The sequence below is a fragment of the Saccharothrix sp. NBAS 001 genome, assembly GCF_056640475.1.
The window spans coordinates 1,082,376-1,140,046 of the sequence record NZ_CM153251.1 but is presented as its reverse complement, the minus strand read 5'-3'; the positions used below and the strand labels follow the sequence as shown (position 1 = coordinate 1,140,046).

The following is a 57,671-nucleotide window of genomic DNA, read 5'->3' as shown; positions in this document are numbered from 1 at the left end:
CGCGGGCCACAGGCAGTGCTGGCCCTCGTCGTTCACCAGCACGAGAAACCGGCCGTCCTGATCGTCAAAGGGGTTCGTCACTTCGGTTCTCCGTACCCTCGCGGTGGGATGGGACCCCAGTCGGTCAATGCTTTCCGCGCGCGCTGACCGCGCGCTGACGGATCGGTGATGCTCACCGGGTCTCCGGTACCAGCTCGACCGGCAGACTGCTGTAGCCGTACACGAAGTTCGAGTACAGCCGGGTCCCCTCGCCCGGCACCCGGATCTCGGCGACCAGGTCGCGCAGGCCCTCCAGCACCGAGCCGACGTGGGCGCGGCCCAGGAACGCGCCCAGGCAGAAGTGCGGTCCGAAGCCGAACGCGATGTGCCGGTTCGGGGTGCGGGCCAGGTCGAACCGGGTCGGGTCCGGGAAGACCTCCTCGTCGAAGTTCGCCGAGCTGTTCCACATCGTGACGATGTCGCCGTCGCGGATGGTCCGACCGCCCAGCTCCACCTCCGCCACCGCGCGCCGGCCGAAGTGCATCGCGGGCGTGGTCCAGCGCAGCACCTCCTCGGTGGCCGCCTCCACGGTCACCTCGCCGGACTTGAGCTTGCGCCACTGCTCGGGGTTCTGGGCCAGGGCGAGGATCGCGCCGATGGACGACATCCGGCTGGACTCGTCCGCGCCGAGGATGAGGCTGTAGGAGTTGAACACCACCTCGTCCTCGGCCAGCGGCTCGCCGTCGATCAGGCCGTTGGCCAGGGCGGAGAGCACGTCGTCGCCGGGCTTGCGGCGGCGCTGGTCGGCCAGGTCGGTGAAGTAGAGCAGGATCTCGTTGCGCGCGAGCCACTCGTCCATCTCGGAGTCGGCCGAGCTGATCCGGCTGAGCGTGCGGTTGTTCCAGTCCACCAGGCGCGGCCGGTCGGCGGCGGGCACGTCCATCAGGTCGCCGATGGTGTTGATCGGGATGTGGTCGGCGACGTCGGTGGCGAAATCGCACTCGCCGCGCGCGATCACGTCCTCCAGCAGGCTGTACGTGCGCCGCCGGACCTGCTGCGCGACCGCCTCCAGCAGGCGGGGCGAGAACGACTTGAGCATCAGGTTGCGCACCGCGCGGTGCCGTGCGCCGTCGGTGACGGCCAGCATCTTGCCCGACGCGGAGTCGTTGCCCTGCAACAACGTGGTCAGCACGTTGCCGCGTTCGGAGGTGAGCCGCTTGTTGTCCTTGTAGGCGGCCACGCAGTCGGCGTAGCGCGACACCACCCAGAAGCCGGGCTGGTCGCCGCGCGGCTCGTTCCAGTGCACCGGGCTCTCCGCCCGCAGGCGCTGCCACAGCTCGGTCAGGTCGACGTCCAGGAACGTCTGCGGGTCGGCGAGGTCGACGGTTGCCAGGTCGGCGGTCATGGTCGGCGCGTCCTTCGGGGTCAGGCGTTGCGGTAGCGGCGGACGCTGAGGTAGGAGGTGATCAGGAACAGCACGCCCAGCGACACGATGATCACCAGGTAGTTGTTCCCGCCGGCCGGGCTGCCGGGACCGGAAGCCTGGTTTCCCCACAGCTCGCGGCACGCGGAGATGACCGAGCTGACCGGGTTCCACTGGGCGATCGGCTGGATCCAGCCGGGCAGCTTGTCCACCGAGAGGAAGCCGTTGGACAGGAACGAGAACACCACCGCGACCAGGCCGCCGACGGATTCGATGGTCTCCAGGTTGTCCGAGGCCATGCCGAGCAGCACGCCCACCCACAGCACGGTGAAGATGAACACCGCCACCAGGGCGAACCCGGCCAGCGTCGGCAGGATCCCGGTGTGCGAGCGCCAGCCGAACAGCACGCCGAACGCCACCACGATCGCCAGGCCGATCAGGCTGATCGCCAGGTCGGCGATGGTGTGCCCGATCAGCACCGCGGAACGCGAGATCGGCAGCGACCGGAACCGGTCCACCAGGCCGCCCTGCACGTCCAGCGCCACCGCGATCGCGGTCGGGCCGACGCTGGCCAGGCCGACCTGCATCACCACGCCCGCGAAGATGAACTCGATGTAGTTGTCGCTGCCCGGGATCTGGATGGCGTTGGAGAACAGGTACCCCAGCGCGATCATGGTGATCAGCGGGTTGAGCGTGATGCCGACCAGCCGGCCGGGGTTGCGGCGCAGCCGCCGCAACCTCCGGCCCGCGATGGCGAGCACCTCGGTGACCGGCGCGAACGGTGTCTGCGCGGTCGGGACGTCGAGCGTGGTCACGGTCGTGCCTCCCCGATGTGGTTGCCCTGCACCCGGCGGAGCTCTTCCGCGACCGCGGCACCGATCAGCGCCTGCGGCTCGGGGTGCATCATGTACTCGTGCCCGCACGGCACGCGGTGCGTGCGGACCTCGCCGGTGACGTGGGCGCTCCACGAGTCGGCCAGTTCGGCGGTCTCGGCTTCGGAGCGGTCCTCCACCGCGGCGAACAGCACCAGGTCGCCGTCGAACGCGCCGGGCGTGAACGTCTCCATGATCCGGCCGTGGTTGCGCACCACGGACAGCATGGCCAGCAGCCGCTGCTCGCCGAGTTCGGCCAGCGGGTGCCGGTCGCGGCGCAGCACCTCGACCACGTCGCCGGGCTTGAGGTCGCGGCCGGTGAACTCGGCGCGGTCGTGCCCGATGACCTCCATGACGCGCAGCAGCAACTCGTTGTCGCTGACGTCCTCGTCCTCGGTGCCGGGCTTGTGCGGGTAGCCGTCCAGGTTCGCGACCAGCGCCACGCGCTCGCCGTCGCGCTGGAGCCGCACGGCCAGTTCGTGCGCCAGCACGCCGCCGAACGACCAGCCCAGCAGGTGGTACGGCCCTTCGGGCTGGACCTGCCGCAGGTAGCCCAGGTACTCCTCGGCGACCGCCCCGATGCTCTCCGGGAGCGGGGCCAGGTGGCCGACGCTGGGCGACTGGATGCCGTAGATCGGCACGTCCGGGTCGATCGCGCGGGCCAGCCCCACGTAGGGCAGGCTCGACCCGAGGCCGCTGTGCAGCACGAACAGCGGCGGTCGCGCGCCGTCCGGCCGGATCGGCAGCACCACGGCGAACGGGTCCAGCGGGTCGTCGCCGCCGTCGAGCGCCCGCACCTCGTCGAACACCCGGGCCACCGCCGACGCGCCGGCCGCCGGCGCTTCCAGCACCTCGGCCACGCCCGCCAGCCCCTCGGCGGTCTTGTGCACGAAGACGTCCGCGATGGTGAACCGCAGCCCGGCCTTGCGGGCCCGGCTGACCACGCCCGTGGCGAGCAGCGAGTGCCCGCCCAGCTCGAAGAAGTCGTCGTCCACCCGCACCTCGGGCACGCCCAGCACGTCGGCGAACACGTCGCACAACAGCCGTTCGGCGGCGGTGCGCGGTTCCCGGGCCGGGGCCCGGTCGGCGAAGTCCGGCGCGGGCAGCGCGGCCCGGTCGACCTTCCCGTTGGTGTTCAGCGGGAAGGCGTCCAGCTCGACGAACGCCGACGGGACCATGTGGTCGGGCAGCGCGGCACCGAGCCGGCGGCGCACCGCCGCCGGTTCCGGCACGTCCGCGCCGACCAGGTAGCCGACCAGCCGTCCGGCGGAGGCCACCACGACCGCGTCGGCGATCCCCGGCACGGCCCGCAGCGCGGCCTCGACCTCGCCCAGCTCGATCCGGAACCCGCGCACCTTGACCTGGTGGTCGCGCCGGCCCAGGAACTCGATCTCGCCCTCGTCGTCCCAGCGCACCACGTCCCCGGTGCGGTACATCCGGTCCCCCGCCTCGCCGAACGGGTCGGCCAGGAACCGGTCGGCGGTCAGCGAGGTGCGCTTGAGGTAGCCCCGCGCCAGGCCGTCGCCGCCGATGTACAGCTCGCCCGGCACGCCCGGCGGCACCGGCCGCAGCGCGTGGTCGAGCACGTAGACCTTGGTGTTGCTGATGGGCTTGCCGATGGTCGGCCGACCATCGTCCACTTCGGACACCGTGGACCAGATCGTGGTCTCGGTGGGCCCGTACATGTTGCGCACGTCCGGGGTCAGTTCGTGCAGCGACTTGGCCAGCGATTCGCTGAGCGCCTCGCCGCCGGTCAGCACGACCCGCAGGCGGCGCAACGGGTCCGGGGCGTGGTCGACCATCGACTGCCACAGGCTCGGCGTGGCCTGCATGACGCTGGCCCGGCTGTCGAGCAGCTGGGCGCCCAGCGCCACCGGGTCGCGCACCACGTCCCGGTCGGCCACGATCAGCGTCGCCCCGGACACCAGCGGCACGAAGATCTCCAGGTTGGAGATGTCGAAGCCGAAGGTGGTGACCGCCAGCAGCCGGTCGTCCCGGCTCATCGCCAACCGCAGCCGCATGTCCGCGATCAGGTTGCGCAGCGCCCGGTGCGGGACCACCACGCCCTTGGGCCGACCGGTCGACCCCGACGTGTAGATCACGTAGGCCGGGTGCTCGGGCCGCAGCGGCGCGATCCGGTCCTTGTCGGTGATCTCCGCCGCGCCGCCCCTGCCGCGCAGGACCTTGGCCACCTCGGGCGAGTCGAGCAGCAGCAGTTCGCCATCCGGGAGCAGGCCGGCGGTGTCCGCCGTGGTGACGGTCAGCACCGGTTCCGCGTCGGCCAGCGTCAGCGCGATCCGGTCGGCCGGGTGCTCCGGGTCGACCGGCAGGAACGCCGCGCCGGACTTGAGCACCGCGAGGGCCGCCACCACCAGGTCCACCGACCGGGGCACGGCGATCGCCACGATCCGCTCGGGGCCCGCGCCGCGCCGGATCAGCTCCCGGGCCAGCCGGTTCGCCCGCGCGCCGAGCTGGCGGTAGGTGAACTGGCCGTCCGGCCCGACCAGCGCGGTCACGCCGGGGATCTGCCGGGTCCGGTTGGCGACCAGGTCGGGCACCAGCGCCCGGCCCAGTTCGCGCGCGGTGTCGTTCCACTCCACCAGGATCCGGTGCCGCTCCTGCTCGCCCAGCACGTCGATGTCGCTCAGCGGCGCGTCCGGGTCGGCGACCACGGCGGCCAGCACCCGCAACAGCCGTTGCGCCATGCTGTCCACAGTGGACTTGCGGTAGAGGTCGGTGCGGTAGGCCAGCACGCCGTCCATGCCGGCCGGCACGCCGTCGAGCTGCCGCTCCACCAGGTCGAAGGTCAGGTCGAACTTCGACCGGCTCGCCTTCATCGGCTCGATCGCGGCGTGCACGCCCGGCAGCGCCTCGGCCGACTCGTCGTCGTTCTGGAAGGCCAGCATGACCTGGAACAGCGGGTGCCGCGACAGCGACCGGCTCGGGTTGAGCGCCTCGACCAGGTACTCGAAGGGCAGGTCCTGGTGCGCGTAGGCGGCCAGGTCGGTCTCCCGCACCCGCCGGACGAGTTCCCGGAACGTCGGGTCGCCGCCGGTGTCGGTGCGCAGCACCAGGGTGTTGACGAAGAAGCCCACCATGTCGTGCAGCGCCTCGTCGGTGCGGCCCGCGATCGGGCTGCCCAGCGGGATGTCCGTGCCCGCGCCGAGCTTGGTCAGCAGGGTCGACACGGCCGCCTGCACGAGCATGAACACGCTCGCCCCGGTTTCCCGCGCCAGGCCGACGAGTCCGGCGTGCAGCTCCGGCGACACCGCGAACTGGTGCACGTCGCCGTCGTGGTCGCTGACCGCCGCCCGGGTGAAGTCGGTCGGCAGGTCGAGTTCCTCCGGCAGGTCCGCCAGCGCCCGGGTCCAGTAGTCGAGCTGGGCGGTGAGCACGCTGCCCGGGTCGGTCTCGCTGCCCAGCCACTCCCGCTGCCACACCGCGTAGTCCGCGTACTGCACGGGCAGCGGCTCCCAGCTCGGGGCCTTGCCGGTGCGGCGGGCGGCGTAGGCGGCGGCCAGGTCGCGGCCCAGCGGCGCGCTGGACCAGCCGTCGAACGCGATGTGGTGGAACACCAGCAGCAGCACGTGCTCCTGCTCGTCGAGCGGGTAGAGCCGGGCCCGCAGCGCGGGTTCCGCGCCCAGGTCGAAGCCCCGGTCGACCTCCTCGGCGAGCGTGCGCGCGATGTCGTCGGTGCGCTCGACCCGCAGCGCCGAGCCGTGCACCGGCAGCACCCGCTGGTACGGCACGCCGTCCACGTCGGGGAACACCGTGCGCAGGATCTCGTTGCGCGCCACCACGTCGTCCACGGCGGCGGTGAGCGCGGGCACGTCCAGCTCGCCCTTGAGCCGCACCGCCAGCGGGATGTTGTACGTGCCGGTCGAGCCTTCCTCCAGCTTGTTGAGGAACCACAGGCGGCGCTGGGCGAACGACAGCGGCAGACCTTCGTCCCCGGCGCGTTCGACCGGCCGCAGCGCGGGCCGGGCCGATGCCGCGCCCACGACGAGCTTGGCGAGGCCGGCGACCGTGCGGGCCTCGAACAGCGCCCGCACCGGCAGTTCCACGTCCAGCACCGTGCGCACCCGGCTGACCACGCGGGTGGCCAGCAGCGAGTGGCCGCCGAGGTCGAAGAAGTCGTCCTCGACGCCGATCTCCGCCGCGCCCAGCACCTCGCCGAACACCCCGCACAGGATTTCCTCGACCGGCGTGCGCGGGCCCCGGCTGCGGGTGGTGGACAGGTCGGGTTCCGGCAGCGCCTTGCGGTCGACCTTCCCGTTGGGGGTCAACGGGAGCGCGTCGAGCACGACCATCGCCGCGGGGACCATGTAGTCGGGCAGCGACTCGCCCAGCCGCTCCCGCACGGCCTGCGCGTCCAGCTCCGCACCCGGCGCGGCCACGACGTAGCCGATCAGGCGCTTGTGGCCGCCCTGGTCGCCGCCGACGGACACCGCCGCGTCGCCGACCTCGGGCACCGCCCGCAGCGCCGCCTCGACCTCGCCGAGTTCGATCCGGTGGCCCCGGATCTTCACCTGGTGGTCGCGGCGCTCCAGGAATTCGAGCTGCCCGTCCGGCCGCAGCACCACCCGGTCGCCGGTGCGGTACATCCGCGCGCCCGGCTCGCCGTACGGGTCGGCCATGAACGTCACCGACGTCTTCGCCCGGTCGTTGAGGTAGCCCCGACCGACGCCCGTGCCGCCGACGTACAGCTCACCGGGCACCCCGGCGGGCACCGGGCGCAGGTCGTCGCCCAGCACGTACAGGCGGGTGTTGCGCACCGGGCGGCCGATCGGGACGCGGGCGTCGCCCAACTCGTCGCCGAGCCGGATGATCGCGTGCGTCACGTCGTCCGAGCACTCCGTGGGCCCGTAGGCGTTGACCAGCGGGATGTCCGGGTAGCGCGCGAACCAGCGGTGGCACAGGTCCGGCGGCAGCGCCTCGCCGGTGACCACGAGCGAGCGCAGGCCGGGCAGGGCCGGGGTCTCCTCGGTGATGTCCCACGCGTCGAGCGCGGCGCGCAGCAACGACGGGACGACCTCCAGGATCGTCACGCCCTCGTCGGGGATCGTGGCGAACAGCGCGTTCGGGTCCACGGCGGTGTCCCGCCCGGTGACCCGGACCCGGCCGCCCGCCATCAGCGCGGTGAGCATCTGCCACACCGAGATGTCGAACGTGACCGGCGCGTTGTGCACGATGGTGTCCACTTCGGACACTTCGAGGTCGTCCACCTTGCACCACAGGTGGTTCACCATGCCCCGGCGGTGCACCATGGCGCCCTTGGGCTTGCCGGTCGAGCCGGAGGTGAAGATCACGTACGCCAGGTCGTCCGGCTCGCCGAGCGCGGGGGCCAGGTCGGTGTCGACGGCGTCGTCCAGCAGCACGACGTCGATCCCGTTGGCCACCTCGCGGGCCAGCTCCAGGTGTTCGGCGTCGACCGCGACCGCGCGGGCGCCGCTGTCGGCGAGCAGCGCGGCGATCCGCGCCACGGGCGCCTGCACGTCCAGCGGCACGTACCCGCCGCCCGCGCCCAGCACGCCCAGAACCGCGGTCACGAAACCGATCCCGGGCGCGGCCAGCACGGCGGTGAGCCCGTCGCCGGGCACCCGCCGGGAGAACGCGCCGGCCCGCCCGACGAGTTCGGCGTAGCCGACCGACGCGCGGTCGTCCACGACGGCGACGGCGTCCGGCCGCTCCAGCGCCAGCGCCCGGATGCGCTCCACGACGCCCTGGTACGCCTGCGGTTTCACCGGCCCGGTACCGATCCGCAGGACCGCGTCCCGCTCGTCGGCGTCCAGCACGTCCACCCGGCTCAGCCGGGCCGCCGGGTCGGACACCACGGTGCGCAGGAAGTCCACCAGCCGCCGGGACAGCCGCCGGGCGGACGCCTCGGTGAACAGCTCGGTGCTGTACTCCAGCACGCCGTGCATCCCGGCGGGCACGCCCTCGGCGTAGCGCTCCTCCAGCAGCACGGTGAAGTCGAACTTCGCGCGCTGCGACCGCACCGGCTCGACCCGCCCGGTCAGGCCGGGCAGCGTGAGCGGGATGTCGTCGCTGGTCTGGAGCGCCAGCATGACCTGGAACAGCGGCTGCTTGTTCAGCGACCGCTCCGGGTTGAGCTTGTCCACCAGGTGCTCGAACGGCACGTCCTGGTGCTGGTAGGCGGCCAGGTTGGTGTCGCGCACCCGGTGCAGCAGCTCCTGGAACGTCGGGTCGCCACCGGTGTCGGTGCGCAGCACCAGGGTGTTGACGAAGAACCCGATCAGGTCGGCCAGTTCGTCGTCGGTGCGGCCGGCGGTGGGCGTGCCGAGCGGGATGTCCGTGCCCGCGCCCAACTTCGTCAGCAACGCCGACAGCGCGGCCTGGAACACCATGAACACGCTCGCCCCGGAGTCGCGGGCCAGCGTCACCACACCCTGGTACAGCGCGGCGTCGATCTCGAACCGCAGCTCGTCGCCGGTGTACTCGGCGATCGCCGGACGGGCGAAGTCGGTCGGCAGGTCCAGTTCCTCCGGCACGCCCGCCAGCGCCTTGGTCCAGTACCCGAGCTGGCGGGACAGCAGGCTCTCCGGGTCGTGCTCGTCGCCGAGCAGTTCCCGCTGCCACAACGCGTAGTCCGCGTACTGCACCGCCAGCGGCGCCCACTCGGGCCGGCGGCCCGCGACCCGGGCCCGGTAGGCCGTGGCCAGGTCCTGCACCATCGGCGCGATGGACCAGCCGTCGAACGCGATGTGGTGGAACACCAGCAGCAGCACGTGTTCCGCGGGCGCGACGCCGTAGAGGTGGGCCCGCATCACGGGTTCCGCGGCGAGGTCGAAGCCCCGGTCCGCCTCGGCGGTCAGCACGGCCGGCAGGTCGGCCTCGGGCAGCCGGGTCAGCGGCAGCCGCGGGTAGTCCGCCGGCACCTCCACGACCCGCTGGTACGGCTCGCCCTCGACGTCGGGGAACACCGAGCGCAGGATCTCGTGGCGGCCCACCAGGTCCCGCAACGCGCCGCGCAGCGCGGCCACGTCGAGGTCGCCGTTGAGCCGCACGGCCATCGGCACGTTGTAGGTGCCGGTGACGCCGTCCTCGAACTTGTCCAGGAACCACAACCTGGTCTGGGCGAACGACAGCGGCACGCGCTCGCCGCGCGCGGCGGGCACCAGCGGCGGCCGGGCGTCGGACGCGCCGACCACCTGCTCCGCCACGCCGGCGACCGTGCGGGCCTCGAACAGCGCGCGGATCGGCAGCTCCACGCCCAGCGCGGCGCGCGCCCGGCTGATCACCTTGGTGGCCAGCAGGGAGTGCCCGCCGAGGGTGAAGAAGTCGTCGTCGATGCCGACCTGCGGCAGTTGCAGCACGTCGGCGAAGACCCCGCAGAGGATCTCCTCGACCGGGTTGCGCGGCCCCCGGCCCCGGGCCTGGCCCGCGTAGTCGGGTGCGGGCAGCGCCTTGCGGTCGAGCTTGCCCTGGGTGGTGAGCGGGAGTTCGTCCAGCACCACCAGCGCGGAGGGCACCATGTACTCGGGCAGCACCTCCACCAGCTTCTCCCGCAGGCCGGCCGGGACCGCCGTGCCGTCCTGGTCGGTGACCAGGTAGGCGACCAGCTTGCGGTCCTCGCCCTCGTCCTCGCGGACGATCGCCGCGGCCAGCACCACCTCGGGGTGCGACAGCAGCGCGGACTCGACCTCGCCGAGTTCGATCCGGAACCCGCGCAGCTGCACCTGGTCGTCGGCGCGGCCCAGGTAGTCGAGCTGGCCGCCGGGCAGCCAGCGGACCAGGTCGCCGGTGCGGTACATCCGGTCGCCGGGCGCGCCGAACGGGTCGGCCATGAACCGCTCGGCGGTCAGGCCCGGACGGTTGAGGTAGCCGCGCGCCAGGCCGCCGCTGACGTACAGCTCGCCGGTCACGCCTTCCGGAACGGGGTGCAGCAGCGAGTCCAGCACGTACACCCGGTGCGCGGCGGTCGGCACGCCGATCGGCGGCTTCGGGCCGGGCGCGAGCGGGCCGCCGACGGTCGAGGCCAGCACGGACTCGGTGGGCCCGTAGCCGTTGAACATCCGGTGGGTGGCCGACCAGCGGGCCACGATCTCCGGCGGGCACGCCTCGCCCGCCACCACCATGGTCAGGTCGTCGGGCAGCTTGGTGCCCTCGGGCATCCCGCCCGCCACGACCGGCGGCAGCGCGGCCAGGTTCACGCCGTTGTCGTTGATCAGGTCGATCAGCGCCTGGCCGGGGCCGCGCGCGTCCTCGCCCGCGACGACGACCGTGCCGCCGCCGCACAGCGCCAGCCCCATCTCCCACACCGTGGCGTCGAAGCTGTAGGAGGCGAACTGGAGGACCTTGGTGTCGGTGGTGACCTCGAACTTGTCGCTCAGGCTGAGCACCATCGCGACGAACCCGGCGTGGTCGACCACGACGCCCTTGGGCTTGCCGGTCGAGCCGGAGGTGTAGATCACGTACGACGGGTGGTGCGGGCGCAGCGGCGCGACCCGGTGGTCGTCGGTCAGGTTCCCGTCCGGGTAGCCGGAGAAGTCGACCGCGTCGATCGCCAGCACCTCGACGTCCACGTTCAGCGTCGCCGCGACGTCCACTGTGGACAGCAGCACGGCCGGGTCGGCGTCGGCCACCATGTAGTCCACCCGGTCGGCCGGGTACTTGGCGTCGATCGGCAGGTAGGACGCGCCGGCCTTGAGCACGCCGAGCACGGCGACCAGCATCTCCAGCGAGCGCGGCATCGCCAGCGCGACGATCGCCTCCGGCCCGATGCCCCGGGCGACCAGCAGCCGGGCCAGCCGGTTGGCGCGGGCGTTGAGTTCGCCGTAGGCCAGCGGCGTGCCCTGGAACACGGCCGCGATCGAGTCCGGCGCGTCGGCGGCGCGGGCCTCGAACAGGTCGGTGACCACGACGTCGGGGACCTCGGCGATCCGGCCGGCCCAGTCGTCCAGGATCCGGGTGCGCTCGTCCGGTGCCAGCAGGTCGATCTGGGCCACCCGGACGTCGGGCTGCTCGGTCACCGTGCGCAGCAGCCGGGTGAAGCGGTCCACCACGGACCGGATCTCGGGCTCGCCGAAGATGTCCGCCCGGTACTGGGCGAGCAGCCGGATCTCCTCGCCCGGGTAGACCGACAGCGCGAACGGGTACTCGGCGACCAGCCGACCCTCCGCGCCGACCAGCCGGACGCCGGGGATCAGCCCGGACAGGCCGTCGGTGTCCATCGGGTAGTTGTGGAAGCTGACCACGGTGTCGAACAGCTCGCCGACGCCCGCCACCTGCTGCACCTCGGCCAGGCCGAGGTGGTGGTGCGCGGCCAGGTCGAACTGCTCGTCCTGCACGCGGGCGAGCAGCCGGGCGACCGGCGCGGTCGGGTCGAGCTTCACCCGCACCGGCAGGGTGTTGAGGAACAGGCCGACCATCGACTCCATGCCGGGCAGGTCGACCGGGCGGCCGGAGTGCACCGCGCCGAACACGACGTCGTCGCGGCCGGTCAGCCTGCCCAGCAGGATCGCCCACGCGCCCTGCATCACGGTGTTGAGGGTGAGGCCGCGCGCCCGCGCCCAGCGGGACAGCTCCGCGGAGAACCCGGCGGGCAGGTCGACGGTGATCGACGCGGGCGAGTCGGTGACCCGGGGCCGTTCGGCCGGGCCGATCCGGCTGGGCTCGCCGAGCCCGGCCAGCGCGGTCCGCCACGCCTCGCGGGCCGCCTCGTCGTCCTGGCGCGCCAGCCACTCCAGGTAGCCGCGCGAGGGCGGCACCGGCGGCAGCGCGGAGACGTCCGCGCCGTTCGCGGTGAGCGTGAACAGCTCGCGCGCGACGATCGGCATGGACCAGCCGTCGACCAGGATGTGGTGCACCGCCCAGATGAGCCGAAACCGGTCGGTCCCGGTGCGCACGACGGTGAACCGGACCAGCGGCGGGTCGGCCATGTCGTAGCGGCGCACCCAGTCCTCGTCGGTGAGCCGGCGCAGCTCGTGCGCCAGGTCGTCCGGGTCCATGCCGGTGAGGTCGATCTCCTCCCACGGCAGGGCCGCACCGACCGGGATCACCTGCACGGCGTCGCCGGACGGCCGCGAGTGGAACGAGGCGCGCAGGTTCGGGTGCCTGCGCAGCAACGCCTCGGCGGCCGCCCGGAACGCGTCGACGTCGAGCGCGCCCTCGACGTCCACGACCACCTGGAGGGTGTAGACGTCCGCGCCGTCCCGGTCGAACTCGGCCTGGAACAGCAGACCCTTCTGCAACGGCGAGAGCGGCAGCACGTCCTGCACCGCGCCTGCCTCGCGCTCGATGGCCGCGATCTCGCCCTCGGTCAGCGCGACCAGGTCGAAGTCCGACGGGCTGTGCCCGCCCGCGCCGGGCAGCGCGGCGTGCTCGACGAACGCCTCCAGCGCCCGGAACCAGGTCCGCGCGATGTCCGCGACGTCGGCGTCGGAGAGCAGCCCGTCGGCCCACAGCCAGTCCGCGACCAGGTTCGGCCCGCCGGGGCCGTCCTCGGTGACCGGGGTGACCGCGAGGACGTGCCGCAGCGGCATGTCCGGGCTGACGCCGGTGCCGACCACGGAGGAGCCGGCGTCGAGCGTCCAGTCCCCCGCCGCCGCGCCGGCGGTGAACCGGCCGAGGTAGTTGAACCCGATCTGCGGGGTGCCGTACCGGGCGAGCGCGCCGACGGTCTGCGGGTTGAGGTAGCGCAGCAGGCCGAAGCCGATGCCGCGGTCGGGCAGCGCGCGCAACTGCTCCTTGATCCGCTTGATGGCGGTGCCGGCGCTGCCGCCGCCCGCCCACAGGTCGACGCGGTCCAGTTCGCCCGGGTCCAGCCGCAGCGGGAAGACGCTGGTGAACCAGCCGACCGTGCGGGACAGGTCGACGTCGTCCACGACCTGCTCGCGGCCGTGGCCCTCGACCTCGACCAGCACCGCCGAGTCGGCCACGCCGTGCTCGGTGCCCTTGGCGCGCTTGCGCCGCCAGTCGGCGACCGCGACCGCGAGGCCCGCCAGCAGCACGTCGTTGATCTCGGCGTGGAACGCGGCGGGCACGGTGGTGAGCAGCGCCGCGGTCTGCTCGGTCGGCAGCACCAGCCGCAGCGAGCGGGCGGTGCCGTAGGTGTCCCGGGCGGGGTCCAGCGGGCGGGTGCCCAGCGGCTGGTCGGGCCGCGCCTGCGCGGTCCACAGCGGGAGTTCGGTGACCCGCGCGGCGGACCGGGCGTGCTCGGCGAGCACCTTGGCCCAACGCCGGTAGGAGGTGCCCACCGGCTGCAGCGGGCGGCCCGCGACCGCGTCGGCGAGGTCGGGCACGATGATCCGCCACGACACGCCGTCCACCACGAGGTGGTGCGCGACCAGCACGAGGCGCGCGGTCGTGCCGGAGTCGATCAGCACGGCCTGGAGCACGCGGCCGTCCTCCGGCGCGAGCCCGGCGCGGGCCCGCGCGACCTCCTCCGCGACGACCTCGTCCACGTCGTCCACTTCGGACAGCGGCACGCGGCGGACCAGCTTGGTGGCGCGGATCTCGCCGACCGGCAGGGTTTCCATCGTCCACAGGCCGGGCAGCGGCACGGTCAGCCGGGTGCGCAGGGCGTCGTGGTGGTCCAGGACGTGCTGGAGCGCGCCCGCGAGCTTGATCAGGTCCAGCCCGGTCGGCACGTGCAGCACCACGTACTGGCTGTACTGCCGGGTGCGCGGCGCGAGGTCTTCGAGGTCCTCGCGCAGCTGGTGGGCGATCGGGGTCAGCTCGACCTCGCCCACGCCGTCGTCGGCGACCGCGACGGTGTCGTTGGCGTCCTTGGCGATCACCGCGATGGCGGCCGGCGTGCGGTGCTTCATCACCTCGCGCGAGGTGAACACGACACCGGCCCGGCGGGCGCGGCTGACCACCTGGATGGAGCTGATGCTGTCGCCGCCGAGGGTGAAGAAGTCGTCGTCCACGCCGACGTCGCGCAGGCCCAGCACCTCGCCCATGACCTCGCACAGCACGCGTTCGCGGGGCGAGCGCGGCGCGCGGGTCGGCGCGACCGCCGTCTCCGGCAGGGGCAGCGCCTTGCGGTCGACCTTGCCGTGCGGGGTCAGCGGCAGCGCGGTCAGCTCCACGAACGCCGAGGGCACCAGGTAGTCCGGCAGCAGCTCGCCGAGCCGGGCGCGCAGGTCCACGCGGCCGGTCAGCACGACGTACCCGACCAGGCGCTTGGCACCGCCGTCGCCGACGACCTGCACGGCCGCGTCGGTCACCTCGGGCAGGCCGCGCAGCGCGGCCTCGACCTCGCCGAGTTCGATCCGGTGGCCGCGCACCTTCACCTGGTGGTCGCGGCGCTCCAGGAACTCCAGCTGACCGTCCTCGCGGCGGACCACGCGGTCGCCGGTGCGGTACATCCGGCCGCCGTTGAACGGGTCGGCGACGAACGTGGCGGACGTGCGCTTCGGGTCGCCCAGGTAGCCCCGGCCGACGCCCGAGCCGCCCACGTACAGCTCGCCGGGCACGCCGGTCGGCACCGGGCCGAGGTCGTCGCCCAGCACGTACAGGTTGGTGTTGCGGATCGCGTGGCCGATCGGCACGCGCGGGCCGGTGGCGTCGTCGACCGTGACGAACGCGTGCGTCACGTCGTCCGAGCACTCGGTGGGCCCGTAGGCGTTGACCAGCGGCACGGTCGGGAAGCGCGCGAACCAGCGCAGGCACAGGTCCGGCGGCAGCGCCTCGCCGGTGACGACGAGTTCCCGCAACGACGGCAGCTTCGGCCGTGCGCCGACGATGTCCCACGTGTCCAGGGCGGCGCGCAGCAACGACGGCACGACCTCCAGCACGGTGATCCGCTCGTTGGCCACCAGGCCGAACAGCAGGTCCGGGTCGGCGGCGGTGTCGCGCCCGACCACCCGCACCCGGCCGCCCGCGACCAGCGGCGCGAGCATCTGCCACACCGAGATGTCGAAGGTCAGCGGCGCGTTCTGCACCACGCTGTCCGCGTCGGACAGGCCCAGGTCCTCGACCTTGGCCAGCAGGTGGTTCACCATGCCGGCGCGGTGCACCATGGCGCCCTTGGGCTTGCCGGTCGAGCCGGAGGTGAAGATCACGTACGCCAGGTCGTCCGGCTCGCCCCGCACGGGCGCGAGGTCGGTGTCCTCGGCGTCGTCCAGCACGACGTGCGCGATGCCGAGTTCCACGGCGAGCACGCGGTGCGCGGCGTCGACCACGATCAGCTCGATGTTGTTGTCCCGCACCAGTTCGGCGGTGCGGGCGAGCGGTGCGCGAACGTCGAGCGGCACGTACGCCCCGCCCGCGCCCAGCGCGCCCAGCACGGCGGTGACGAACCCCGCGCCCGGCGCGGCCAGCACGCCGACCAGCGCGTCGGGGAGCTTGCGGGACAACGCGCTCGCGCGGGCGACGAGGGCCGCGTAGGTGACGTCGAAGTCGTCCTCCACCACCGCGATGGCGTCGGGGCGTTCGGTGGCGAACGCCCGGACCTGCTCGACCACGTCGGTGAACGCGTCGGGGCGGGTGTCGCCGATCGTCGCGCCCAGCCACTCGGCGCGCTCCTCGGCGGTGAGGACTTCCAGCGCCGCCAGCGGTTCGTCGTCGGCGGCGTGCGCGAAGCGGTCCAGGAACGCGGTGAACCGCGCCAGGTGCGCCTGCGCCTCGTCCGCCGTGTACAGCTCGGGGTTGCCGTTGAGGTGGATCTCCAGGCCGCCGTCCGGGGCGTCCACCACGGTCAGCATCAGGTCTTCGATGAGGCCGGTCGAGAGGTTGTTCACCTCGACCGAGCACTCCCCCAGCCGGAACGCGGTCCGCTGCGGCAGGATGTTGACGAACGGGCCGAACGGCCGGCGGTCGTCGCTCGCCAGGCCGATCGCCCGGCGGATCCGGCTGACCCGGTGGCGCTGGTGCTTGAGCACCCGCATGAGTTCGCGCGAGGTGCGGCGCAGCAGGTCCGCGCGGGTGTCGTCGGGCCGGACGGCGACCCGCAGCGGCAGGTAGTTGGCGACCATGCCGGGCACCGCGCGCATCGTCGCGCCCATCCGGGCGGTCGCGGGCAGGGTGAGCAGCACGTCGCCGACGCCGGTCAGCCGCTGGGTGTAGACGGCGACGGCGGACAGCACGACGGCGGGCCAGGTCGAGGTGGACCGGCCGGCCAGCTCGCGCAGCGCCCGCGCGGTGCCGGCGGGCAGCACGCCCGTGCGGCGCAGGAAGCCGTGCACCTCGGGGCCGCCGGAGGTGCGGGTGGACAGGCTCACCAGGTCCGGCGTGGTGTCGAACCGGCCGGCCCAGAACGCCTTGTCCTTCGCGGCGGCGGGCGAGGTCTCGTAGGCGTGCTCGCCGGCCAGCAACGCGCTCAACGGCGGGATCGGGTCGCCCCCGGTCCCGCCGTACAGCTCGGCCAGCCGCCGCCAGAACACCACCTGGCTGTACCCGTCGCACAGCAGGTGGTGGATGCGCATGTAGAAGAAGTGCCGGTCCTCGGCGACCTTGACCACGGCGAACCGGAACAGCGGGAACTCGTCCAGCGCGAACGGCGTGGCGAGGTCCGCGGCCATCCAGTCGGCGGCCTCCTCGGCGGTCAGCTCCAGCCGGGTCAGCGGCAGGTCCACCAGCGGCGTGACGACCTGCGCGGGCACGCCGTCGACCTCGGTGTAGCGGGTGCGCGTGCACTCGGCCTCGTCGACCAGGCCGCGCGCGGCCGCGATCAGCGCCGGGACGTCCAGCGGGCCGCGGATGTCCAGGTAGCCCGCCGAGTTGTAAGCGACGCCGCGCCCGTTGAGCTTCTCGTCGAACCAGATCTCGGCCTGTCCGGCGGAAAGGGGCAACGCGTCGGTCATGGCATTCTCCTCGCAAGCGTCGCGGGTGCCTGCTCGCCGAGCAGGTCCGCGCCGTAGATGTCCGCGATCCACTGGTCGTGGTAGACGGTGTCCAGGTAGCGCTCGCCCAGGTCGGGCGCGATCGCGACCGCCGTCAGGTCGCCGTCGTGCCGGGCGAGCCACTCGGTCGCGCCGGACAGCACCGTCCCGGTCGAGCCGCCGAACAGGAAGCCCTCGCGCAGCAGGGCCCGGCACCACCGGACCGTGTCCGCCTCGGCGACGTGCTGCACCTCGTCCACGAAGGACTCGTCCAGCAGCGGCGGGCGCACGCTGGTGCCCAGGCCGGGCAGCATCCGGGGCTGGGCGGGCGTGCCGAAGGTGACCGAGCCGACGCTGTCGACCGCGACCACCCGCACCGACGGCTTGTTGTCCCGGAAGTAACGGGCGCAGCCCATCAGCGTGCCGGTGCTGCCCGCGCCGATGAACACCACGTCGACGTCCGGGAAGCTCTTGAGGATCTCCGGGCCGGTGGTCTGGTAGTGCGCCGCCGAGTTGCCCGGGTTGGCGTACTGGTTGAGCCACAGGTGGTCGGCGTTCTCCTCGACCACCTGCTTGACGAACCTGATGCGCGCGCCGAGGAACCCGTCCAGCGGGTCCGGCTCGGTGATCACGTGCACCTCCGCGCCCAGCGCGGTCATCAGCTGCCGGGTCGACAGGTTGCACCGGGTGTCGGTGACGCACAGGAACTTCAGCCCGCGACTGGCCGCCACCAGGGCCAGCGCCACACCGAGGTTGCCCGACGAGCTCTCCACCAGCGTGGTGCCCGCGTGCAGCGCGCCGGAGCGCACCGCCGCGGACACCATCTCGTTGGCGGCCTTGAGCTTGATCGAGCCGGCGAAGTTGAAGCCTTCGCACTTGAGGTACAGCGGGTGGCCCGTGAGCCGCCGGAGGTCGACGTAGAGGTCGTCCACGTTGAACTCCTGGGGCGTGGATATCACTGGCATGAGCCGACTCCTAGGCGAGGTCCACGGTCAGGCGGCTCAACGCTTGCCGTAGCGGTGAAGGTCGTAGAAGAAGTCGTCCACGACGGCCAGGTCGCCCGCCCGCGACACCTCGTCGTAGACGTGCTTGCCGACCGCCAGGTCGAGGACGCCCAGCCCGAACGGCGAGAACACCAGCGGCTTGTCGGCCGGGGGCCGGACCGCGCCGGTCATCACGTCGTACAAGGTGCCGGACAGGAAGTCGCGGTTGCCGGTGGCCTGCTCGGCCAGGTGCGGCGAGGTGTTCGCCTTGAGGCAGTGCTCCACGTCGTCCACCACGTTGGTGGACGCCAGGATCACCTCCGGCGACAGGTCGCGCAGCGACACGTGCAGCACCAGCGGGTTGTGCTCGAACCAGGCCGGGTCCGTGACGTGCGGGGTGCCCGCGATCGTCGCGAACACCACCAGGTCGCTCTCCCGGACCAGGCTCTCCGCGCTGTCGTGGATCTTCGTCGTGCCACCGGCGGTCTCGTCCACGTACGACCGGAAGCCTCGGGCGGAGTCCGCGCTCAGGTCGTGGATGCCGACCTCGTCGAACGTCCAGCCGGTGGTGTGCAGGTAGGTGTGGATGTATCGGGCGATCAGGCCGGTGCCGACGAACCCGACCCGGGTCGGCCGGCCCCGGTCGCGGGAGAGCCAGTCGGCGGCGAGCGCGGCGGACGCGGCGGTGCGCACCGCGCTCACGATCGAACTCTCCAGGCAGGCGATCGGGTAGCCGGTGCGCTGGTCGTTGAGGATCAGCACGGCGGACGCGCGGGGCAGGCCCTCGGCGACGTTCGCGGGGAAGCTGGAGATCCACTTCACGCCGTGCACGCCGATGTCGCCGCCGACCGACGCGGGCAGCGCGATGATCCGCGACGCCGGGTCCTCCGGGAACCGCAGGAAATAGGACGGCGGATTGACCGTGTCCCCTTCGCCGTGCACCCGGTAGGCCGCCTCGATCAGTTCGAGAACGTGCTTCTCCCGACCTTGCAAAACCTGGTGAACCTGCGCACCGGAAATCACTGCGAAGGCAGGAGTCACGTCCATGTCCCTTCACTAGACAGCCGTCGACCCGATCGGATCGCGGTCCCGCAGAAGATGCTGGCGAACCCGACTGACGAGCCGCTGACACCGGGCTGACGGCCCGCGTCAAGCCTGGGTAAAGTGCCGCTGACCAGCTATTATGGGCGAGCGGTGACCGCACCGGCGGGCCAGTAGAGAAAATATATAGAAACTCCGGCCGACCACCCCGTCGAAACCGTGGCGAAACATTGACAGCCTCAACGGGCCGTGTCTAGGGTTCCGTTCCAGCCGATTCGAGCGAATTTATCCGGGCAGCTGCCCTCGAACACTGGCGACACTCGCGCGGTGAGCGGCGAACGTCGTTCCGCGGCCTTTGTCGTGATCATGACGGGAGGACATTTCCACATGGAAGATCGCAGGATCAAGAAGGTCGTCGTGCTGGGTGGCGGCACCGCGGGCTGGATGGCCGCGGCGTACCTGGGCAAGGCGCTGGGTCCGGCCGTGAGCCTCACCGTGCTGGAGGCGCCGGCGATCCCGAAGATCGGTGTCGGCGAGGCCACGGTGCCCAACCTGCACAAGACGTTCTTCGACTTCCTCGGCATCGCCGAGGAGGAGTGGATGCGGGAGTGCAACGCCAGCTTCAAGATGGGCATCAAGTTCACCAACTGGCGCACGCCCGGCCGCGGCCAGGCGACCGCGCGACCGCACGGTGACTCGGTCGACCACTACTACCACCTGTTCGGCCTGCTGCCGAACCACGAGAACCAGCCGCTGTCGCACTACTGGACGCACAAGAAGCTCAGCGGCCAGACCGACGAGCCGTTCGACTACGCCTGCTACCGCGAACCCCCGATCATGGACCAGAAGCTGTCCCCCCGGTTCATGGACGGCACGAAGTGGACCAACTACGCGTGGCACTTCGACGCGAACCTGGTCGCCGACTTCCTGCGGCGCTTCGCGACCACGAAGCAGGGCGCGGTGCACATCGAGGACAAGATGACCGAGGCGGTCATCGACCAGCGCGGCCACGTGTCCGCGCTGAAGACCGAGCAGGGCCGCACCATCGAGGGCGACCTGTTCATCGACTGCTCCGGGTTCCGCGGCCTGCTGATCAACCAGGCCATGAAGGAGCCGTTCCTGGACATGAGCGACCACCTGCTCAACGACAGCGCGGTCGCCACCCAGATCCCGCACGACGACGAGGCCGAGGGCGTCGAGCCCTACACCGGCTCGATCGCCATGTCGTCCGGCTGGTCCTGGAAGATCCCGATGCTCGGCCGGTTCGGCACCGGCTACGTGTTCTCGTCGCGGTTCCAGACCCGGGACGACGCCACGCTGGAGTTCTGCAACATGTGGGGCGTGGACCCCGAGACCCAGCCGCTCAACCAGATCAAGTTCCGGGTCGGCCGCAACCGGCGGGCGTGGGTCAAGAACGTGGTGTCCATCGGCCTGGCGTCCTGCTTCCTGGAGCCGCTGGAGTCGACCGGCATCTACTTCGTCTACGCGGCGCTCTACCAGCTGGCGAAGCACTTCCCGGACAAGAACTTCGACTCGATCCTCCAGGAGCGCTTCAACGCGGAGATCGAGACGATGTTCGACGACTCCCGGGACTTCGTGCAGGGCCACTTCAGCTTCGCGCCGCGCAACGACACCGCGTTCTGGCAGGCGTGCAAGGAGCTGAAGCTGGCGGACGACTTCGAGGAGAAGGTCCGCATGTACAAGGCGGGCCTGGCGGTGAACATGCCGATCACCGACGAGTCGACCTACTACTCCAGCTTCGACGCGGAGTTCCGCAACTTCTGGAACAACTCGAACTACTACTGCATCTTCGCCGGTCTGGACTACCTGCCCGACCACACCCTGCCGGCCCTCGCGGCGCGGCCGGAGGTCCTGGACTCGGCCGAGGTCGTGTTCGCGGAGATCAAGCGCAAGCAGAAGGAACTGATGGCGTCGCTGCCCTCGACGTACGAGTACCTGAAGCAGCTGCACGGCAAGTGATCCGCACCCGCTAGTCGCACCCCCTCCCGAAGGCCCCGCCGGGTTCCCCCGTCCGGCGGGGCCTTCGGCGTGCGCGCTCCAGGTCACGGCGCGTTCCCGACCCGAAGTCTTCCCGATTATGGAAGTACGTAATAGAGTATGGCCTCACTATGAACGACGTAGACGACCAGGGCAGGCTCTACACGCCCGCCATCCGCAGTGCCATGACCCACTTCACCCAGGGCGGCGACACCCTCCCCTTCGAGTCCGCCGCCGCCATCCGCACCGCCGCCAACGCCGTCGAACGACTCCGCGCCCGAGGCTCCGACAGCCGGGGCGGCCTCAGCTCCGGGGCGCTCGACCTGCTCATCCGGCTCAGCGTGGCCGGTGCCGAGGGCATCGCGATCGGCGACCTCGCCGCGTCCGCCGGGGTCAGCCCGCGCAACGCCACCGGGCTGCTGGACACCCTCGAACGCGACGGGCTGGCCACCCGGCAGCCGCACGAGAGCGACCGCCGGTCGGTCCGCGCGCGGATCACACCGACCGGCGAGCAGTGGGTGGAGGCGTTCCGCCGCCCCTCCGAGATGGCGATGGGCGCGCTGTTCCGGGGCTTCGACGCCGACGAACTCGCCCTCCTGCGACACCTCTGCCTGAAACTCGTCGCCAACACCGAGCACCTGGGCTGAGCGAGGGGGCCGGTGGTCGTCGACCTAGTGCGTTGACCACATAGGTTGGCCGGGTTGGTCAGGCCGCTCGGGGTTGTGGTCGGCCCCAGCGTTGGTGGCGTTCGCTGCGGATGCGTGCTCGTTCGCGGCGTTGGGCGTCGAGGATGTCGGGGTGGCGTGCGTTGGCGTTGCGCCAGCGCAGGTGTTCCTGGAGCCGTCTGGCCAGGACGGTGTGGTTGGGGTGGTCGGAGTTGGCGATGACGAAGGTGCGCAGTGGTCCGAACTGCGGCTCGATCGGGTTGGCCCAGGAGGCGTAGGTCGGGGTCAGGCATATCTCGACGTTGTTGTCGGCGGCCCACGTGAGGATCTTGGGGGTCTTGTTGGCCGACAGGTTGTCCATGATCACGTAGATCGGTGCGCCGTCGGGTCTGGCCGTCCTGATCGATTTGAGGGCGGCCAGGCTGTGGTCGCCGCCCTTGCGGCGGCGGGTGACACCCCAGAGCGTGTCGTCGCCGACGGAGTAGCAGCCGTGGAAACAGCGGATGCCGTGGGTGCGCCGGTAGGTCGCCGGCAGCCGGGAGGGTCGGGAACGGGGTGCCCAGCCGGAGCCGTGGTGCGGTCGGATCGACAGCGGCCCGAACTGGTCGAAGGCGAAACACCGCTGCGGGAACCGGGTGAGGACCTCGTCGATGCGGTCGAGCTTGGCGTCGAAGTCCGGGTCGTTGGAGGTCTTCCAGGTCCGGGTGCGCTGGAAGCTGATCCCATGTCGGTGCAGGATCTGCCGGAGCCGTTCCCGGCCGATGCGGACCCGGCGGTGCGGGTTGCGGTGCAGGTGGGCGGCGAGTTTGCGCAGGCTCCACCGGGTGAAGGGCAGGCCCGCCCTCGCGGGGCGGGCCTTGGCCGTCGCCACGACGAACGCTTCGTCGTCGGGGCCGATCAGGCGGGGACGGCCTCCCGCCCACCTAGGGTCCAGCGCCGCCAGGCCGCGGGCGTTGAAGTCGTGGATCACGTCCCGCACGGTGTCGGCGTCCGCCGCGACCAGTCGCGCGATCGACGGGGCCGGGGTTCCGGACGACGAGGCCAGGATGATCATCGCCCGGCGCATCCGGATCGTGCCCTGTCTGCCCCGACGCACGTAGTTCAGCAGACGACGGCCCTCGTCCTCGGTTAATCGACGTGCTCTGACCGGCTCGGCCATCGACCCGTCCTCATGCTCGGCGGCGACTACGACACCACCGAGCATGGGATCACCACGAACCGGCGTCGGGGATCTTGTCCGGCGTGTCCCCAACCCGGTGAACGTATGTGGTCAACGCACTAGGCGACGACCACCGATGCGAGCGCGTCGGGGTGCGCGCCATGCTCGACCTCGTTCGCACCGCGCATCGCAGCCGCCGACCCGCCGCGACCGGGACGGGAGTCGGGCGGCCGATCCACCGTGATGTGCGCGGACGGCATCCACCGGACGTCACACCGACGCGGAGAGGAACCTCCCCATGCACAGGGAACGCGATCGCTCATCAGGGCCGGTGAACCGGCGGACGATCCTGCGCTCGACCGCCCTCGCGGCCGGGCTCACCGCCCTCGGCGCACCGGGCGGTGCCGGGGCGTCGGGTGCGCCGCCGGCCACCGACGGCGCGGAACTCGTCCTGCTCGGGACCGCGGCGGGCCCGTCCCCCGGCGTCGAGCGGTTCGGCATCGCCAGTGCGCTCGTCGTCCGGGGCAACGTCTACCTGGTCGACTGCGGTCTCGGCGCGGTGTCGCAGTACGTGCGCTCCGGCTTGGCCCCGGAACGGCTCAAGGGCATCTTCATCACCCACCTGCACGCCGATCACATCGCCGACTACTTCACCTTCGCCACGTTCCTGGCTCCCCTGGTCAGGTCCAGGACCGGCCGGGTGCCGCAGATCGACGTCCACGGGCCGCCCGGCGCCGGCGCGCTGCCCGCCGTGCCCGGCGCGGAGTGGGTCGCGCCGCACCGCCCCACGCCGGGGCTCGCCGATCTGACGCGGCTGTCGAACGAGGCGTTCGCACACTCCGCCAACACGTTCATCGCCGAGGGGATCGGGTTCGACCCCGCCCGGGTGCTGCGCGTGCACGAGGTCGGGCTGCCCGACGTCGGCGCGTCGCCGATCGGCGACACCGCCCCGGTCATGAAGCCCTTCCCGGTGATGCGGAACGACGACGTCGAGGTGACGGCGATCCTGGTGTCGCACGGCGCGGTCTTCCCCAGCCTGGCCTACCGGTTCGAGACGGCGCACGGGAGCGTGGTCTTCTCCGGGGACACCACGTCGACGCCCAACATCCCCACGCTCGCCCGCAACGCGGACATCCTGGTGCACGAGGCGAGCGATCCGGAGTGGTGGCACGACCACGGGGCCGGGGAGGAGTTCGTCGAGCACATGCGCGCCACCCACACCGACGTGCTCGACCTCGGTGCCGTGGCACGCCGGTCGGAGGCGTCTTCCCTGGTGCTCAGCCACATCGGCGAATTCCAGTCGCACGCCCGCTGGCAGGAACGCGCCGCCGCCGGCGCGCGCAGGGGCGGGTATCGCGGCAAGGTGGTCGTGGGCAAGGACCTCATGCGCCTGCGGCTGCCCGGGACCGGTCGCCGCTGAGGACCACCGCCGGCGGACGTCCGCCGCGGTGGCCGTGCCCGCGATCCTCGGGCACGGCCACCGCGTCCCGGCGCGCTAGTTCCCGACGGTCACCCGGAACGGGTCGTCGCGGTCCAGCTTGCCGGTGAACAGGCCCTGGAACAGGTTGAGCTTCTGCATGTTCGACGTGCCCTCGATGAACTCCATGCCGCGCGCGTCGCGCACCAGCTTGTCCAACTGGGGGTGGTCGAACCGGGCACCGACGCCGAAGTAGCCGCACGCCTCGCGGGCCGCGTCCATCGCCAGTTGCGCCGCCCGCGCCTTGGCCGCCGACGCCAGGTACCCGTCACTGGTCCGGGCGTCGACCGCGCGGGCCGCCAGGTGCACCAGGGCCCGGGTCGCCTCGATGCGGCGGCCCAGCAGGTCCAGGCGGTCCTGCTCGTCGCGGCGCAGCGACGTCCGGTGCTCGACCACGTACTCGTGCGCCGCGCGGGCGATGCCCAACGCGATCGCCGCGACGCCGGGCCGCAGCAGGTTGAACGTCTGCACGAACGCCCACATGCCCCGCCGCGACGGGGACAGGTGGCGGCCGACGAAGCGCTCCGCCGGCACGTGCACGCCGTCCAGGGTGATCGCGCTGATCCGCGCCCCGCGCAACCCGAGGGTGTCCAGGGCCTCGGCCTTGAAGCCCTCCGCGGGCGTCTCCACCAGGACCGCGTTGATGCCCAGCGGACCGGAGCCGACCCGGGCGAACACCACGCCGAGCTGTGCGCGGCACGCGTTGCCCACGTACCGCTTCTCGCCGGAGAGCACGCCGCCGCCCTCGACCGGGGTCAGGGTGGTGGTCAGCGCGCCCGCGTCGGAACCCCGGTCGGGCTCGGTGAGCGCGAAGAACGTCCACAGCGGGGCTTCCAGCATCCGCCCGTAGAACCACTCCTTCTGCGCCTCGTCGGCCAGCAGGTCCACCAGCACGCCCGCCAGCAGCGGGCCCGGCGAGGCGACCAGCATCCCGACGTCCGCGCAGGCCAGCTCCTCCATGATGATGGCCCGCTCCAGCGCCAGCGTGCCGTAGAAGCGGTTGCCGCCGATCGGGATCGGCATGTTGCCGTACTCCGGCGGGATGCCCATGGTCGACAGGTAGCGCACGGCGGGCAGGTCGAAGTGCCGCCGGATCAGCTCCGGGTCGCGGTCCAGCGCGAGGCCGAGCCGGCGGAAGTCCCCGCCCCACTCGCGCACCTGGTCGCGCAGCGCCACCAGGCGGGCGTCCAGGGCGGTCACGACTCCGCCCGCAGGTACGCCTCCGCGACCAGCTCGGACACGTGCGCCGCCTGGCCGGGGCCGCCGGTGAGGTAGCCACTGGCACCCAGCAGGTTCACCAGCCAGCGGTCCGCCGCGGTGATCCTCGCGTGCAGGTGGGCCAGGATGACCTCGGGCAGGTCGCCCGCGTCCACGCCGGTCAGCACCGCGCGCACCTCCAGGTGCTCGATCAGCCCGTCCGCGACCGTCGACTTCACCATCTGCTGCTGGAGCAGCGTGGTGGAGCCGGTCCGCCGGCCGTTGAGGTAGCGCATGCAGGTCTCCCGCAGCGCCTCGGACAACCCCAGCCGCAGCCACACCAGGCCCAGCTGCCAGGACGCCCGCTGCTCGGCGTGCACGTCCGCGCCGCGCGAGCCGATCCCGTGCCGCAGCAGCACGACCGTGCCGCCGGGCAGGTCGATGGAGTCCACTGTGGACTCCTCGTCGGCCGAGCGGGAAGCGGTCACGCCGTCCAGCCACACCCGGTGCGCGCCCGCCGCGACCTCCTGCGGCACGACCGCGTGCCCGCCGGGCCCGCACGGCAGCAGGCCGGGCAGCACCAGCGCGCGCAGCACGGTCAGCGCCGGGGCCAGGCCCTCCTCCCGCGCCGCGCGGTGGCACCGCGCCAGTTGCTCCGCGCCCACCCGGACGAACGTGGTCACGGCGTCCCACCCACCGACGCCACGCCGAGGTCGCCGGTCACCGGGTCGTGCTCGACCAGGACCACGCGCTCCAGCGAGTCGGCCAGGCCGTCCCACAGCGCCGTGCACGGGTAGCCGGCCCGCGCGGACCGCACCACCCCGACGCCGCCGGGCAGCACGTCCGGGTCGACGCCCGCGCCGAGCACGACAGGAGGCCGGGCGCCGTCCGGGACGATCTCGGCGAGCACCGACGCCAGCACCGCGGGCAGGTCGCGTTCGGCCACGCCCGCCTTGTGCACCAGGGCGAGCGGGGTGGCGTCGGCTTCCAGCAGCAGCGCCACGCCGGCGTCGCCGGCCGGGCGGTGCGCGACGTCGTAGGGCAGCGTGGCCTGGTCGGCGATCACCACCAGTGCCCGCCGGTAGCCGTGCCGCGCGGCGTAGTCGCGGGCCAGCCGGATCGCGGTGAACGGCGCGCACACGCCGACGTCGGACACCGAGAAGGACAGCGGACCGTTGGGCAGCGCCTCGGACAGGTAGGTCGCGGCGGCCAGCCGGCAGTCCAGGTCCGGGGTGGCGTGCGCGATGATCGCCACGTCCACCGGCCCGGCCAGCGGTTCCAGCTGCTCGTGCAGCGCGCGGGTGAGCGCGGTGAACGTGGTGCCGGAGGTGAGCAGGTCCGGCCGCAGCGCCGCGTCGTGGCCCGAGGTCAGGTCGGTGAAGTGGCGCAGGGAGAACTCGTCGTCCAGTCGCCCGTCCGGCACGCCGACCGCGCGCACCACCCCGGCCAGGCCGAGGGTGGTGGCGGGCGCGCCCGAGCGGGAGACCGGTGCGGTGGTCCGGTACATGGCCTAGCGGTCCATCTCCGCCGCGACGAAGTCGGCCAGCGAGCGGACCGTCTCGAAGTGCGCCATCTCCAGGTTGTCCGTGTCGAACTCGACCTCCAGCGCCTCCTCCAGCTGCATCAGCAGCTCGAACACGCCGGTCGAGTCCAGCCCCAGCTCGTCGAACAGCCGCGACTGCTCGCTCAGCTCGGGCAGCTCGTAGTCCAGCACCTGGGCCAGGACGGTGGTGATGGCGTCGACGATCCGCTCGCGGGAGGCGACGGCAGTGGATTCGCTCATGATGCGCTTCCTTCGGTGATGACGGTGGCGGCGGCTGGTTCGGGGAGGTGCTGGTGGCGCAACAGGTCCTCGGTCTCGTCGCGCGAGCGCACCAGGTGCGCCCGGCCGCCGTGGACGAGAACCTCCGCCGGGTAGCCGTGGCTGAGGAACAGCACCGGGGACGCGGTCGGCCCGTAGGCACCGGACCGCTCGACGCCGACCAGGTCGCCGGGCTGCACGGGCGGGAGCTGGACCTTCTTGCCCAGCGTGTCGTTGGGCGTGCACAGCGGGCCGGTGACGTGCCAGCTCTCCGAGGCGGGCTCGTCGAGCCGGTTGAGCACGCGCATCGGGAAGTTCCGCTTCACGAACGACCCGATGCCCACGGCCGCCATGTGGTGGTTGGTGCCGCCGTCCGCGACGGCGAACCGCTCCCCCATGGACTCCTTGACGTACCGGACCCGCACGACGTACGTGCCGCAGGTCGCGGTCAGGTAGCGGCCGAGTTCCATCACCAGCCGGGTGCCGGGGTGCCGGTCGGCGAACTCGGCCAGGATCGGGTTGACCCGCGCGGCCAGCAGTTCCAGGTCGAGGTCGCGCTCGCCGTCGAAGTACGCGACGCCCAGGCCGCCGCCGATGTCCACCAGCTCCAGCGGGATGCCCAGGTGCGCGGCCAGCCGGTCGGCCAGCTCGAAGATCCGCTCGGTGTTCTCGGCGATCGCCTCCTCGGACAGGATCCGGGTGCCCATGTACACCTGCACGCCGAGGAACCGGACGTTCGGGTGCCGCGCCACCAGGCCCTCGGTGGTGAACAGCTCCTGCTCGTCGATGCCGAACTGGCGGGGCTTGCCGCCCATGGTGAGGCCGGAGCCCTTGACCGAGAAGCTCGGGTTGACCCGCAGCGCGACCGACGCGCGCTCGCCCCGTTCGGCGGCGAGCCGGTCGATGATCTCCAGCTCGCCCAGCGATTCGCAGACGATGGCGTAGATGCCGTGCTCCAGGCAGGCGCGCAGCTCCGGCTCGCTCTTGCCCGGCCCCAGGAAGATGATGTCGGCCGGTTCCACGCCCGCGCGCAGCGCCGTGACCAGCTCGACCATCGACGACACCTCGGCCCGCGCGCCGCGCGAGTGCAGCACCGAGAGCACGCCGATGTTCGGGTTCGACTTCATCGAGAAGAAGAACTCCAGGCGCGGGTGCAGCCGGGCTTTCAGCTCGTCCACGCGGGACGCCAGGTCGTCGCCGTCGTACAGGTACAGCGGGGTGCCGTACCGCTCGGCGATCTCGGTGATGCCGATGCCCTGGACCTCGAACTCACGCGTCACGGCCGTGCCTCCAATCGGGCGGTGATCTCGTCGTCCACTGCCGCGATCTGCTCGTCGGACGTGCCGACCAGCAGGCCGTAGAGCCTGCCGTCGAACGTCGCTGCGGCGCGGTGGCCGGCGTTCACCGTGGCGAAGTTGTTGACCAGCAGGCCGGTGCCGCCCGCGCGGTCCAGCAGCAGGCCGTCCAGCAGCGCGCGGACCTCGGCGAAGGGCAGCCGGCCGGTGAGCCGCACCGGGTAGTGCCGGGCGAGCGCGATCTGCCCCGCGCCGACGAACCGGTCCTGCACCCGGGCCTGGTAGGTGGACATGTTGTTGCGCGCGTTGATCTCCACGACCGGGTACAGCCCGTCGTCGGGGTCGACCATCGCGTCCACGCCGACCACGCCGAAGTAGCCGTCCGCGGCGAGCTTCTTGCCCAGCCGGTGGGCGGTGTCGGTGAGTTCGGCGACCTGCGCCGGGGACAGCCGCGCGGGCATCCGGTGTCCTTTGTGGACGCCGCCCTCGGTGTGCAGCTCCTTGACGAAGTCGAACCGCACGTCGCCGTCGCGGCCCACGGTGAACTGGTAGTTGAGGTCGGCGCGCTTGGCCACCCAGTCCTCGACCACGAAGGCCACCCGGGGCTGCCCGGACTTGTCCACCGCCTTGGCGATCAGGCCGAGCAGGCGGTCCATCCGGCGGTCGCTCTCCAGCACCGCGATGCCCTTGCCGGAGACGCCGAACGCCTCCTTCACCACGACCTTGTGGCCGGCGGCGACGAGTTCGCGCGCGCCGTCGAACGCCGCGCGCAGCTCGTCCACGGTCTCGCACGCCCACCCGGCGGGCTGGCGCAGGCCGAGTTCGTCGGCGGCGCGCCTGCTGTAGACCTTGCTGTTGACCGCCTTGCAGGTGACCGAGTCCGGTGCGGCCAGCGGCATCCCGCTGGCGCGCGCGAGGGCCTCCTCGACGTCGGACACGCCGTGCGCGGTCAGCCGGACGCCCTGGGCGGCCAGCCCGCGCAGGCGCTCGACCAGCGCGGGGTCGGCGAGCGCGTCGGCGGTGACCGTGCGGGCCGGGTCGGAGTCCGCGACCACGTGCACGGTCGGCAGGTCGACGTCCAGGCCGCGCAGGTAGGCCAGGAAGTCCGGGTCGGGCGCGGACTTGAGCACCACGTGGTCCTCGCCGGAGGCGAGCAGCAGCGCGAACTCGTCCATGTGGTTCACCACGGCGGCGCCGCCGGCGGCGGACAGCCGGGGCAGGGTGTGCTCGCCGAGCGCCCAGCGCTCCTCGACCTCGAAATTGCCCAGGAAAGCCAGCGAGCCGTCGGTGATGCCGAGCAGCGCGGTCTTGAGCCTGCGGGTGAAATCGTCCATGTCAGTGCTCCAGGACCATCGCGGCGAACGTCTGGCCGAGGCCGGCGGCGGTCATCAGGTACTTGTCGCCCGGCTTGAGCAGACCCAGTTCGGTCACCGTCTGGTAGTTGATGAACGGGTCCGCGCAGAAGCAGTGGCCGGTGGCGGACAGGTTGTCCAGGAAGAACTTGTCGTTGGGCAGGCCGAGGTTCTTCGCGGCCACGGTCCACGACACGCGGTTGACGTTGTGCGGCAGCACCAGGTCGATGTCGGGAATGCCGATGCCCGCTTCCTCGGTCGCCGCGCCGACCACCTCGGCCAGCGCGTCCTGGTAGATCCTGCGGGCGTGCTTGGCGATCTCCGGGGTGAGGTCGATGACGCCGTCGGTGCGGCCGTGGATGCGGCTCGCGTAGCCGCGCACGGTGTCCCGGTCGCCGTCGGGCGCGACCAGGATCGCGGCCATGCCCTCGCCCATGATCGAGGTGTCCTGCACCCACTGGGTGAACGGGGTGAAGGTCTTGTCGCCGGCCAGGATCAGGGCCAGCGCGTCCGGGTCGCCGTCGGCGGCGAGCAGCGTGCCCGCGACGTCCATGGCCAGCAGGCCGGTGGCGCAGCCGTGGTCGGCGACGGCGAGCGTCTTGGCGTGCCGCAGGCCGAGCGTCTCGCGGACCTCGTGCACCGGGCTGACCGGGTAGGGGGCCGTGGTGCGCATCCCCTTGGCCCGGATGACGTACCGGACCCGGTCCTCCTGACCGCGCAGGCCGTCGAGCTTCTCGGCCGCGGCGACCAGCAGTTCGGCCTCGGACAGCGGCGACTTGCAGATCCGGTCCAGGCCGTAGAGCCGGGTGAACCTGCGCACCTGCTGGTCGTCGAGCCCCAGCGAGTCCTGCAGGTCCGCGACGGCCACCGTCTCCGGCAGGTGACTCGACACCGCCACCAACGCCGTCATGTGCGACCTCCTAGCTAGGGCCTTCTCCTGGTTGCGGGACAAGGTTCGCGAGGGTCGCTGACACCGGGCTGACAAGGCGCTGACCGGTGGTTTCGCTATAGAAAGAAGATAGAACCCGACCCCTCCGCGCGGGCCCGCCGGGCGGCCGCGCGGCACCGCGCGCGGGACGGGTCGGACACGATTGAGCCGCCGGCGGCGGGGCGGGCGCGTGCGGGCGGCGGCGGATCAGGTGGCGGCGCTGCGCTGGGTGGGACCGGTGGGCGGTTCGGGGCCCGAGTCACGGGGCCACCAGCGGCTGGGCCGGGGCAGGAAGTTCGCCAGTTCGGGGAAGTCGGTGGGGCGCTCGGTCATCCAGTTCCAGTAGCGCGGGATGGTCCGGGCGTAGTCGCAGTAGTACCGGCGCAGGGCGTCGATCAGCTGGCGCAGGGTGTTCGGGTGGATCGAGCCCGGCCGCCAGACCAGCAGCATCCGGCTGCGCAGCGGCTCGGTCATCGCGACCAGGCTGACGTCGGCGGTGGAGCCGGTCGGGGTGGCCAGGGCCGCCGCGCCCGCGTCGCGCACCCAGCTCATCGCCTCGGCGTGGCCGCCCGCGTAGTGCAGCACCTCGGGGGTCGGGTGGTCGAGCTTGCGGAACAGGTGCTCCTCCACCGGGTGGAACCAGTGGCCCGGCACGTGCTGCACCCAGCTCAGCGAGACCATGTGCCTTCGGCTCACCGTAGTCCGGCGGGCCAGCGCGTGGTCTCGGGGCAGCGCCAGCCAGATCGGCTCCCGGACGATGACCTCCTTGGCCAGCGACGGGTCCAGGTCGCGGACCCCGTCCACCGCCTCGGGGCTGGGCACCAGCGCGGCGGTCAGCTCGCCCCGGCTCACCGCGTCCACGCCCAGCGCCGGGTCCAGCGTGACCGTCTGCACCTCGACCGAGGGCAGCGACGACTGGAGCGCCCGGCGCAGCGTCACCGGCGTCCACTCGGCGTTGCCGATGCGCAGGATGCCCGACGACAGCGAGGACGCCTCGGCGACCACCGCGTCCGCCCTGGTGGCCAGGTCCGCGAGCATCGGGATCAACCGCTCGCCCAGCGGGGTCGGCGTGATGCCGAACGCCGAGCGCACGAACAGGTCGCCGCCCACCGCCTTCTCGATCCGCCGCAACTGGGCGGTGAGACTCGGCTGTGGCAACGACAGCTTGGCCGCGGCCTTCGAGATGCTGCCGGCCTCGGCGAGCGTCATGACCACCCGCGCGTGCCGAATCTCCAGGTGCATGGTTGTCCAACCCCTTCGCGTCGGTTCTCGGGGTTCACGCGTGGAGCGTCGTGCGACCGTTCGGACCGGTATTAACCAATCCCTCGGGCGGAGCCGGGCGGCCGTTACAACGTACCTCACCTCCCCGGACGCGCGCGGCGTTTCGGCAGTTGCCCATTCTTTGCCGGAGCATCGCCGGAAATTATGGAAACGGTGGCTAGGATGCCGCGCACCACCTACTCGACCGTCGGCGACACCGGTGGCCGGACCGTTGCGGGACAGCGACTTCCTCCGGCCGGCCGGAGGGCGGATCGGGGGGTCTGCACCAGTGCCGCGCCGCGCGCCCCGTCCGTATGGTCTGCCGCGCGCGGGTACACACCCGATTGGTCACGTGGGGAGCTAGAACGTGAAAATGTCTCCGAATCAAGACTCGGACGACGTGGTGCTCTTGCATTCGGTCCGCAAGGTTTACGGCAATGAGCGCAACGGCGTCGTCGCCCTTGACGGAGTCACCCTCGGTATCGCGCGCGGCACCTTCACCGCCGTGATGGGTCCGTCGGGGTCCGGCAAGAGCACCGCGCTGCACTGCGCGGCCGGCCTGGACCGCCCGACGTCGGGCACCGTCGTCCTCGACGGACAGGACATCACCGGCCTGAGCGAGCGCGAGCTGACCGAGCTGCGCCGCGAGCGGATCGGGTTCGTCTTCCAGTCCTTCAACCTGCTCCCCGCGCTCACCGTCGTGGAGAACATCCAGCTGCCGCTGCGCCTGGCGGGCCGGCGCGCCAAACGGGCCGAAGTGGACGACGTCATCGCCCGGGTGGGACTGTCCGACCGGAAGGGTCACCGGCCGGGCGAGCTGTCCGGCGGCCAGCAGCAGCGGGTGGCCATCGCCCGCGCGCTGATCACCCGGCCGGCGGTCGTCTTCGGCGACGAGCCGACCGGCGCGCTGGACACCCGCACCGCGCTGGAGGTCCTGGCGCTGCTGCGGCAGGCCGTGCGCGACGTGGGCCAGTCCGTGGTGATCGTGACCCACGACCCGGTCGCCGCCGCGCACGCCGACCGCGTGGTGTTCCTCGCCGACGGCCGGATCGCCGGCGAACTCACCTCGCCGACCGCGCACGCGGTCAGCGAGCGGATGACCCAGCTGGGTGCCTGGGCCGACGTGCCCGCGGCCGACCTGACAGGTGGGCTCCGCTGATGCTCGGCCTCGCACTGCGCACGCTCCGCTTCCGCGTCGGCGGGTTCGCGGCGTCCTTCATCGCCCTGTTCCTCGGCGCCGCGATCGTGATGGCCTGCGGCGGGCTCATGGAGTCCGGCATCCGCAACGCCGTCGCGCCGCAACGGCTCGCCAACGCGCCCTTACTCGTCGCCGGCGACCCGACCTACCTGGAACGGCCGCCGATCGCCGAGACGCTGGCCGCCAAGGCCGACGTGCCCGGCGTGGCCAAGGTCGTGCCGGACGTGTCGATCCCGATCGCGCTGCCCGCCGGCGACGCGACCGGCCACCTGTGGTCGGCGCTCGAACTCACGCCGTACCGGGTGGACACCGGTCGGGCGCCCCAGGCCGCCGACGAGGTCGTGCTGGACGCGAAGTCCGGCGCGGCGGTCGGCACCGGGATCAACCTCGGCATCGCCGGCAAGAACCGGCAGTACCAGGTCGTCGGGCTGCTGTCCGGACCGGTGGACGCCCCGGTCGCGTACTTCGCCGACGACGAGGGCCGCCGGCTCTACGCCAAGCCCGGCAAGGTCGACCTGTTCGGCGTGCTGCTCGAACCGGGCGCCTCGGCCGACTCGGTCCGCGAGGCGCTGGCCGGCGCGGTCGGCGGCCGCGACGTCGTGGTGCTGGCGGGCGACGAGCGCGGGCTGGCCGAGTTCCCGGACGCGCGGGGCGGCGGCGAGGGCGTGATCACGCTGGCCGCGGTGTTCGGCGGGCTGGCGATCATGGTGGCGATGTTCGTGGTGGCCGGCACGCTCGGGCTGTCCGTGCAGCAGCGGCACCGCGAGATGGCGCTGCTGCGGGCGATCGGCTCGACGCCGGGGCAGCTGCGCCGGCTGGTGCTCGGCGAGACGGCGTTCGTCGCGGTGCTCGCCACGCTGCTCGGGTGGCCGCTGAGCGGGTACCTCGGGCAGTGGCTGCTGACCCAGCTCGCCGGGGCCGGCGTCGCGCCCGCCCAGCTCGCGTTCCGGCAGGGCTGGGTGCCGATCGCGGCCGGCGCGGGCATCTCGATGCTCAGCGCGCTGGTCGCCGCGTTCGTCGCGGGCCGGGGCGCGGCGGTCACCAAGCCCACCGAGGCGCTGATGGAGGCGAGTCTGCAGAGCCGCTGGTTCTCCGTGCCGCGACTGGTCTTCGCCCTGGTGTGCCTGGGCGGCGGCGTCGCGCTGAGCGTCATCACCGCGCTGGTGATGTCCGGGCCGGTGGCCGCGTCGACGGCCGGTCCCACGGCGATGCTGTGGGCCTCGGGCGTCGCGCTGCTCTCCCCCGCCGCAGCCAAGGTGATCATCGCCGTGCTGCGGTGGCCGGTCCGGGCGCTCGCGGGCCTGGCCGGGTACCTGGCGGTGCTCAACGCGGGCGCGCGGCGGGTGCGGGTGGCGGGCGCGATCACGCCGGTCATGCTGGCCACGGGGCTGGCCACCGCGCTGATCTACCTCCAGACCACGCAGGCGGGCGGGTCCGGCGGCTTCGCCGAGAACCTGCGCGCCGACGCCGTCATCGGCAGCTCGTCGGGCGCGCTGCCCGCCGAGGTGGTCGCCGAGGCGGCCGGGCTGTCCGGGGTGCGGGCGGCGTCCGCGCTGGTCGACACCGAGGCGTACTTCGCCGACCACGGGGACGGCGACGACGAGATCACCGTCCTGGGCGTGACGCCGGGTGCGGTGGAGCAGACGCTGGCCGTCCCGCTCAGCGAGGGGTCGGTGGCCGACCTGCGGGGCGACGCGGTGGTGCTGCCGAAGAAGTGGGCCGACGAGCTGGGCACGTCGGTGGGCAACACCGTCAAGCTCAAGCTCCGCGACGGGCAGTTCGTGCAGGCCAAGGTGGTCGCGGTGCACAGCGGGTCGTTCGAGTCCGCGCTGATGCCGGTCGACCTGGTGCTCAAGCACGCCAACGGCGGGCAGATCAGCTGGGTGCTGGTCAAGGGCGGCACGGACGCGCTGACCGCGCTGACCGACAAGTACCCGAACCTGCGGGTGATGGACCCGGCCGAGACCTCCGCCGGCGGCGGTGGCGGAGGCGGCGAGCAGACCGGTGCCTGGGTCAACTACCTGCTGGTCGGGATGATCCTGGCGTACACGGTGATCTCGCTGGTCAACACGCTGGTGATCGCGACCGGCGAGCGGCGGCGGGAGTTCGCGCTGCAACGCCTGATCGGGGCCACCCACGGGCAGATCCTGCGGATGGTCGGCGTCGAGGCGGTGGTGGTGTCGCTGGGCGGCATCCTGCTCGGCGGGATCGTCTCGCTGGTGACGCTGATCCCGTTCGCGCTGGCCATGGACGGCTCGTGGTGGCCGAGCGGGCCGATCGGGATCTACCTGACGATCGTCGGCGCGGTCAGCGGGCTGACGCTGCTGTCCACCCTGCTGTCCACGGCGTACGTGCTGCGCACCCCGCCCGTCGAAGCCGCCGCGACGCTCAGCTGAGCCGCACGTCGGCGCCCGTCCCGGCCGACTCGACCAGCGCCTCCCCCACCCGGGCGGTGCGCCGCGAGTCGGCCAGGGACACCAGCGGGGCGGTCCCGGTGCGCACCGCCTCGTGGAACGCCTCCACCTGGTGCTGGTACGGGTCGGCGGCGGGCAGGGTCTCCTCGCGGGTGCCGTCGAGGGTCACCACGGTGATCACGCACTCCTCGTCGGAGTACGCCCACGCGTTGCGGACCGAGATCGAGCCGCGGGTGCCCTGGAGTTCGTAGCGGGAGCGCGGGCCGTAGTCGAAGCTGTAGTCGATCAGCGCGCAGCGGCCCGCGCCGAAGTCGAGGGTGGCCGCGCCGGTGGTGTCCACGGCCGCGCCGCCCTCGGCGTGGAAGCGGGCGCGGACGCTGCCCGGGGTCCGGTCGAACGCCCACAGCGCCACGTCGAACCCGTAGCAGCCGACGTCCCAGGTCGCGCCGCCGCCCAACGCCGGGTCGTACTGGATGCCGCCGGGGTCCATCGGGTGGGCGAAGGCGGCGCGCACCACGCGCAGCTCGCCGATCTCGCCGCCGGCGAGGAGTTCGACCACGCGGCGCTGCTGGGGGTGGAAGCGGTACATGTACGCCTCCATGACCGTCCGGTCGCCGGCGGCATCGGCGATCCGGTCGACGTCGGCGGCGGAGAGCGCCATCGGCTTCTCGCACAGCACGTGCTTGCCCGCGTCGAGCGCGCGCAGCGTCCACCGGACGTGCTCGGTGTTGGGCAGCGCGATGTAGACGGCGTCCACGTCGACGTCGGCCAACAGCGCGTCGAATCCGTCGTGGACGCGCGCGCCGAACGGCTCGGCGAACGCCGTCGACGCCTCGACCCGGCCGGGCCGCCCGGCGACCGCCGTCACGGCGTTGCCCGGCGCGCGGTGGATCGCGGGGGCCACCTGCCTGCTGATGGACGCCGTCGAACCGAGCACACCCCAGCGCAGAGCGGTCATGTCGCCTCCTCGTGATCGAGGTCAGCGTAATGAGCCGGTGCGCCACCGCGCGCCGGGACGGCACCGGTCGGGCCGTCCCGTGCCGGTCAGCCGCAGCCGCCCTCGTGCCCCGCCTCCGACGACGCGGGGTGCGCGGGCGGTTCGGGCAGCGCGCCCGCCGGGGCGAGCTTCGCGCGGACGTGCGCGACGAACTGCGGCAGCCGGTCCACGCCCCAGAAGCGGGTGAACCGGTGGACGAAGAACGGCACGCCGAACACGCCGTCGCGGCACACGTCCATCAGCAGCTCGACGCCCTGCTCCCGCAGCCCCGGGTCGTCGGACGCGGCGGCCACCTCGTCGGCGTCCAGGCCCAGCCGGGTGGCGATGTCCGCGACGGTCGCCCGGTCGCAGATGTCGCGGCCGTGCTGCCACCGCGCGGAGCACACCTCGGCGATGTACTCGCGCCCGAGCCCCGCCCGCTGCGCGACCAGGTACCCCAGGTGCGGCACCTCCCACACCGGTTCGCGGTCCACCGGCCACTTCACCGACAGCCCGCGCGCGGCGGCGAGCCGGGCCACGTCCTGGAGGATGTAGAGGTGCTTGGCGCGCGACATCGCCACGTACGGGAACTGCTCGCCGCGGTCGCGCAGCGCCTGGTCGTTGCGCTCGTCCGGCTCCCAGAACGGGGCCCAGTCGATCGCGTCGGCGACGTCGGGCGCGTCGCGCAGCAGGTCGTGGAACGCGAGCCAGGAGTACGGGCTGCGCAACGAGAAGTAGAACTTCGGGTGCTTGCTCATCTCAGATCACCAGACCGCCGTCGACGCCGAACACCTGGCCGGTGACGTAGGAGGCCCGGTCCGACACCAGGAACGCCACCAGGTCGGCGACCTCTTCCGGTTTCCCGAAGCGCCCCAACGGGATCTGCGCGGTCATCTTCGCCGCGAAGTCCTCGCCCAGCCCCGCCACCATGTCGGTCTCGATGAAGCCCGGCGCGACCGCGTTGACCCGGATGCCGTACTTGCCGACCTCCTTGGACAGCGCCTTGCTGAACCCGATGATCCCGGCCTTGGACGCGGAGTAGTTGGTCTGCGCGGCGTTGCCGTAGACCCCCGCCACCGACGACAGGGTGACCAGCGAGCCGGCCTTGCGCTTCATCATCGCGAACGCGGCGGCCTTGCACAGGTGGTACGTGCCGTCGAGGTTGACCCGCAGCACCCGCTGCCAGTCCTCCTCCTTCAGCAGCACCAACGGGTTGTCCCGGACGATGCCCGCGCACGACACGACGGCGTGCAGCGGCCCGAGTTCCTTCTCGGCGTCCTTGACGAACCGGTCGACCTCGCGCTTCTCGGCCACGTCGACCTGGGCGGCGAACACCGCGGCCCCGGCCTCGGCGGCCTCCTTGGCGACGACGTCGGCGGCGTCCTTGTTGGCCTGGTAGCAGAACGCCACGTCGTACCCGTCCTGGGCCAGCCGGGTCACCACCCGGTGCCCGATGCCCCGGGACCCACCGGTGACCAGTGCGACGCGCCTCATGCCACTCCCTCCGGGCGCAGCACCTCGACGCCGCGCCGCGCCATCGTGAACGAACCGATCTCCAGCACCGTGCGGCCCGCGACCAGGCTGTGGCCGGCCAGGATCGCGGCGTCGTCGACCTCGCGGACCAGCCGCACGTGGTGCTCGACCACGTCGCCGGGGAACACCTCGCCGTGCAGCACGACGTCGCGGATGCCGGTGATCAGCTCCACCTTGTCCGCCAGCACGTCCGGGTTCGGGTTCTCCCAGCGGGTCAGCAGCACGGCGGTCTGCGCCCAGGACTCCAGCAGCAGCCCGACCGGGTACGCCTCCTCCGCGCCGTCCGCGTAGCAGGGCTCCCGCCCGCTGACCGCCTTGAGCGCGACGATGGCGCGCCCGGGGTCCACTTCGGACACCCGGTCGACCAGCAGCACCGGGTGCCGGTGCGGGATGATCCGCCGGATCTCGGCCAGGCCGGTCACGCCACACCTCCCAGCCGGAGCTTGAACTCCGCGACCGGGCCCGCCGCCGAGGACACCTTGGCGACGCAGCGCACCTGGTCCTCCTCGTGGGTGAGCGCGGTCTCGATGGTCAGGTCGTCGCCGGGGAACACCGGGCGCACGAACTTCGCCCGGTCCAGCGCCGTCACGCGCAGCCCCGGCACCAGCTCGCGCAGCGCCGCCCGCACGTGCTCGACCACGAACAGGCCCGGCAGGATCGGGAATCCCGGGTAGTGCCCGGCGAACACGGGGTCCGCCGGGTCGACGTGCACGCCGGAGGTGGACACCGACGTGGGCACCGGGGTCGTGGTCGTCATGGCAGCTCCAACACCGTGCAGCCGACCGTGCCGTCCGATTCGACGCCGGTCACCAGGGCGTACCCGGAACGGCCGGTGGCGACCGCCGCCGCGAGCTGGAAGCTCGCCGCGGCGGCGGACGTGTCGCCGACCAGGGGCGCGCAGCGCAGCCACTCGGGCGTGCGGCCCAGGGCCTGCACCACCGCCGCTTCCCGCACGCCGTCGGAGGAGACGAACGCGATGTCGTCGGCGGCGATCCCGGCTTCGGCCAACGCCGAGCGCACGCACGTCGTCAGCGCGGCATCCGCGCCGGCCGGCTCGAAGAACCCGCGGAACCGGGTCGCGACCGGGCGGGCCACCACCGGGCGGCCCGCGGCGGTGGCCGCGTGCTCGGACTCCAGCAGGAACACCGCGCCGCCTTCGCCCAGCGGTGCCGCCGAGCCCTCGCTGCCCCGCCACTCCAGCCACGCGCGCTGCGTCGAGTACTCCTCGGCCGCGCCGACCAGCACGCGGTCGCAGTGCCCGCCGCGCAGCAGGCGGGTGGCGTAGCTGAGCGCGAGCAGGCCGGTGAGCGCACCGCCGGCGATGGTCGTGTTGGGGCCCTTGATCTTGTGCCAGATCGCGCTCTGCCCGGCGGCGCGGTTCATCACCGTGTTCGGGAACAGCGCGGGGTCGACGTGGTAGGGCTTCTCGCCGGTCAGCGCGTCCCGGGTGAAGTCCATGATCGACTGGACGCTGCCGGAGCCGGTGCCCAGCACGACGCCGACCCGGTCGGGCTGCGCGAGCAAATCGGGGCCGCACTCCTCCAGCAGCCTGCCGACCGTGCTGACGGCCAGCGCGGTCACCCGGTCCATCGAGCGGGTGCCCTTGCGCCCCAACGCCTCCTGCGCGCTGAAGTCGGGCACCAGGGCGGCCGACGGGAACGGGCCGTCGGACGGGGCGAGCGCCGAAGCGCCCGCCCGCACGCCCTCGGCGAAGGCCGCGGCGCCCACCCCGAAGGGCGAGACCGCCGACCACGCCGAGAACACCAGGGTGTCCACGGTGGACTCGACCGGGGTGGAGCCGACGGCGGTGGTCACGACACGCCCCGGCCGGACAGCGACCCCGCCTTGCCGGTGATCGCGCCGATGAGCCGGTCGTCGAAGTTCACCAGGCTCCAGTCCTTGCGGTTCTCGATGACCGCCCAGCCGTGGGTGATCTTGCCGGTGGCGGTCTGCACCAGCTTGCCGTCGCGCAGCACGTAGCAGTCCATCCGCGCGGTGAAGGTGAACTTCTTGAAGACCTCCTCCACGGTGAACACCGTGTAGAGCGTCTCCTCCATGTTCGCCTCGTCGGTGAACGTGATCCGCGAGTGCGGCACCACCGGGATCCAGTTCTGCTCGTCGAGCAGGGTCTTGATGGACGCGCCCCGGTCCTCCACGAACAGGTCCAGGATCTCCTCCATCTGGCGGAGGTAGCCCGACATCTGCACGCGCTCGGTGAAGTGGCAGTAGAAGTACGGGATCCGCCACGCCCAGGCGAACGCGTTGCGCCCGGCGGTGAGCAGGTCCAGCGGGTCCTCGTCGCCGACCGCGATCGGCTCGTCGCCGCCGCCGATCCGCGCCACCACGTGCGGAGCGAGCGCGTCCGGGACGGGCTCGGCGTCGAAGCCGTGCGGGTCGAGCCGGAAGGCCACCGAGACCTTCGACTTGACCGCCTTGACGGTCTTGCCGTCGCGCTCGACGGTCAGCTCCACCAGCAGCTTGAGCGGGCCCTCGGCGGCCTCGGCGGCGACCCGGGACACGGTGGCCTGCGCCAGGTCGTCGATGTGGAACGCGGTGAGGATCTTGGTGTCCAGGTCCACGATGTCGGTGCACAGGCCGAAGCGCTCGTAGAGCTGCCCGGCCGGGAACCCGCTCTGCCGCAGGTGGTCCAGCACGGCCTCTTCGACCATGTAGTTGACGTGCTTGAAGCCGATCCAGGTGCAGATGTTGGAGCCCTCGTAGCGGGGGCGCAGCGAAACGGAGGTGGTCGTCACGTCAACTCCAGGCTTTCCTCGAAGAAGTCGCGGACCAGGGCCGCGAGCCGGTCGGGCTGTTCGATCATCGGGAAGTGGCCGCACCCGTCGAGCAGTTCGAACCGGGCGCGGGGCAGTGCTTTGGCCAGCGCGCGGCCGTCCTCGGGGCGCGCGGCGATGTCGTCCACGCCGCTGACCACCAGCACCGGCGCGCCGATCGCGCCGAGGTCCAGCAACGGGGTGCGCAGGTAGGTCTCGAACCACCGCGTCCAGCCGTAGGGGCCGACCTGGTCGCGCAGCGACCGGGCCAGCCACTCGCGGCGCTTCTCCGGGAAGCGGGCGGTCTCGCCGACCCGCAGCGCCTCGGTGAACGTGCGGTGGAAGTCGTTGAGGTAGTAGGAGATCGTCGGCCAGTCGAAATCGGCCGGGTCCGAGCGGTAGAACGGGCACAGCAGCACGGTCGGGCGCGGCCGGACCCGGCCCTCGGCGTACGCCTCGACCAGCAGCATGGCCGCCATCGAGTGCGCCACCACGACGTCGTGGCCGGCCCACACCGCGTCCACCACGTACCGGCCCGGGTCGGGCAGGTGCGCCCACGCCGGGTCGGCCATGCCGTGCCAGGGCAGTTCCGGCGTGGTGGTGGCGAACCGGTCGGCCACGGCGGCGGCGATCGGGTCCCAGACCGCCGCCTTGCCCGCCAGCCCGTGCAGGAACAGGGCCTGCGCCTTGCCCTCGACCATCAGATCGCGTCCCGGTACCGGCCCAGGATCAGCACCGCGTTGTTGCCCGCGAACGCCAGCGCGTTGTTCTGCACCACGTCCAGGCTCGCCTGCCGGGCCGTGTTCGGCACGCAGTCCACACCGCACTCGGGATCGGTCTCGTGGTGGTTGATCGTGGGCGGGATGAAGCCCTCCTGGATGGCCAGCGCGCACGCCGCCGACGCCAGCGCGCTCGCCGCACCCATCGAGTGGCCCAGCATGGACTTGATCGACACCACCGGCGGCGGCGCGTCGAACACCTGCCGGATCGCGCCGGACTCGGTGACGTCGTTGGCCTTCGTGCCGGTGCCGTGCGCGGAGATGAAGTCGATGTCCTCCGGCTTCACGCCGGCGTTGCGGTGCGCCAGCTCGATGCACCGGGCCAGCGAGTCGCGGTCCGGGGCCACCGGGTGGTTGGCGTCGCAGTTGAGGCCGTAGCCGAGCACCTCGGCGTAGATCCGCGCGCCGCGGGCCAGCGCCGACTCCAGCGACTCCATCACCAGGATGCCCGCGCCCTCGCCGGTCAGGATGCCCTTGCGGTCCTTCTCGAACGGCTGGCAGACCTCCGGCGCGATGGTGCCCAGCCGGTAGAAGCCGGTGAACGTCTTGCGGCACACGGCGTCCGCGCCGCCGCACAGCGCCACCTCGACCTCGCCCTCGCGGATGGCGTCGAAGCCGTAGCCGATGGCGTAGTTGCCGGCCGCGCACGCGGTCGGGATGGTGACCGCCTCGACGTCGGCCAGCTCCAGCTCGCGGACGATGCTGGAGGACAGCCGGCCCGCCGTGGACCGGCGGGCCACCACCGGGTCCAGCGACTCCGGGCCGTCGCGGAGCTGGTCGGCGATCAGGTTGTCCAGGTCGCGCGACTCGGCGTCGGTCGTGCCGACCGACACCAGCGCGCGCTTGCCGCGCAGCTCGTCCAGGCTCATCGCCGCGTCGGCGACCGCCATCCGGGCGGCGGCGGCGGAGAACTGGCTCGCCCGGCCCAGTTCGTCCGGGTCGACCCGCTCCAGCCACGCCGCCGGGTCGAAGTCGGCGACCTCGCAGCCGTTGGCGTGGCTGAAGCCCGCGGTGTCGAACGAGGTGATCGGCTTGACGCCGCTGCGGCCCTCGCGCAGGCCGGCCAGGAACTCGGTGACGCCGATGCCGATGCTGGTGACCACGCCAAGTCCCGTGACCACCACCCGGCGCGGCTGCCGCCCTCCGTCGCGCATCGTCGTCCTCCCGGCGCGCCGCGGCCTACTTGGCGGCCTGGGCTTCGGCGACGACGGCGATGACGCCTTCGAGGTTGACCATGCGGGTCAGCTCGGCCTGGTCGATCTCGACGCCGAACGTGCGCTCCAGCGCGGACAGGATCTCGATCGCGCCCAGCGAGTCGGCGTCGTGGTCCTCCTTGAACAGGCTGGTGTCGGTCATCTCCTCGGGGTCGATTTCGAGGATTTCCGACACGATTTCCTTGATCTTCGCCTTGCCGTCCGCGTCGATGCTCACCGAACTGGTCACCTTGGGCCTCCAAGCACACGGGATTCCGCTTCGTTTCCCAGCGTGCTTTCGGCGGCTATATCCGGCCTATGCGGGGACCTATACGGCGATGCGCCGGGGCCCCTGGAGCACCGGGTCGGCGGTGAGGATCGCCAGGTGCACCTCGCGCAGCAGCGAGCCGGGGTCGATGCCCAGCTCGTCGGCCAGCATCCGGCGGCCCTCCTCGTAGAGCGAGAGCGCGTCGGCCTGCCGGTCGCAGCGGTAGAACGTGGTCATGAGCTGGGCGCGGAAGCGCTCCTGGAGCGGGTGCTGGTGCACCAGCCGGGTCAGCTCGGGCAGCAGCTGGGCGTGCCGGCCCAGCGCGAGGTCGGCCTCGATCCGGCTCTCCAGGGCCGCGATCCGGGCCTCCTCCAGCCGGGGCGCCTCGGCGTCGGACAGGTGCTCGGAGACGCCGGTGAGCGCCGGACCGCGCCACAGCCGCAATGCGCCGCGCAGCAGCCGGGCGGCGTCCTCGTAGCGGTTCGCGCCGAGCGCGGCCTGGCCCTGCGCGGCCTGTTCCTCGAATTCCCTCAGGTCGAACGAGCAGGCCGCGGGCCGCAATTCGTAGCCGCGCGAGCGGCGGGTGATGCCGACTTCCCGGCGGAGCGTTTTGCGCAACCGCGAGACGTAGGTGTAGATCTGCGCGTTGTAGGTCGCGGGCGGGTGCTGCCCCCACAGGAAGTCGCTCATCTGCGCGTCGGACACCGCGCCGTTGTCGGCGAGCAGCAGCGCCGTCAGCACGGTGCGCGGCTTCGAGCCGTCCAGCGGCACCTCGGCACCGTCGTGGTGGACTTCGACCGGCCCCAGGATCCGGAACTCCAGCACTTCGTTTCCCCTCCTACAGCAAGACCTGGTCGTGGACGAGGATCGCCTGGTAGAGCCGGCGCATCGCGCGGCCGGGCTCCAGCCCCAGTTCGCTGGCCAGGCGGCGGCGGGTGTGGTGGAACACGTCCAGCGCCTCGGTCTGCCGGCCGTTGCGGTAGAGCGCGACCATGAGCTGCTCGCTGAACCGCTCGCGCTCCGGGTACTCGGCGGCGAGCTGCTTGAGCTCGGAGACCACGCCCCGGTCCTCGCCGTTGGCGAGCTTGGCGGCGATGAGGTCCTCGCGGGCGCTGAGCCGCCGCTCGTCCAGCCGGGCGGCCTCGATCCGGAACTTCAGCCCGTCGCTGACGTCGAACAGCGCCGGGCCGCGCCACAGCCGCAGCGCCCGCTCCAGCAGCTCGATCGCCTCGTCGGGGCGGGTGTGCACCCGGTCGGAGCCCCGGTCGGCGAGGTCGCGGAACAGGTGCGCGTCGACCGCGTCGGCGGGCACGTCCAACAGGTAGCCGCTGCTCACCGTGCGGACCAGCTCGTCGCCGGGCCGGTCGGTGAACTGCTCCAGGAGTTTCCGCAACCGCACCACATTGGCCTGCAACGCGTTGCGCGCGTTTCCCATCTGTTTACCGGCCCACAATTCCTCGACCAGCTGGTCGAACGGGACCGGCGTTCCCGGTGAAAGCGCCAGCAGTGCCAGGAGGGTGCGCACCTGGCGGGCCGCGACCCCCATCCGGCGATCCTCATGTGCGAGCGCGACAGCACCGAGAATCTGCACCTGCATGGTCATGACCCCCAGCCACTGGACGATGCGGAGCACGCTCCGCCGGGGGCGTTCAGCCCCGAAATCCCCCAGCTAAAGCGTTGACATGTTGCCCACCTCTGCCCGATGGGGGGAAATATCATTTGGACCACTCGGGACGTACCCGCGCGGTATGCGGCCGAACGGCGCAGCACCGGCCGCCGCGTGCCGGTCCGAGACGGGGGCGGCTTGGGTGAGACGGCGGTCACCGACACGCAGAGCCACCGCCGTTCGGCCGCACGGGGGATGCACCGCATTTTCGTGCCCAGCCGGTTCCACAATAGCGCGGACAGGCACCGTTAGGCGAGATCGGGCTGGTCGGGGACGCACTGCGCCGGCGGTCGCAGGGCCGCTCGACCAGCCGGGTGACCACGGCTTCGGCGACCCGAACGTCACGCTCGGTATCCCGTCTCGATGGGGCCGAGGGGGCACCCGGCCACCCGCGCCCGGGGCGCGGGAGTATAGGCGAGGTATAGCGCCGGCCAGCACTGTTACCCAGCGGTGAACCCTGCGTTCCGGAAGTAGCCACGACCTGTTCGGGCAACGCCCTGCGGGCTTCCGCGAAAATGGACGGTGTTATCTTTCGCCCGCCCCGAACCCGATATTTGTTCGGATTTTACCGGAGGATTAACACCGGACCACCACCGACCGTTCACCGGGCATTCGCCGGCCCGGCACCGGAAGTCGACGCCCGCTCCGCCGAAAATGACCCGGCCCGGCACCGGACCGCCTTTGTGCGGAACCCCCGGCCCGCCGGAAACCGATCACGGTGACCGGGATCACGATGCCGGTGGGCGGGCTTTGGCGTACCCCTCGCCGAGCGGTTCCGGGGCGATCAGCGAGACTTGACGCCATGACCGCCGACGCGCCCGACGACGACAGGACCAGCTTCGCCGACCTCGGGCTCCGCCCCGAGCTGCTGCGGGCGCTCTCCGGACTCGGCTACGAAGAACCCACCCCCATCCAGCGGGAGGCCATCCCACCGCTCACCGACGGCCGCGACCTGCTCGGCCAGGCCGCCACCGGCACCGGCAAGACCGCCGCCTTCGCGCTGCCCGTGCTGGAGCGGATGGCCCCCGGCGGGCGCACCGAGCGGGCCCCGTTCGCCCTGGTGCTCGTGCCGACCCGCGAACTGGCCGTGCAGGTGTCCGAGGCGGTGCACCGGTACGGCCGCGAACTCGGCGCGCGGGTGCTGCCGATCTACGGCGGCCAGCCCATCGGGCGTCAGCTGCGCGTGCTGGAGCAGGGCGTGGACGTCGTCGTGGCCACGCCCGGCCGCGCGGTCGACCACCTCAACCGCGGCACGCTCAAGCTGGAGCACCTGGAGGTCGTCGTCCTCGACGAGGCCGACGAGATGCTCGACATGGGCTTCGCCGAGGACCTCGACGCGATCCTGGCCGAGGCGCCCGAGCAGCGCCAGACCGTGCTGTTCTCGGCGACCATGCCGGGCCGCATCGACCGGCTGGCCCGCACGCACCTGACCGACCCGGTGCGGATCACCATCAGCCGCGAGCAGGCCGAGCCCGGCGAGGCTCCCCGCGTGCGGCAGAGCGCCTACGTGGTGCCACGCGCCCACAAGCCCGCCGCGCTGGGCCGCGTGCTCGACGTCGAGGCCCCGACCGCGGCGATCGTGTTCTGCCGCACCCGCGACGAGGTCGACCAGCTCACCGAGACGCTCAACGGGCGCGGCTACCGAGCCGAGTCGCTGCACGGCGGCATCAGCCAGGAGCAGCGCGACCGGGTCATGGCCCGGCTGCGCAACGGCACCGCGGACCTGCTGGTCGCCACCGACGTCGCCGCCCGCGGTCTGGACGTCGAGCAGCTGACCCACGTGGTGAACTACAACGTGCCCTCCGCGCCGGAGTCCTACGTGCACCGGATCGGCCGGGTCGGCCGGGCGGGCCGCGAGGGCGTGGCGATCACGCTGGCCGAGCCGCGCGAGCACGGGATGCTCAAGACCATCGAGCGGGTCACCAAGCAGCGGATCCAGGTGGAGAAGGTGCCCACCATCGCCGACCTGCGGGCCCGGCGGCTGGAGCTGACCCGCGCGGCGCTGCACGAGAGCCTGCTGGAGGACGACCTGGAGGGCTTCCGGGTCGTGGTGGAGACCCTGGCCGACGAGTTCGACGTGATGGAGGTCGCCCTCGCCGCGGTCAAGCTGGCGCACGAGGCGAGCGGCGCGGCGGCCGACGAGGAGGAGATCCCCGAGGTCGCGCCGCGCGGCGACCGCCGCCCCGGCACCGGCGAGCCGCGCCGGGAGCGCAAGCCGCGCCGGCCCACGGCGGGCATGACCCGGCTGTTCGTCGGCGCGGGCCGCAGCGCGGGCATCCGGCCGCAGGACCTGGTCGGCGCGATCGCCGGCGAGGCCCGGCTCAACGGCCGGGAGATCGGCGCGATCGAGATCGCCGACCGGTTCTCCCTGGTCGAGGTGCCCGAGGGTTCGGCGCAGCAGGTGATCACGGCGCTGCGCGGCGCGACCATCAAGGGCCGCAAGGTGACCGTGCGGCGGGAGCGCGAAGAACTGCGCTGACCGTGCCCGGCATGTGGACGCGGTGGTGACGGCGGGCGCGCCCGTGGTTGATTCGCCGGTGTACGAACCTTTCGAGGGAGGACACCGGATGACCACGGTCGAGGACGACGCGCTCGCCACCGCGTGGGCGGCGTGGCACGCCGAGCGCGAGGCGGCGCTGCGGGACCCGCACGGCTGGCTCAGCGTGACCGCGCTGCACTGGCTCGACGGCACGCCCCGCGCCTACCCCGGGGTGCCCGGCGAGTGGAGCACCACGGGCACCGCCGCCCGCACCGGCACCGCCGAGCACACCCTGGCCGAGGCCGGGTCGACCCTGGTGGACGGCGCGGACGGGATCAAGGTCGAGGTGCTGCTGCGCACCGGCCGCTACGGGCTGCGGGTGCGCGACCCGCGCAACCCCGAGCTGGCCGCGTTCACCGGGGTGCCCGCGTACGAGGTGCGCCGGGACTGGGTGGTGGACGCGGAGTTCGAGGCGTTCGACCAGCCGCGCCCGATCGTCGTCGGCGCGGCGCGGGACGGGCTGGAGCACCGGTTCACGGCCGTGGGCCACGCCCGGTTCGAACTGGCGGGCGAGCCGCAGCGGCTGCTCGTGCACGAGTCCGGCGACCAGGTCCAGGTGCTGTTCCACGACGCCACGAACGGCGACACCACCGCGCCGTGGCGGACGCTGTTCGCGGACCGGCCGGTCGACGGGCGGATCCGGCTGGACTTCAACCGGGCGCTGAACCTGCCGTCCGCGTTCACGCCCTACGGCACCTGCCCGCTGCCGCCGGAGGGCAACGTGGTCACCGTGCCGGTCGAGGCGGGCGAGCGCCGGTACCGCTGACCGGGAAGTCCACCGGGACGGCGAGGTCGACGCCGCGCCACAGCGCCCGGGTCGCGGACACGTCGACCTCCTCGCCCCACCACCGCCCGCCGGGCGGGCCGGGGTCGCCGGTGCGCGCGAAGTCCGCCCACGTCCCCAGCATCCGGCGCGACAGCGCGTGCTCGGCGGCCCGGCCGGGCCGCCGAGCAGGAAGTCCGCGCCGGCCAGGTTGCCGAACGCGAACGGCACGTCGGCGGCGTGCCACGCGGGCGGGCGGCTGAACCGGTCCGGTGCCGTGCCGTGCGCCTCGGCCGGCCGGGTCGTGGGTTCGGCGATCACGTAGTCGCCCGGATCGTGCCGACCCGGTCGAACAGCCGGTACTCGGCGGTGGTGTGGCACAGCAGCGCGGGCACGTCGGCGGGCGGCGCGGGCAGCCGGTCGGCGACCGGGCCGAACAGCACCGGGTCCCAGCTCGGCGGCCCGGACCGCTGGGCACGGACCAGCGCGGTGGCCGACGCCACCGCCGACTCCGGCGTGGCCGGGTCGATCCAGGACGCGCCCCGGCGGGCGAACCCCCGGTGCAGCAGCGGTTCGGGACGCTGTGCGCGATCACCCGGCGCACCGCCCCGGGCACCGACTCGGCCAGGAACAGCGCGGAGCCCGCGCCCGCCGACTGGCCCGCGACGGTGCTGTCGCCGGGGTCGCCGCCGAACGCGACGATCTCGGCGCCCACCCGGTGCAGGGCGGCGCGCTGGTCGAGCGGCCCCGGTTCACGGGCCGGTCGTCGACGTGCCCGAAACCCTCGAACCCCAGGCGGTAGTCGCACGTCACGACGACCAGCCCGGCGCGGTGCCGTTCGGAGGACTCCGCCCGAACCGGGGCGGCGAAACGGCGCGGCCCGAACGGCGGCTCGGCGTACCGGATGCCGCGGAAGACGTCCACGCCGGACTCGCCGGCACCGGCTCGCACTGGCCTGCCCCGAAACCGTCCGCGCCTGGTCACAGCCGTCTACGCTGCCATGATGGGTGACCCGTTGATCTCGCGAGAGGACGCCTCGGAGGCGTTGGGGATGGTGGCCCGCGCCGCCGGCAAGTACCTGGACGTGTTGCCGCACCTGCCGGTGCGCGACCTGTCGCAGGCACACCTGGTCAAGGAGTTGGACGGGCCGCTGCCCGAGGACGGCGACGGAACCATGACCGCCGTGGCGGACCTGCTGCGGATCGGGACGCGCGCGGCGACGCACTCCTCCGGCCCGCGGTTCTTCCACTTCGTGGTGGGCGGATCGACGCCGGCCGCGCAGGCGGGCGACTGGGTGACGTCGCTGCTCGACCAGGCGGCCGGGCTGTGGCTGACCTCGCCGCTGGCCACGCAGGCGGAGACCACGGTCCTGCGGTGGCTCAAGGAGATGTTCGGCCTGCCGCCGACCTACGGCGGGGTGCTCACGCCCAGCGCGACGTTCGCGAACCTGACCGGGCTGGCGTGCGCGCGGCACTGGTGGGCGGCGCGGCACGGCGTGGACGTGACCGCCGACGGCCTGGTCGGGCTGCCCCGGATGCCGGTGTTCTCCAGCGGGTACGTGCACGCGAGCAGCCGCAAGGCGTTGCAGCTGCTGGGTCTGGGCCGCGACTACGTGCGCACGCTCACCCGGGACGACGCGGGCCGGCTCGACCTGGAGGCGCTGGACCGGGAACTCGCGGTGTCCGGCCCGGCGGTGCTGATCGCCAACGCGGGCGAGGTGAACGCGGGCGATTTCGACCCGGTCGACGAGATGGCCGACCTGGCGGCGGCGCACGGCGCGTGGCTGCACGTGGACGGCGCGTTCGGGCTGTTCGCCGCGTTGTCGCCGCGGACCGCGCACCTGGTGCGCGGCGTCGAGCGGGCCGATTCGCTCGCGGCCGACGGCCACAAGTGGCTCAACGTGCCCTACGAGAGCGGGTTCGCGTTCGTCAAGGACCCGCTGTCGCTCGGGCGCGCGTTCGGCGGGTGGAACGCGCCTTACCTGCCCGAGCCGGACGACGAGTTCGTCAACTACAACAACCTGGGCCCGGAGTCGTCGCGGCGGGCGCGGGCGTTCCCGATCTGGACCGCGCTGCGCGCGTACGGCAGGTCCGGGCACCAGGCCATGGTGGAGCGGCACCGGGACCTGGCGGTGCGGCTGGGCGGGATCGTGGAGCGCTCGGACGACCTGGAGCTGCTCGCCCCGGTGAACCTGTTCGTGGTGTGCTTCCGGTTCCGACCGCCGGGCGTGCCGGAGGACCGGCTGGACGAGCTGAACCGGCGGCTGGGCGAGGAACTGCTCGACGACGGCCGGGTGTACGCGGGCACGACCGTCTACCGGGGACGGGTCGCGCTGCGGCCGGCGATCGTGAACTGGCGGACCACCGCCGAGGACATCGACCTGCTCGCCACCGCCGTGCGCGAGATCGGCGCGCGGCTGGTCGGTCGGTAACATCGCGCTGGTGCGCAACGCGATCACCGACGTGCCCGGGGTCCTCGTGGGACACGCCACCCGGGTCGGCGGCGGCGCGCTGACCGGCACCACCGCCGTGCTGTTCCCGCCGGGCACCCGGGCCACCGCGAACGTCCGGGGCGGCGGCCCGGCCACCCGCGACACCGCCGCGCTGGACGCCCGGTACGGCGGGCGGGAGGTGCGCGCGGTCGTGCTGACCGGGGGCAGCGCCTACGGGCTGGCCGCCGCCGACGGCGCGGCCCGCGAGCTGGGCGCGCCGGTGCCCGCCGCCGCCCTGTTCGACCTGGGGCGCGGCGGGGCGTTCGACACCTACCCGACGGCCGAGGTGGGCGCGCAAGCGGTGCGCGCGGCCGGTCCGGTCGTGGCGCAGGGCAACGTGGGCGCGGGCACGGGCGCGCTCAACGCGTCGCTGAAGGGCGGTGTCGGCACGGCGAGCGCCGAGCTGGGCGGCGGGGTCGTGGTCGGCGCGGTCGCCGCGCTGAACGCGGCGGGCCTGGCCGTGGACCTGAGGACCGGGCTGCCGTTCGCCGCCGCGCTGGGGCTCGACGGGGAGTTCCCCGGGCCCGGGGGCGACGACCTCGACCGGCCGCTGCCGGCGTTCACCCACCCGTTCAACACGGTGATCGGCGTGATCGCCACCAACGCCCGCCTGCCCGCGCTGCTCCCGCTGGCCGACGCCGCGCAGGACGGGCTGGCGCTGGCCGTGCGGCCGGCCCACGGGCTGCCGGACGGCGACACGGTCTTCGCCGCGTCCACCGGCACCCACGACGCCCCGGCGGACGCGGTGGTGGCCGCCGCCCGGCGGGTGTTCGCGCGGGCGCTGGTGCACGGCCTGCTGGCCGCCGAATCCGTGACGACGCCGTGGGGCCACCTCACGGCCTACCGGGAGCACTACCCGCGCACCGCGGCCGGGTACCGACGCTGAACCAGGGGGAACCGATGCAGGCCATGCAGTACGAGATCACGCTGCCCGCCGACTACGACATGGAGATCATCCGCACCAGGGTGGCCACGCGCGGGTCGTCGCTGGACGCCTTCGCCGGACTCGGGCTCAAGGCGTACTGCGTGCGCGAGCGCGGCCTCGACGGCTCGCCGGTCAACCAGTACGCCCCGTTCTACCTCTGGCACGCGCTGGAGGGCATGAACGCGTTCCTGTGGGGGCCGGGCTTCCGGGGGCTGAGCGCGGACTTCGGCCGGCCGGCCGTGCAGCAGTGGACCGGTCTGGCGTTCGAGGCCGGCGACCTGTCCCGGACACCGGTCGCGGCGACCAGGCACACCTCCCGGATCCCGTCCGACGTCGACCCGGCCGAGGTGGTCGAGGAGGCGGTGGCGGCGCTCGCGGCCGGTCCGGGCGTGCACTCGGCGGCGCTGGCCGTGGACACCAGGCACTGGCAGCTGCTGCGGTTCACGCTGTGGCACGGCGAGCCGCCGGCGGACGGCGTCCGGTACCGGGTGCTGCACCTGTCCCGTCCGGGGCTGGACGACCTGCCGCGAGGCCGCCACTGGTGATCAGCCCCGGCGGGACCGGCCCTCGCCGGGGTTGCGGGCGCGGTCGGCGTAGGGGACCGAGACGTAGCCGGCCAGGTCCAGCACCCCGCCGGTGGTGCGGTCGAGTTCGCGGGCGAACGCGGTGATCTCGTGGTCGACGCGGTCCATCAGCCACGCCAGCAGCACCACGACGACGTCGGCCAGCACGCCGACCTGGAACGGCATCTCGTCGCGCTTGCCGGTGGTCACGGCGTGCGCGAAGTCGGTCATGCCGCGTTCGGTCAGCTCCAGCGGGCCGGTCTCGATCGCGCGTCTCATCGAGTCCACGACCAGCGGCACCACCGAGGCCCACGTGGCCCGGGAGGCGATCTCGCAGATCAGGCCGCCGCACAGCGCCGTGGTCCACAGCGCACCGGGGTCGCCCGCCCGGACCGCGCCCACCGCGAGGTTGGGCAGCAGCGCCGCGCCCTGCTCCCACTCCCCCTTCGCCACCAGCAGCTCCACCGCGTGCCGGTAGTGCTCCAGCGCGGCGGCGTGCGCGCCGAGCCCGGTCAGCAGCCGGCCCAGCTCGTCGTGGCAGGCGGCCAGGTCGAGCGGCCCGCCCAGCCGTTCGGCCAGCGCGACACCGACCTCCGCGTAGTGCCGGGCGGTCTCCAGCTCGCCCAGGTCGCGGTGGCACGCGCCGAGTTCGCGCAGCGCGGCCAGTTCCGCCGGGCCGTCGCCCTCGGCGTGGAACAGCTCCACCGCGCGCACGCCGGCGTCGACCGCGCCGGCCAGGTCGCCCGCCGCGTGGTGGCGCACGCACTCCTCCAGCTTGAACGCGGCCTGGCGCGGCCGGTCGTCCAGCTCCACGGCGACGTCGTGCCCCTCCACCGCGTACCGCACCGCGGTCGCGTGGTCGTCGCTCAGCTCACCCAGCACGCCGATCGCCTCCATCAGCCGAGCCCCGCCGCCGTTCGCGCGGAACGCGGCCTGCGCCTCCAGCGCGGCCTGCCGCGCCTGATCAGGTCTGCCCCGGTCGGCCAGCAGCCGCGCCATGCGCAGCAGCACGTCCGCCCGGTCCCGGCACGCCTCGCCCAGCCCCACGCACCGTTCGAAGTCCGCGAGCGCCTCCGGGTATTCCCCGCGCTGCGCGTGCCGCTGCCCGGTGATCCGGTAGCGCTCGGCCCACCGCGCGCCCACCTCGTCGGCGGGCAGGTCCAGGCCGGGCAGCACGCTCTCCAGCTTGGCCACCAGCCCGGCCGCCTCGGCGTCGTCGCCGGCCAGCGCGAGTTCGTCCAGCAGCACGTCGGCGTAGGACGCCGTGCCGGTCGCCGCGGTCCGCTCGGCGGCCGTGCGCAGCGCCGCGATCTCCCGGCGCAGCACGCGGGTCACCGGCTCGCGGGCCGCGCGCGCGACGCCCGCGAGCAGACCGCACTCGGCCAGCGCCGCCTCACCGTCCGTTGTGGACCGGTCCCGCCACTCGTCCAGCCGGCCGTTGACCGTGCCGACGTACAAATAGGACCGCTCGACGCCGCCGGGCGTGCCGGTGTCGACCACCGCGTGCGCGGCGGGCACCTCCTCGGCGGTCAGCCGGTGCACGACGGTCCGCGCGAACCCGGCCGCCAGGTTCGGCGGGACCGTCCACAGCGCACCGATGTAGCCGCGCGCGCCGGCCCGCACGAACTCGCGGCCCAGGCCCGTCCACGAGCGGCACGAGTTGTTGAAGACGATCGGGCGGTGCCGCAGCGCCGGCCGGTGCGGCACCAGCCAGTCCGGCAGCTCCCGGCCGCCCAGCACGATCCCGTCGTCGTCGCCGTGGGTGTTGAAGAACACCACCTCGACGGGCAGCCCGGCCAGGTCGTCCAGCGCCTCGATCGAGGCGTCCGCTCCGGACAGCACGATCGGGTGGGTGTGGTGGCCGACCCGGCGGACGCCGGGCGGCACGTCGTCGGCGCGGTAGTCGCCGTCGTCGAACACCAGGCTGAACGCGCCGGGGTGGCGTTCGACGGCGGCCCCGTACAGCTCGGTGAGCACCACCAGGGTCGGGTCGGCGACGACGTGCCCGATCGGTTTGCGGGTCCAGTCGGCCTCGTCGGTGTGCACGAACGAGTACGGCAGGCCGGTGGTGAACGCGGTCAGCCGCCGGTCGCCGACCTCCGCGACGGCGTGCGCCGGGACCTGGGCGGTGACCACGGCCCCGACCGCCGCGTACGGGTCGTGGTCGCCGGTCGACAGGTAGCGCCACAGCGCTTCCACGAACCCGATGCCCTTGACCGCGTCGCCGATCGCACGGGCGGCGGCGGTGACCCGTTCCTGCTCCTCGGCGACGACCCGCTGCACCTCGGCCAGGTCCGGCGGCGCGGTGATCACCAGGCGCGCGCCCCGGTGGTGCGCGTAGACCGCCGCGACCAGGGCGTCGGCGGTGCCGTCGTCCTCCACCAGGACGGCTTCGTCGCCGTCGGGCCGGCACCCGGCGAACGGGGGCGGCGGCGCGCCGGGAACCACGCGCAGCGGCCGGCCCAGCCGCAGCGCGGTGAACAGGGCGGCGGTGAAGTCGGCGTCCGGCGGCACGTCCAGCGGCTCCGGCGCGCCGTCGCGCAACGCCTGCCACGCGGCGGCGGTCAGGTTCGGGCTCTGCGACAGCCGCACCGCGTCGAGGCCGTCGAACAGCCGGCCGCCGCCGTCGGCCGGGTCGACCGCGTTGACCTCCTCCGGCGTCGGGTCGCACAGGAACACCGCACGCCGCACGCCGCACTTGCGCAGCAGGTCGGCGAGCCGCTCGTGGTGGCGCAGCCAGGACCGGTACGGCGTCAGCGCGCGGCGCAGCCGGTCGGCCTCGGCCGGGTCGTCCAGGGCGCGGCTCGCGGTGTACTCGGCGTGCAGCGCCAGGTAGTCGGCCTCGGCCAGCGGCGGCGGGCGCAGCGCGACGACCGGCGTGAACCGGTCGGCGGGCAGGCAGGACACCACCACGGCGGCCTCCCGCACCTGGTCCGGCCGGCACACCACGACGGTGTCGGCGACGTCGAACACCGGGGCGCTGGTCACCGTGAGGTGCACCTCGGAGCAGCCCGCGGGCAGCGCGACGGTCACCCCGCCGGGCACCTCGGCACACGGCGACGAGCCGCTGACGTGCAGCGACACCTCGCCGGGGAGGGCGAACGCGACGCCTTCGGCGGTCCGCGCGGCGGGCGCGTCGACCTCCAGCCGCCACTGCGCGGGCGCGGGCAGGTCGAACCGCTGCCGCAGCACCGTGCGCACCCGGCCGTCGCGGGACTCGTCCACCACGAGGTCGCGCGCGCCGGTCTCGGCGGTCAGGTGCTCGCTCACCGCGACCGGCGGCTTGCGGTGCACGTCGAGCAGGACGGCGCGCAACCGGCCCGCCTCGAAGCGGAACCGGATTCCGTGCGGGGCACCGAGGTCCACTGGCTCACAACCCTTGCTGCGGAGACTCCACCGGATGGTGGTGGCGTGCGGAAACTACGCCATCCACGCGGCCCTTCGACACAACATCCCGAGGGTGCGCGAGGTTGTTACAACCGAGGGGCGGTCAGCCGCCCGGCGGCTCGGAGCGGGCGGCGGGCATCCACCGCACGCGGCGCTGCCGGCCGGCCACCTGGACCTGGTCGCGGCCCAGGCGCTTCGCCTCGTAGAGGGCGGCGTCGGCGGCGGCCAGCAGCCCTTCCAGCGTGTCCTCGGCGACCTCCGGCCAGACCGCGATGCCGATGCTCACGGTGAACCCGTCGACCGTGCCGCCGGCGTCGTCGTCGGCCACCACCCGGTGCACCTCGCGGCGCATCCGCTCGGCGATCACCAGCGCCTCGGCCGGGTCGACGGCGGGCAGCAGCACGGCGAACTCCTCGCCGCCGAACCGGCCCACCGCGTCACCCCGGCGCACCACCCCGGACAGCGCGCCGGCGATGCGGCGCAGCACCGCGTCGCCGACCTGGTGGCCGTGGTTGTCGTTGATGTCCTTGAACCGGTCCACGTCGATCATGAACAGGCCGACCCGCGCACCGGGCGGCTGCCGGCGGGTGCGGTCGAGTTCGAGCCTGGCCTGGAGGTGCCACGCCTCGGCGTTGAGCAGGCCGGTCTTGGCGTCGGTGCGGGCGGCCAGTTCGAGCTGGTGGATCAGCACGGTGCGGTGCAGCGCGACGGCGGCCACCACCATCGGCACCGCGAACCCCGGCCACCAGGCCACCGCGAGCGCGACGAACGCGCCCAGCGCGAGCTGACCGGCTTCCAGCAGGTTGTCCGAGGCGCTGCCCACGGCGTCCTTGAGCGAGCGCGGCTTGACCGTCAGCAGGATCACGGTCGCCACCAGGGCGGTGTTGACCAGCCACTGCGCGGTGCCCGCGCCGACCAGCCCGACCAGGTCCAGCCAGCCCTCGGGGCGGTGCTGCCCGAGGCGGTCACGCAGGCCCGTGACACCCGCCACGGCACTCGCGGCGAGCGTGGCCAGCACCATCATCGACGTGGTGAACACGTTGCGGTGCGGCGGGCGGGAGGCGTCCCAGCGGCCGACCAGCCACCAGCGGTGCGCGTACATCAGCACGACCAGGGCGACCGCGAGCAGCGGCGGCAGCGCGATCGCGCCGGCCACGATCCAGATGCTGCACAGGTCGACGTGCGGCAACCGGCTGTGGTCCCGCCGGATCCGCTCGATCCAGCGGGAGCAGTGCAGGTGCAGCGCGGCGCACCCGGCCAGCACGCCGAACACGACCCAGGACTCGGCGGGTACCCGCCACGCGGCGCAGCCGGCGACCGCGACGAGGGCGAGCAGGTCCACCGACAGCACGTAGGCCAAGGCCGGTCGCGGCAGGGACCATAGTGACCAGCGTCGACCGCCCGACGACGCCGACCCCTGCCTGCCCATGCTTCCTCACGACCGTCTGATCCGGACTGCGACCGCGTCCGAACGGACCGTCACAGTAATTGTGACCTGCGCGGATGTCAGCCGCTACCGGGGTGACACGACCCACAGGAGGTGATCGCCGTGCGCGACAAGATCTGGTAGTGCTGTGTTGGATTTGCCGCGACTTCGTCGCGGCGGGCTCGGCCGCCTGGAAGTCGGTGCATCGCGCCGCGTTTCGCTCCGATCGAAAAGCGTGATCGGAGCGAAAGGCGGCGCGACACACCGACGCGGCCTCGCGTGGTGCTTGCGTGGGGGGGCTGGAAGGGGTGGGGGGCTGGAAGGGGTGGGGGGATGAAAGGGGTGGGGGGATGAAAGGGGTGGGGGGCTGGAAGGGGTGGGGGGATGAAAGGGGTGGGGGGGTTAGAGGTCGGTGGCGGAGGTGGATGTGCGGGACCAGGCGGCGGTCACCACCAGGGCGGATGCGACGCCGATCAGGCCCGCTACGGCGATGGCGGTGCCGGCCGAGCCGAACGCGGTGGCCAGCAGGCCGCCGCCGGCTACGCCGATGCCCTGGGTGG

At 72.9% G+C, this 57,671-nt stretch carries 42 protein-coding genes and 2 pseudogenes (2 of these 44 cut by a window edge); 10 read left to right on the top strand and 34 right to left on the bottom strand.

What is annotated here, in order from left to right; genetic code table 11:
- From AC0HI0_RS05100 to sbnB, 6 genes are all read right to left on the bottom strand, one after another.
- Nucleotides 1-81 carry the 5' end (the start) of an MbtH family protein gene (locus tag AC0HI0_RS05100; RefSeq protein WP_480931073.1) on the bottom strand. It extends 147 nt beyond the left edge of the window, so only the first 81 of its 228 coding nucleotides appear in the window; the start codon lies at nucleotides 79-81; its stop codon lies off the left edge, out of view.
- Nucleotides 82-172: 91 nt separating this feature from the next.
- Nucleotides 173-1,384 (bottom strand): cytochrome P450, encoded by a 1,212-nt coding sequence (locus AC0HI0_RS05095; protein WP_480931072.1) that lies wholly within the window; start codon nucleotides 1,382-1,384, stop codon nucleotides 173-175.
- 20 nt (nucleotides 1,385-1,404) lie between these two features.
- Nucleotides 1,405-2,217: an ABC transporter permease gene (locus AC0HI0_RS05090; protein WP_480931071.1), complete on the bottom strand. Its 813-nt coding sequence runs from the start codon at nucleotides 2,215-2,217 to the stop codon at nucleotides 1,405-1,407.
- Nucleotides 2,214-17,045 (bottom strand): non-ribosomal peptide synthetase, encoded by a 14,832-nt coding sequence (locus AC0HI0_RS05085; RefSeq protein ID WP_480931070.1) that lies wholly within the window; start codon nucleotides 17,043-17,045, stop codon nucleotides 2,214-2,216. The genes AC0HI0_RS05090 and AC0HI0_RS05085 overlap by 4 nt, the downstream gene beginning before the upstream one ends.
- Nucleotides 17,042-18,028, bottom strand: coding sequence for a 2,3-diaminopropionate biosynthesis protein SbnA (gene sbnA / locus AC0HI0_RS05080; RefSeq protein WP_480931069.1), 987 nt, complete (start codon nucleotides 18,026-18,028; stop codon nucleotides 17,042-17,044). The genes AC0HI0_RS05085 and sbnA overlap by 4 nt, the downstream gene beginning before the upstream one ends.
- A 36-nt stretch (nucleotides 18,029-18,064) precedes the next feature.
- Nucleotides 18,065-19,093 (bottom strand): 2,3-diaminopropionate biosynthesis protein SbnB, encoded by a 1,029-nt coding sequence (gene sbnB / locus AC0HI0_RS05075; RefSeq protein WP_480931068.1) that lies wholly within the window; start codon nucleotides 19,091-19,093, stop codon nucleotides 18,065-18,067.
- A gap of 381 nt (nucleotides 19,094-19,474) precedes the next feature.
- Between sbnB and AC0HI0_RS05070 the strand changes: the two genes are divergently transcribed.
- Together AC0HI0_RS05070 and AC0HI0_RS05065 are read left to right on the top strand one after the other, a co-directional pair.
- Nucleotides 19,475-21,067: a tryptophan halogenase family protein gene (locus AC0HI0_RS05070; protein ID WP_480931067.1), complete on the top strand. Its 1,593-nt coding sequence runs from the start codon at nucleotides 19,475-19,477 to the stop codon at nucleotides 21,065-21,067.
- Between the two features lie 149 nt (nucleotides 21,068-21,216).
- Nucleotides 21,217-21,732: a MarR family winged helix-turn-helix transcriptional regulator gene (locus AC0HI0_RS05065; RefSeq protein WP_480931066.1), complete on the top strand. Its 516-nt coding sequence runs from the start codon at nucleotides 21,217-21,219 to the stop codon at nucleotides 21,730-21,732.
- A gap of 58 nt (nucleotides 21,733-21,790) precedes the next feature.
- On the opposite strand, the gene AC0HI0_RS05060 is transcribed toward AC0HI0_RS05065, so the two are convergent.
- Nucleotides 21,791-22,909, bottom strand: a complete 1,119-nt coding sequence (locus AC0HI0_RS05060; RefSeq protein ID WP_480934257.1) for an IS630 family transposase — start codon at nucleotides 22,907-22,909, stop codon at nucleotides 21,791-21,793.
- Nucleotides 22,910-23,240: 331 nt separating this feature from the next.
- On the opposite strand from AC0HI0_RS05060, the gene AC0HI0_RS05055 reads away from it, so the two are divergent.
- Nucleotides 23,241-24,329: an MBL fold metallo-hydrolase gene (locus AC0HI0_RS05055; protein ID WP_480931065.1), complete on the top strand. Its 1,089-nt coding sequence runs from the start codon at nucleotides 23,241-23,243 to the stop codon at nucleotides 24,327-24,329.
- A 75-nt stretch (nucleotides 24,330-24,404) separates the two neighbouring features.
- On the opposite strand, the gene AC0HI0_RS05050 is transcribed toward AC0HI0_RS05055, so the two are convergent.
- From AC0HI0_RS05050 to AC0HI0_RS05015, 8 genes are all read right to left on the bottom strand, one after another.
- The gene (locus AC0HI0_RS05050; protein WP_480931064.1) at nucleotides 24,405-25,586 is read right to left on the bottom strand and encodes an acyl-CoA dehydrogenase family protein; all 1,182 of its coding nucleotides are present in this window, start codon (nucleotides 25,584-25,586) and stop codon (nucleotides 24,405-24,407) included.
- Entirely contained in the window at nucleotides 25,583-26,266 is a 684-nt protein-coding gene (locus tag AC0HI0_RS05045; RefSeq protein WP_480931063.1) for a DUF2786 domain-containing protein, read from the bottom strand. The genes AC0HI0_RS05050 and AC0HI0_RS05045 overlap by 4 nt, the downstream gene beginning before the upstream one ends.
- Nucleotides 26,263-27,090: a beta-ketoacyl-[acyl-carrier-protein] synthase family protein gene (locus AC0HI0_RS05040; protein ID WP_480931062.1), complete on the bottom strand. Its 828-nt coding sequence runs from the start codon at nucleotides 27,088-27,090 to the stop codon at nucleotides 26,263-26,265. Before AC0HI0_RS05040 ends, AC0HI0_RS05045 begins: the two co-directional genes overlap by 4 nt.
- A 3-nt stretch (nucleotides 27,091-27,093) precedes the next feature.
- On the bottom strand, nucleotides 27,094-27,366 hold the full coding sequence (locus AC0HI0_RS05035; RefSeq protein WP_480931061.1) for an acyl carrier protein: 273 nt from the start codon (nucleotides 27,364-27,366) through the stop codon (nucleotides 27,094-27,096).
- Nucleotides 27,363-28,664, bottom strand: coding sequence for a type III PLP-dependent enzyme (locus tag AC0HI0_RS05030; protein ID WP_480931060.1), 1,302 nt, complete (start codon nucleotides 28,662-28,664; stop codon nucleotides 27,363-27,365). Before AC0HI0_RS05030 ends, AC0HI0_RS05035 begins: the two co-directional genes overlap by 4 nt.
- Nucleotides 28,661-30,013: a preATP grasp domain-containing protein gene (locus AC0HI0_RS05025; protein ID WP_480931059.1), complete on the bottom strand. Its 1,353-nt coding sequence runs from the start codon at nucleotides 30,011-30,013 to the stop codon at nucleotides 28,661-28,663. Before AC0HI0_RS05025 ends, AC0HI0_RS05030 begins: the two co-directional genes overlap by 4 nt.
- 1 nt (nucleotide 30,014) lies before the next feature.
- A complete protein-coding gene (locus AC0HI0_RS05020; RefSeq protein WP_480931058.1) occupies nucleotides 30,015-30,941 on the bottom strand; it encodes a 3-oxoacyl-[acyl-carrier-protein] synthase III C-terminal domain-containing protein in 927 nt (308 codons plus the stop codon).
- A gap of 225 nt (nucleotides 30,942-31,166) precedes the next feature.
- Complete coding sequence (locus AC0HI0_RS05015; RefSeq protein WP_480931057.1) at nucleotides 31,167-32,201, bottom strand: LysR family transcriptional regulator; 1,035 nt, start codon at nucleotides 32,199-32,201, stop codon at nucleotides 31,167-31,169.
- A gap of 391 nt (nucleotides 32,202-32,592) precedes the next feature.
- Between AC0HI0_RS05015 and AC0HI0_RS05010 the strand changes: the two genes are divergently transcribed.
- Both AC0HI0_RS05010 and AC0HI0_RS05005 read left to right on the top strand, forming a co-directional pair.
- Complete coding sequence (locus AC0HI0_RS05010) at nucleotides 32,593-33,378, top strand: ABC transporter ATP-binding protein (protein WP_480931056.1); 786 nt, start codon at nucleotides 32,593-32,595, stop codon at nucleotides 33,376-33,378.
- Nucleotides 33,378-35,813: an FtsX-like permease family protein gene (locus AC0HI0_RS05005; protein ID WP_480931055.1), complete on the top strand. Its 2,436-nt coding sequence runs from the start codon at nucleotides 33,378-33,380 to the stop codon at nucleotides 35,811-35,813. Before AC0HI0_RS05010 ends, AC0HI0_RS05005 begins: the two co-directional genes overlap by 1 nt.
- Here AC0HI0_RS05005 and AC0HI0_RS05000 read toward each other — a convergent pair.
- The 12 genes from AC0HI0_RS05000 to AC0HI0_RS04945 form a co-directional block, all read right to left on the bottom strand.
- Nucleotides 35,806-36,789: a Gfo/Idh/MocA family protein gene (locus AC0HI0_RS05000; protein WP_480931054.1), complete on the bottom strand. Its 984-nt coding sequence runs from the start codon at nucleotides 36,787-36,789 to the stop codon at nucleotides 35,806-35,808. The genes AC0HI0_RS05005 and AC0HI0_RS05000 overlap by 8 nt on opposite strands.
- A gap of 86 nt (nucleotides 36,790-36,875) precedes the next feature.
- Nucleotides 36,876-37,565 (bottom strand): DsbA family protein, encoded by a 690-nt coding sequence (locus tag AC0HI0_RS04995; RefSeq protein WP_480931053.1) that lies wholly within the window; start codon nucleotides 37,563-37,565, stop codon nucleotides 36,876-36,878.
- A gap of 1 nt (nucleotide 37,566) precedes the next feature.
- Nucleotides 37,567-38,301 (bottom strand): 3-oxoacyl-[acyl-carrier-protein] reductase, encoded by a 735-nt coding sequence (gene fabG, locus AC0HI0_RS04990; RefSeq protein WP_480931052.1) that lies wholly within the window; start codon nucleotides 38,299-38,301, stop codon nucleotides 37,567-37,569.
- The gene (locus AC0HI0_RS04985; protein ID WP_480931051.1) at nucleotides 38,298-38,762 is read right to left on the bottom strand and encodes a 3-hydroxyacyl-ACP dehydratase FabZ family protein; all 465 of its coding nucleotides are present in this window, start codon (nucleotides 38,760-38,762) and stop codon (nucleotides 38,298-38,300) included. The genes fabG and AC0HI0_RS04985 overlap by 4 nt, the downstream gene beginning before the upstream one ends.
- Complete coding sequence (locus AC0HI0_RS04980; protein WP_480931050.1) at nucleotides 38,759-39,097, bottom strand: ApeI family dehydratase; 339 nt, start codon at nucleotides 39,095-39,097, stop codon at nucleotides 38,759-38,761. Before AC0HI0_RS04980 ends, AC0HI0_RS04985 begins: the two co-directional genes overlap by 4 nt.
- On the bottom strand, nucleotides 39,094-40,155 hold the full coding sequence (locus AC0HI0_RS04975) for a beta-ketoacyl synthase N-terminal-like domain-containing protein (protein WP_480931049.1): 1,062 nt from the start codon (nucleotides 40,153-40,155) through the stop codon (nucleotides 39,094-39,096). Before AC0HI0_RS04975 ends, AC0HI0_RS04980 begins: the two co-directional genes overlap by 4 nt.
- The gene (locus AC0HI0_RS04970) at nucleotides 40,152-41,093 is read right to left on the bottom strand and encodes a thioesterase family protein (RefSeq protein ID WP_480931048.1); all 942 of its coding nucleotides are present in this window, start codon (nucleotides 41,091-41,093) and stop codon (nucleotides 40,152-40,154) included. The genes AC0HI0_RS04975 and AC0HI0_RS04970 overlap by 4 nt, the downstream gene beginning before the upstream one ends.
- The gene (locus AC0HI0_RS04965; RefSeq protein WP_480931047.1) at nucleotides 41,090-41,812 is read right to left on the bottom strand and encodes an alpha/beta fold hydrolase; all 723 of its coding nucleotides are present in this window, start codon (nucleotides 41,810-41,812) and stop codon (nucleotides 41,090-41,092) included. The genes AC0HI0_RS04970 and AC0HI0_RS04965 overlap by 4 nt, the downstream gene beginning before the upstream one ends.
- Nucleotides 41,812-43,044 carry a beta-ketoacyl-[acyl-carrier-protein] synthase family protein gene (locus tag AC0HI0_RS04960; RefSeq protein ID WP_480931046.1) on the bottom strand — a complete coding sequence of 411 codons (1,233 nt, stop codon included), beginning with the start codon at nucleotides 43,042-43,044 and terminating at the stop codon, nucleotides 41,812-41,814. The genes AC0HI0_RS04965 and AC0HI0_RS04960 overlap by 1 nt, the downstream gene beginning before the upstream one ends.
- A 25-nt stretch (nucleotides 43,045-43,069) precedes the next feature.
- On the bottom strand, nucleotides 43,070-43,333 hold the full coding sequence (locus AC0HI0_RS04955; RefSeq protein WP_480931045.1) for an acyl carrier protein: 264 nt from the start codon (nucleotides 43,331-43,333) through the stop codon (nucleotides 43,070-43,072).
- A gap of 78 nt (nucleotides 43,334-43,411) precedes the next feature.
- A complete protein-coding gene (locus AC0HI0_RS04950; protein ID WP_480931044.1) occupies nucleotides 43,412-44,176 on the bottom strand; it encodes an AfsR/SARP family transcriptional regulator in 765 nt (254 codons plus the stop codon).
- Nucleotides 44,177-44,189: 13 nt separating this feature from the next.
- Nucleotides 44,190-44,897, bottom strand: a complete 708-nt coding sequence (locus AC0HI0_RS04945) for an AfsR/SARP family transcriptional regulator (RefSeq protein ID WP_480931043.1) — start codon at nucleotides 44,895-44,897, stop codon at nucleotides 44,190-44,192.
- Between the two features lie 922 nt (nucleotides 44,898-45,819).
- Here AC0HI0_RS04945 and AC0HI0_RS04940 point away from each other — a divergent pair.
- Nucleotides 45,820-47,496, top strand: a complete 1,677-nt coding sequence (locus AC0HI0_RS04940) for a DEAD/DEAH box helicase (protein WP_480931042.1) — start codon at nucleotides 45,820-45,822, stop codon at nucleotides 47,494-47,496.
- A gap of 88 nt (nucleotides 47,497-47,584) precedes the next feature.
- Entirely contained in the window at nucleotides 47,585-48,322 is a 738-nt protein-coding gene (locus AC0HI0_RS04935) for a DUF1684 domain-containing protein (RefSeq protein ID WP_480931041.1), read from the top strand.
- Here AC0HI0_RS04935 and AC0HI0_RS04930 read toward each other — a convergent pair.
- The 4 genes and pseudogenes from AC0HI0_RS04930 to AC0HI0_RS04915 form a co-directional block, all read right to left on the bottom strand.
- Nucleotides 48,282-48,464 carry a hypothetical protein gene (locus AC0HI0_RS04930; protein ID WP_480934566.1) on the bottom strand — a complete coding sequence of 61 codons (183 nt, stop codon included), beginning with the start codon at nucleotides 48,462-48,464 and terminating at the stop codon, nucleotides 48,282-48,284. The two genes, AC0HI0_RS04935 and AC0HI0_RS04930, sit on opposite strands and share 41 nt — an antisense overlap.
- Nucleotides 48,465-48,636: 172 nt before the next feature.
- Nucleotides 48,637-48,822 (bottom strand): hypothetical protein, encoded by a 186-nt coding sequence (locus AC0HI0_RS04925; RefSeq protein ID WP_480934565.1) that lies wholly within the window; start codon nucleotides 48,820-48,822, stop codon nucleotides 48,637-48,639.
- Nucleotides 48,823-48,959: 137 nt separating this feature from the next.
- Nucleotides 48,960-49,034: pseudogene (locus AC0HI0_RS04920) on the bottom strand (hypothetical protein); the annotation flags it as partial.
- A 137-nt stretch (nucleotides 49,035-49,171) separates the two neighbouring features.
- Nucleotides 49,172-49,303, bottom strand: a pseudogene (locus tag AC0HI0_RS04915) (carboxylesterase family protein); the annotation flags it as partial.
- Nucleotides 49,304-49,322: 19 nt separating this feature from the next.
- Here AC0HI0_RS04915 and AC0HI0_RS04910 point away from each other — a divergent pair.
- From AC0HI0_RS04910 to AC0HI0_RS04900, 3 genes are read left to right on the top strand one after another with little or no spacing between them, the layout of a single operon-like run.
- On the top strand, nucleotides 49,323-50,750 hold the full coding sequence (locus AC0HI0_RS04910) for a pyridoxal phosphate-dependent decarboxylase family protein (protein WP_480931040.1): 1,428 nt from the start codon (nucleotides 49,323-49,325) through the stop codon (nucleotides 50,748-50,750).
- Nucleotides 50,751-50,760: 10 nt separating this feature from the next.
- Nucleotides 50,761-51,696, top strand: coding sequence for a P1 family peptidase (locus AC0HI0_RS04905; protein ID WP_480931039.1), 936 nt, complete (start codon nucleotides 50,761-50,763; stop codon nucleotides 51,694-51,696).
- Between the two features lie 14 nt (nucleotides 51,697-51,710).
- A complete protein-coding gene (locus AC0HI0_RS04900) occupies nucleotides 51,711-52,280 on the top strand; it encodes a DUF4865 family protein (RefSeq protein WP_480931038.1) in 570 nt (189 codons plus the stop codon).
- Here AC0HI0_RS04900 and AC0HI0_RS04895 read toward each other — a convergent pair whose 3' ends face one another.
- The 3 genes from AC0HI0_RS04895 to AC0HI0_RS04885 all read right to left on the bottom strand — a co-directional run.
- The gene (locus AC0HI0_RS04895; RefSeq protein WP_480931037.1) at nucleotides 52,281-55,664 is read right to left on the bottom strand and encodes a tetratricopeptide repeat protein; all 3,384 of its coding nucleotides are present in this window, start codon (nucleotides 55,662-55,664) and stop codon (nucleotides 52,281-52,283) included.
- A gap of 124 nt (nucleotides 55,665-55,788) precedes the next feature.
- Entirely contained in the window at nucleotides 55,789-57,036 is a 1,248-nt protein-coding gene (locus tag AC0HI0_RS04890) for a GGDEF domain-containing protein (RefSeq protein ID WP_480934256.1), read from the bottom strand.
- 477 nt (nucleotides 57,037-57,513) lie between these two features.
- Nucleotides 57,514-57,671, bottom strand: partial view of an MFS transporter gene (locus AC0HI0_RS04885; protein WP_480931036.1) — the final stretch only. It continues 1,036 nt past the right edge of the window; 158 of the gene's 1,194 nt are visible here — the last part of the coding sequence; the start codon falls outside the window, past its right edge — the gene reads right to left on this strand; the stop codon is at nucleotides 57,514-57,516.

Coding starts and splice junctions, on each gene's coding strand:
- AC0HI0_RS05035 (WP_480931061.1), bottom strand. CDS start 27,366: ATGAGCGAATCCACTGCCGTCGCCTCCCGCGAGCGGATCGTCGACGCC.
- AC0HI0_RS05000 (WP_480931054.1), bottom strand. CDS start 36,789: ATGACCGCTCTGCGCTGGGGTGTGCTCGGTTCGACGGCGTCCATCAGC.
- AC0HI0_RS04935 (WP_480931041.1), top strand. CDS start 47,585: ATGACCACGGTCGAGGACGACGCGCTCGCCACCGCGTGGGCGGCGTGG.
- AC0HI0_RS05010 (WP_480931056.1), top strand. CDS start 32,593: ATGTCTCCGAATCAAGACTCGGACGACGTGGTGCTCTTGCATTCGGTC.
- AC0HI0_RS05025 (WP_480931059.1), bottom strand. CDS start 30,013: ATGGACGATTTCACCCGCAGGCTCAAGACCGCGCTGCTCGGCATCACC.
- AC0HI0_RS05005 (WP_480931055.1), top strand. CDS start 33,378: ATGCTCGGCCTCGCACTGCGCACGCTCCGCTTCCGCGTCGGCGGGTTC.
- AC0HI0_RS04980 (WP_480931050.1), bottom strand. CDS start 39,097: ATGACGACCACGACCCCGGTGCCCACGTCGGTGTCCACCTCCGGCGTG.
- AC0HI0_RS05085 (WP_480931070.1), bottom strand. CDS start 17,045: ATGACCGACGCGTTGCCCCTTTCCGCCGGACAGGCCGAGATCTGGTTC.
- AC0HI0_RS04995 (WP_480931053.1), bottom strand. CDS start 37,565: ATGAGCAAGCACCCGAAGTTCTACTTCTCGTTGCGCAGCCCGTACTCC.
- AC0HI0_RS04900 (WP_480931038.1), top strand. CDS start 51,711: ATGCAGGCCATGCAGTACGAGATCACGCTGCCCGCCGACTACGACATG.
- AC0HI0_RS04940 (WP_480931042.1), top strand. CDS start 45,820: ATGACCGCCGACGCGCCCGACGACGACAGGACCAGCTTCGCCGACCTC.
- AC0HI0_RS05065 (WP_480931066.1), top strand. CDS start 21,217: ATGAACGACGTAGACGACCAGGGCAGGCTCTACACGCCCGCCATCCGC.
- sbnB (WP_480931068.1), bottom strand. CDS start 19,093: ATGGACGTGACTCCTGCCTTCGCAGTGATTTCCGGTGCGCAGGTTCAC.
- AC0HI0_RS04910 (WP_480931040.1), top strand. CDS start 49,323: ATGGGTGACCCGTTGATCTCGCGAGAGGACGCCTCGGAGGCGTTGGGG.
- AC0HI0_RS05095 (WP_480931072.1), bottom strand. CDS start 1,384: ATGACCGCCGACCTGGCAACCGTCGACCTCGCCGACCCGCAGACGTTC.
- AC0HI0_RS04930 (WP_480934566.1), bottom strand. CDS start 48,464: ATGCTGGGGACGTGGGCGGACTTCGCGCGCACCGGCGACCCCGGCCCG.
- AC0HI0_RS04945 (WP_480931043.1), bottom strand. CDS start 44,897: ATGGGGGTCGCGGCCCGCCAGGTGCGCACCCTCCTGGCACTGCTGGCG.
- AC0HI0_RS04965 (WP_480931047.1), bottom strand. CDS start 41,812: ATGGTCGAGGGCAAGGCGCAGGCCCTGTTCCTGCACGGGCTGGCGGGC.
- fabG (WP_480931052.1), bottom strand. CDS start 38,301: ATGAGGCGCGTCGCACTGGTCACCGGTGGGTCCCGGGGCATCGGGCAC.
- AC0HI0_RS05020 (WP_480931058.1), bottom strand. CDS start 30,941: ATGACGGCGTTGGTGGCGGTGTCGAGTCACCTGCCGGAGACGGTGGCC.
- AC0HI0_RS05070 (WP_480931067.1), top strand. CDS start 19,475: ATGGAAGATCGCAGGATCAAGAAGGTCGTCGTGCTGGGTGGCGGCACC.
- AC0HI0_RS05060 (WP_480934257.1), bottom strand. CDS start 22,909: ATGGCCGAGCCGGTCAGAGCACGTCGATTAACCGAGGACGAGGGCCGT.
- AC0HI0_RS05040 (WP_480931062.1), bottom strand. CDS start 27,090: ATGTACCGGACCACCGCACCGGTCTCCCGCTCGGGCGCGCCCGCCACC.
- AC0HI0_RS04960 (WP_480931046.1), bottom strand. CDS start 43,044: ATGCGCGACGGAGGGCGGCAGCCGCGCCGGGTGGTGGTCACGGGACTT.
- sbnA (WP_480931069.1), bottom strand. CDS start 18,028: ATGCCAGTGATATCCACGCCCCAGGAGTTCAACGTGGACGACCTCTAC.
- AC0HI0_RS05015 (WP_480931057.1), bottom strand. CDS start 32,201: ATGCACCTGGAGATTCGGCACGCGCGGGTGGTCATGACGCTCGCCGAG.